Raw genomic sequence first — 42,704 nt, forward strand, 5'->3', positions numbered from 1 at the left:
GGTTCGGGGTCCCGTTCGGGTCCGGTGGGGTGGCTGGTTCGGGGTCTCGTCCGGGGCTGGGGAGCTGGCCGGTTCGGAGCCCTGTCAGGGGCCGGCGGGGCGGCCGGTTCGGGTTCCCGTCAGGGTCCGGTGGGGTGGCCGGTTCGGGAACCCGTCAGGCTCCGGTGGGTGGCCGGTTCGGGGACCGTCAGGCGCCTGGTGCTCGGTAGTCCACCTGCTGCCGGACGGCCTCGTCGACCTCCTCGGCCGACAGCAGGACGACCGTGCTCGTGCGGACCCCGCCCGCCGCCGAGACGACCATGCCCATGGCCGCGGCGGAGGTGTTGCCCGGCAGCTCGGCCGTGACGTAGACGTCGTCGTCGCCGAAGGCCCAGTACATGGCCTCGACCCGGCCCCCGAGGCCCTCGACCGTGCGCCCGACGACCTCGCGCCGCCTGCTCCCGCCTTCCTTGAGCAGGCCCTTCAGCCCGTCCGGAGTCAGCTTCACCTTGAAGAGGTACTTCGGCATGGGGTCACCCTTCACTTCCGCCCGAAAAGTCGCTTTGACTCCCTCATGTTCCTTGCGGTTCGGTGTTTCGTCGCGGCGACCGGGGTCTCAAGGTGGGCCATGTGGGCTAATCGGGACATTTAGGTAAAAAATCCCGCACAGGGGCTTCACTCCACGGCCAGAAGTCCTAGCCTGGGAAGTGGCCTACGGGACGAGTGAGGGAGTCCGACCGGAGTCTGCCGACTCTGGCAGGAAGCTTCGGCTTCTGCCGGTGCCGACTGCGACGGTAGGGCTGAGAGGCCGGAAGGCCGGAGGACCGAGAGGTCCGACGGCTGGAAGGCGACCCCCAGAACCTGATCCGGACCATGCCGGCGAAGGGAACCCGTCTCGTAGGTCCTTCGCGTGTCAGGGGGCCGGGGGCGCGGCCGGGGCGGTCAGATCGATCAGGCGGCACACCGTCTCGATGTCGATCTTGACCTGGGCGATGGAGGCGCGGCCCGACAGCCAGGTGATGAGGGCCGAGTGCCAGGTGTGCTCGATGACCCGGACCGCCGACAGCTGCTCCGGAGTGGGGTGCTCCAGCCCCATCGCGTCCAGAATGATCGCCGTCGTCTGGCGCGAGACCTGATCGACCTCCGGGCTCACGCTGCGGTCGGCGAAGGTGAGGGCGCGGACCATCGCGTCGGCCAGATGCGGTTCGCGCTGGAGGGCGCGGAAGGCCCGCATCAGCGTCTCCGCGACCCGCTCGGCGGCCGTCTCGCCCTGCGGAGGCTTCTTGCGCAGCGTGCCGTGCATGTGCTCCAGCTGGTCCTGCATGGTCGCGACCAGCAGGTGGATCTTGGAGGGGAAGTAGCGGTACAGCGTGCCCAGCGCCACCTGCGAGGACTCCGCGACCTCGCGCATCTGCACGGCGTCGAAGCCGCCCCGGCTGGCCAGTTGCGCGCTCGCGTGCAGGATGCGGCGGCGGCGGGCCTCCTGCCGCTCCGTCAGGGGCGGGGAGCCGGGGGCTGTGGCTCTGGCATCCACCTTGGCCACCTTGTTCACCTTGGCGCTCACCTTGGCTTCCGCGGGCATGGGTCGGGCCCGTTCCGTGACCGTCCGTGAGGACGAGTGATCAGACAGCATGGCACGGCGCCGGCCGTGGCGTGAATCACCTGATCCACTGCTCACAGCACCCTTACCTGCCGGTAGATTCAGAGCCTCCGAACGATCAAGTCTGGAACTTGTTCTAGATTAGCGTCCCGGCGTAATCTCGCGGGACAGAGCAGGGAGAAGGGGGCCCAGAGTGACCGCTGAGGCCAGGGAGGCCGGGGCCCCGGAGGACCCCGCCGCCGACGGCTTGCGACCGCTCCACATCGCGCTCCTCACCTATAAAGGGAACCCGTTCTGCGGCGGCCAGGGCGTCTACGTCCGGCACCTCTCGCGCGAACTGGCCCGCCTCGGCCACCGGGTCGAGGTCATCGGCGCACAGCCGTATCCCGTGCTCGACGAGGGCTACGACGGGCTGAGCCTGACCGAGCTGCCCAGCCTCGACCTCTACCGCCAGCCGGATCCTTTCCGCACGCCGAAGCGCGACGAGTACCGGGACTGGATCGACGCGCTCGAAGTCGCGACCATGTGGACCGGCGGCTTCCCCGAACCACTGACGTTCTCGCTGCGCGCCCGCCGCCACCTGCGCGCCCGCCGGGGCGAGTTCGACGTCGTCCACGACAACCAGACCCTCGGGTACGGGCTGCTGGGCGACGTGGGCGCGCCCCTGGTGACCACGATCCACCACCCCATCACCGTGGACCGGCAGTTGGAGCTGGACGCGGCGGAGGGCTGGAAGCGGCGCCTCTCGGTGCGCCGCTGGTACGGCTTCACGCGCATGCAGAAGCGCGTCGCACGGCGGCTGCCGTCCGTCCTCACCGTCTCCGGCACGTCCCAGCAGGAGATCGTCGACCACCTCGGCGTCCGCCAGGACCGCATCCACGTCGTCCACATCGGCGCCGACACCGACCTGTTCTCCCCGGACCCCTCGGTGCCGGTCGTGCCGGGCCGGATCGTGACGACGTCCAGCGCCGACGTGCCGCTGAAGGGCCTGGTCCACCTCGTCGAGGCACTCGCCAAGGTGCGCACCGAGCACCCCGGCGCCCACCTCGTCGTCGTCGGCAAGCGCCCGGCCGAGGGGCCCGTCGCCCAGGCGATGGAACGCTACGGCCTCGACGGCGCCGTCGAGTTCGTCAAGGGCATCTCCGACGCGGAACTCGTCGACCTGGTGCGCTCGGCGCAGATCGCCTGTGTGCCGTCGCTCTACGAGGGCTTCTCGCTGCCGGCCGCCGAGGCCATGGCGACGGGGACGCCCCTGCTCGCCACGACCGGCGGGGCGATCCCCGAGGTCGCCGGCCGGGACGGGGAGACCTGCCTTGCGGTGCCGCCGGGCGACTCGGAGGCGCTGGCGGCGGGGCTGGTCCGGCTGCTGGGCGACGCGGAGTTGCGCGCACGGCTCGGTGCGGCCGGGCGGGAGCGGGTGCTGCGGCACTTCACCTGGGCCAGGGCGGCGCAGGGCACGGTGGCGCGGTACCGCGAGGCGATCGCCCGCGCCGGGGGTGACGCCGAGGGCCGCTCGGCAGCGGCCGGCGGCGGCCCTGCGCGCCGGGCATCCGGCGGTTCCGCGGTGGGCGGTGACCGCTCGGCGTCCCCGGCTTCAGCAGAGGCCGTGTCTCCGGCTGCCGGTGGCTCCGCGGCGGGCGTCGACGACTCCGCGCCCCTGGTCTCCGCGGCCACCACAGATGTAGAAGGCGTCAACTCCGAAAGCAGGGCCACGTGCTGACCGTCGACTTCTCCCGGTTCCCGCTCGCCCCGGGCGACCGTGTCCTGGATCTCGGCTGCGGTGCCGGCCGGCACGCGTTCGAGTGCTACCGGCGCGGCGCACAGGTCGTCGCGCTGGACCAGAACGCCGAGGAGATCCGCGAGGTCGCGAAGTGGTTCGCGGCGATGAAGGAAGCCGGAGAGGCCCCCGAGGGCGCCACCGCCACGGCCATGGAGGGCGACGCCCTCGCCCTGCCCTTCCCCGACGAGTCCTTCGACGTCGTGATCATCTCCGAGGTGATGGAGCACATCCCGGACGACAAGGGCGTCCTCGCCGAGATGGTGCGCGTGCTGAAGCCCGGCGGGCGCATCGCCGTCACCGTCCCGCGCTACGGCCCCGAAAAGGTCTGCTGGACCCTGTCCGACGCCTACCACGAGGTCGAGGGCGGCCACATCCGCATCTACAAGGCGGACGAACTGCTCGAGAAGATCCGCGAGGCCGGTCTGGAGCCGTACGGCACCCACCACGCCCACGCCCTGCACTCCCCGTACTGGTGGCTGAAGTGCGCGTTCGGCGTCGACAACGACAAGGCGCTGCCGGTGCGGGCGTACCACAAGCTGCTGGTCTGGGACATCATGAAGAAACCGCTGGCCACCCGTGCCGCGGAGCAGGCGCTGAACCCACTGATCGGCAAGAGTTTCGTGGCGTACGCGACCAAGCCGCACCTGCCGCGTCTTTCCGGCACCGGGGCGGACGCCCAGTGACGACTCCCCGGACGGAACACCTGGTCCTGCCCGGGGTCCTCACCGCCGGGCAGGCCGCCGCGACCGTCGCTGGCCTCCTCGCCGTGCAGCGCGAGGACGGCGCGATCCCCTGGTTCCGGGGACACCACCTCGACCCGTGGGACCACGTCGAGGCCGCGATGGCACTCGACGCGGCCGGTGAACACGAGGCCGCCGAACGGGCCTACCTGTGGCTGGCCCGGCACCAGAACGAGGACGGCTCCTGGTACGCGGCGTACGCGGACGGGGACTTCGCCGACGTCACCGACCGGGGACGCGAGACCAACTTCGTCGCCTACGCAGCCGTGGGCGTCTGGCACCACTACCTCTCCACCGGCGACGACACGTTCCTGGAGCGGATGTGGCCGACGGTGTACGCGGCGGTGGAGTTCGTGCTGCGCCTGCAGCAGCCGGGCGGGCAGATCGGCTGGCGGCGCGACGACGACGGCACGGACACGGCGGACGCCCTGCTGACGGGCAGCTCCTCCGTCCACCACGCGCTGCGGTGCGCGCTGGCGATCGCCGAGCAGCGGGAAGAGGCGCAGCCGGACTGGGAGTTGGCGGCGGGTGCGCTGCGGCACGCGATACGCCGGCATCCGGAGCGGTTCCTCGACAAGAACCGGTACTCGATGGACTGGTACTACCCCGTGCTCGGCGGCGCCCTGACCGGTGCGGAGGCCAAGGCCCGCATCGAGGAGGACTGGGACCGGTTCGTCGTCCCGGGGCTGGGGGTGCGGTGCGTGGTTCCCAACCCGTGGGTGACGGGGGGTGAGTCGGCCGAACTCGCGCTCGCCCTCTGGGCGATGGGGGAGTCGGACCGTGCGCTGGAGATCCTGCAGTCGATCCAGCACCTGCGCGATCCGGAAAGCGGCCTGTACTGGACGGGGTACGTCTTCGAGGACGACGCGATCTGGCCGCGGGAGCTGACCACGTGGACTGCGGGGTCGGTGTTGCTGGCCGTCGCCGCGCTGGGGGGACATGAGGCCACGTGCCGGGTCTTCGGCGGCGAGGACCTGCCACTGGGGCTGGAGTCGGAGTGCTGCGCCTGAGAGCTCGGGGGTTTGTCGCCTGACTGCGGGCGCGGGTTGTGCGTGGTTTCTCGCGCCGTTCCCCGCGCCCCTGAGGGACGAGCCCCTTACGGCGTCTTTCAGTGCCGGTGTACGCGATTGGCGATCGCGTGGCCCACGAACAGGTAGACCACCGCTGCCAGGCCGTAGCCGGCGACCACTCGGGCCCAGGCCTCGTCGAACGTGAAGAGGTCGTGGGACCAGCCCGCGAGCCAGCGGGCCGCGTCGTGGATGAACTGTACGAAGTCGTTGGCGCGGTTGGCGTCCAGCAGGTACATCAGAATCCACAGGCCCAGGATGAGAGCCATGATGTCGGCGACGACGGCGATGACCGTGCCGGCCTGATTCGCACCATTGCGATATCGAGGGGACATGCCTATCGGGTAGCCCCTGCCGCCCATGTGAAACCCGGTTGCTCCTCACTGCGTTCAACCGACGTTCCCGGAAGGGGCGTTCGGGGTACACCGGCATCACCGACAATCCTGGCCCGGCCACACGGGGGAGGACACAGGTGTCACGGGGGGAGAACGCAGGTGCCCGAGCACAGACCCGCCAGCGAGGAACCGCGGTTAACCGTCACCAGACCCCCGCGCCGACGCCTGCGCAGAGCACTGGCGTTGGCGCTGCCCGTCCCGGTCGTCGGGCTGGTCCTGCTCGTGACCTCCGGGAATCTGCTGCTGCCGGTGCGCCAGGTGGTCACCATAGAGGCCAAGATGGCCTCGAAGAGGGACTTCTTCCAGGACCCCGAGGTCGAGCGGCTGCTCATGAAGCACGGCTTCCGCGTGCGCATCACCAACATGGGCTCGCGTGAGATCGCCAAGCAGGACTACGAGGGGTACGACGTCGTCTTCCCCTCCGGCCAGCCGGCCGCCGACCTGATCAGCCGGGAGCGCGCCCGGGCGAACCGTCCGGTGCTGCTGTACCGCCCGTTCGTCAGCCCCATCGTGCTGGCCACCTACCGGGACTACGCCGAGGTGCTCAGGGCCGAAGGCGTCGCGAAGCGCCTGCCGGGCTCGGGCGGTCGGCCGATGTACTACACCCTCGACATGCGGAAGTTCCTCGATCTGGCCCACGGCAAGAGGAAGGGCGTCCAGCGCGACCCCGAGGACGGCTACCGCTGGGACGAGATCGACCAGGACGACCGCGTCCGCAACGGCAACAAGATCCTCGCCCAGACCTCGGACATCTGCGAGGCCAACTCCGCCGGCACCTACCTGGGACTCGTGGCCTTCGTCGAGCACGGGAACGACGCGCCGGACAACGAGGCCGAGGCCGAGCAGCTCGCCCGGAGGATCAAGCCGCTCCTCGTGGAACAGGGACTGCCGTCCTCCGAACGCGCCGAAACGTATCTGTCCCCCGACGGGCAGAGCATCGCCCCGATCTCGGTGATCTACGAGCACCAGTTCCTCGCCCACCAGATCGGGCAGGTGGCCGCGAAGGGCGCGACCGACGACGAGCGCGTCCTGCTCTACCCCTCCACCCGCTTCGTCACCGAACCCCAGCTCGTCGCGCTGACCGGCGACGGCGCCCGGCTCGGCGAGCTGGTCAGCAAGGACCCCGAACTCCAGCACCGGGCCATGGAGTTGGGCTTCAGGGCCCGCAACGCCGGCAGCGGCGCGACCGGCGACGAGCTCACCCGGTTCCTCACCGAGCGGCACATCCCGGTGCCCACCACCTCCTCCGACGACACCCGGGCCGTGCTGCCCAGCCTGCCCCTGCTGGAGAAGATGATCGAGATCGTCGGCGACTGCCCGGACCGGACGGGCAGCCGGTGAGGCGCCGCGCGGGCCTGGCGGCCCTCTGCCTCGCGCTCGTGGCCGCCTTCCTCACCGCCTGCTCGGGCGACGGCGACGACACGGTCCGGTTGCGCGTGCTCGCCAGTCCCGACCTCGCCGTACTGGCGCCGCTGCTCGGCGAACTGAAGGACGAGACCGGTGTCGACCTGCGCCTGGACCACCGGGCCGACGCCGAGACGAAGACCCCGGACCGCGACCGGTACGACCTCGCGTGGCTGTCCTCCGACCGCTATCTGCGTCTCACCGACAAGAACGCCACCCGGGGGCTGCAGCGCACAGCCACCATGACGTCACCGGTCGTCATCGGCCTGAAGCCGGACGTGGCACGCAAGCTCCGCGCCAAGACCTCAGGCTCCCGGCTCACCTGGGCGGACATCGCCGACGCCGCGGCCGACGGCACCGTCCGCTTCGGCATGGCCGACCCCCGGCACGCCGGCAGCGGGCTCGCCGCCCTCGTCGGCGTCGCCACCGCCGCGGCCGGCACCGGAGCCGCGCTGCGCCCCGAGGACGTCTCCTGCGACCGGCTGCGCGGCTTCCGCTCCGGCCAGACCCTCACCGCCGACACCGGCCCCGCCCTCGTCGACTCCTACGTCGACCACCAGGACGAGGCCAACGCCCTCATCACCTACGAGTCCGATCTGCTCGCCCTCAACGCCACCGGCCGCCTCGACGACCGCCTGGAGGTCATCCGCCCCGAGGACGGCATGGTCCTGGCCGACTTCCCGCTGCTCCTGCTGAACCCGGCCCACCGGGCCGCGTACGACAAGGTCACGCGGTGGCTGCGGCGCGACCCGGTGCAGCGGGAGATCATGCGGCACACGCTGCGCCGCCCCGTGAACACGACGGTCCCCCGGGACGCGCCCCTGCGCGAACCGGTCGGCAACGCCCTCTACTACCCCGACCGAGCCGCCGTCATCACGACGCTGCTGGCGGACTACGGGGATCCCGACCGCCGCACCACGAGCCAGGTGGTCTTCCTGCTCGACTTCTCCGGCTCGATGCGCGGCGCCCGGATGGCCGCCCTGCGTGAGGCCTTCGCCGGACTCAGCGGCGCGGACCCCTCCGCCTCCGGCAAGTTCACCCGCTTCCACCGGGGCGAGCGGCTGACCGTGGTCCGCTTCGGCGGCCGGGTGCTGGGGGAGAAGACCGTCACCGTCACCGGGCCGAAGGACCTGACGGCCCTCGCCGACACCGTCGCCCGGGGCGGCTACGGCGACGCCACCGCCGTGTGGTCCGCCCTCGACCACGGCTACCGCACCGCCGCCCGCGAACTGGCCGCCGACCCCGACCGCTCCGTCTCCCTCGTCCTGATGACGGACGGCGAGAACAACGCGGGCCTGCCCTACGCGGAATTCGTCCGCCGCCACCAGGCGCTGCCCGCCGCCGTGCGCGCCGCCGTCCCCGCCTACCCCGTCCACTTCGGCGAGGCCGACGCCGGTGAGCTGCGGCGCGCGGCGGCGAGGACCGGCGGACGGATGGTGGACGCCGCCGGCTCGTCCCTTTCCGAGGCTTTCAAGGAGATCCGTGGCTGTCACTGACGCACTGTGGTGGAGCCTTTGGTGGCCGTGGATGACGGTCTGGCTGGTGACGGCCGCCGGCGCGGTGGTGCTCGCGGTGGTCCTGGTGCGCCATGCCCGGGAGCGGCGCAGGCACCTGCGGCGCTGGCAGTCGGCGTACAGCATCTGCCTGTACCTGGACGAGCAGGCGGTCATGGACCTGTACGAGCTCGGCAACTACCGGTCCGCGCTGGAGGAGGCCGTCGAGCTGCGGACGAAGGTCGACACGAGTGTCGGCTTCTGGAGCCGGGTGCTGACGTGGCTGTTCCGGTTCCGGCTGAAGCGGGACGTCAGCCAGGAGACGTTCCGCAAGTTCGTGCGCAAGGACAAGCCGATCAACGTGATCGGCGTGGTCATGGAGGCCTTCGACCGGGCCGACGCCATCGTCCACGCCGACCTGACCGCCCTGACCGTCGTCCCGAACCGGAACCTCGCCGACAACCTGGCCGACGGCCGTGCGGTGACCCTGAGCCGCATCGGCGAATTCGTCTCCGTCAAAGGGGTGTTCACCCGCGTGCCCGACGTGACGGAGGGGTTCGTCCTGCGGGCCGAGTACGGCGACGAGCAGCCCCCGGTGTACATGCGCGTCGTGGCCCCCGGGAACGCGCGCCGCTCGATCCCGGCCGGCACCTTCACGGCCCGCTGCCTGGGCAAGATGACCGGCTGGCGCGAGGACACCCGCGAGGTGACCCTGGAGGCGATCGCGATCTTCTGGTGACCGCCGCCGCTCACCGGGAGCTGAGCTCCGCGAGCACGCGCAGGGTGTGCGGGTCGGGCGCCAGCGCCAGCAGGTCCGTCACCGGGCCCTTGCGCCACAACTCCAGCCGCTCGGCGATCCGTTCGCGCGGACCGACCAGGGAGATCTCGTCGGCGAAGGCGTCCGGCACGGCGCGGACGGCCTCCTCCCGGCGGCCGGACAGGAACAACTCCTGGATGCGGCGGGCCTCCTCCTCGTACCCCATGCGGGCCATGAGGTCGGCGTGGAAGTTGCGGGCCGCGTGTCCCATGCCGCCGATGTAGAAGCCGAGCATGGCCTTGACGGGCAACAGGCCCTCGGCGACGTCGTCGCAGACCCGGACCTGGGCCAGGGGCGCGACGAGGAAGCCCTCGGGGAGTTCGCGCACGGCCGGGCCGTAGACCTCCGGCCGGGTCGGTGACCAGTACAGCGGCAGCCAGCCGTCGGCGATGCGGATCGTCTGGGCGACGTTCTTCGGCCCCTCCGCGCCGAGCAGGACCGGCAGGTCCGGGCGCAGGGGATGGGTGATCGGCTTGAGGGGCTTGCCGAGGCCGGTGGCGTCCGGTCCCCGGTAGGGGTGGGCGTGGAACCGCCCGGCCAGCTCGACCGGCGCCTCCCGCCGCAACACCTGCCGTACGACGTCGACGTACTCGCGGGTGGCGGTGAGCGGCGAGGAGGGGAACGGGCGGCCGTACCAGCCCTCGACGACCTGCGGGCCGGACAGGCCCAGGCCGAGCATCATGCGCCCGCCGGAGAGGTGGTCGAGGGTGAGCGCCTGCATGGCGGTCGTGGTGGGCGGGCGGGCCGCCATCTGCGCGACCGCCGTGCCCAGCTTGATGGTGGAGGTGTGGGCGGCGATCCAGGCGAGCGGCGTGAACGCGTCCGAGCCCCACGACTCGGCCGTCCACACGGAGTCGTAGCCCAGCCGTTCCGCCTCCCGCGCCAGCGGCACGTGGTCGGGGGAGGGGCCGCGGCCCCAGTAGCCGAGGGCGAGACCGAGCCGCACGCCTGCCTCCTGACGGTTCGTCAGCCGGTGGGGCGACGACTGTACGGCAACGGCCCCTCACCCGGAAGGGCGAGGGGCCGTACGTCGTTTCAGGGGCTCAGCCGCGCTGGATGCCCGACGTGTCCTGGAGGACACCGCGGCGGCCGTCCTGCGTCTGGGCGACCAGGGCCGCGCCGCGCTGCTCGACCGCCAGGTACCACGTACCCGGGGCGAGTTCGGCGATCGGGGTCGGCGAACCGTCCTCGGCGAACAGCGGCCGGGGCACCGGCACCGCGAACCAGAACGGCGAGAAGTCCCCGGCCGGTGGCTGCGGCGCCTGGGCCTGCTGGGGCTGGGGCTGGCCGCCGTACGGCTGACCCGGCTGCCCGGGTCCGGGCTGTCCGGGCTGCGGGTGGCCGTAACCACCCGGCTGCTGTGCGCCCGGGTAGCCGTAACCGCCGGGGGGCTGGGCGCCGTAGGGCTGGGGAGCGGCCGGGCGCGGGGCGGGGATGAGAGCGGCCTTGAGGGCCGGGATGAGGGGCGTGGCGAGGGCGGCGGCGGCGAGGAGCAGCGTGGCGACGAGGGCGAGGGTCAGGCCGATGCCGGGGCTCGGAGCACCGTCGTCCGCGTTGTTGCCGATGTTGTCGAAGCCGCCGGGCACGTCGAAGATGTTGCCGAGGGCGCTCCACGCGGCGAACACGGTGAAGGCGGCGCCGAACTGACCGAGGTCGAGACCCGCGATCTTCGGGACCTGCGGCAGACCCCGGGCGACGACGACGAGCGCCGCGCCGATGATCCCCGCCAGTACGACGCTGAACACGACCGGACCGCTTCCCCACAGGCTGGGGAGGTCGACGCTGTCGGGGACATTGTCGAACGAGTAGAGGTCGAGGAACGACGCGATGAACAGCAACACCGCTGCACCGATCACCACGCCGTCGCCTCGAGTGAGGGAGCGGATATTCACTTCAGGTCCTTCGTAGGTCGTCTCATCGTCGGTAGAGGCGTCGCTGTCACCATGCCCTCGGGCCCGGGTGGGAAGCGCGGGGGTGGCCCCTCATCGTACGGACGGACACTATCGTCCGCCCGACCAGGGTGTCCGCCCGGATCAGCCCGCCGAGAGCTACCCGCGCAGGAAACTCACGATTCCCTCAGAGATCCCTTGCGCCGCCTTCTGCCGCCACGCGCCACTGGTCAGCAGCGCCGCGTCCTTGCTATCGCGCATGTTGCCGCACTCGATGAACACCTTGGGAACCGTTGACAGATTGAGACCGCCCAGGTCCTTACGCGTGACGAGACCGGTGCCGTCGCCGGCGTAGTTGGACGGCGCGCTGCCGGTGACGGCGACGAAACGGCCCGCGACGCGCTCGCCCAGATCGCGCGAGGGGGCGACGATCGCGCGGGTGTCGGCGGCGCCCGCGTGGACCGCGCCGGGCAGGATGACGTGGAAGCCGCGGTTGCCGGCGCCCGAGCCGTCCGCGTGCACCGAGACCACGGCGTCGGCCTTCGCCTCGTTGCCGATCCGGGCCCGCTCGTCCACGCACGGGCCGTACGGCCGGTCGCTGTCCTGCGTCAGCTTCACCGTGGCGCCCTGCTCTTCGAGGAGCGTGCGCATCCGGTGCGCCACGTCCAGGGTGAACTTCGCCTCGGTGTAACCGTCGTTGGTGGACGTGCCCGTGGTGTCGCACTCCTTCCAGTTCGTCCCGATGTTCACCTTGCGGTTGATCTCGGACGGGTGCTGGAAGTTCTCCGGGTTGTGCCCGGGGTCGATGACGACGACCTTTCCCTTGAGCGGCCCGGAGGCCGGGGCGGGCGCGGAGGTCGACGACGCCGTGGGCGAAGACGACGCGCTCGGCTTCTTGCCGTCGTCCGTCGGCGCACCCGACGAGGCGGGCACGGAGGGCGGGGAGGACCGCACGGTGGCCTGGCCCGACCCGCCGTCGCCCCCCGAGCCGCCCACCGTCTCGTACACGAGCCAGCCGAGCAGCGCCCCGGGCACCAGCGCGGCGAGCGCGACGGTCAGGGGGCCGCGGCGGGGGCGGCGGGGCTGGGGAGGTTCGAAGTCCGGGCCTACGTACGACACGGTGCCACCCTAGCGGCCGTCGCCCGGCGGCAGCGGGCCGAGGACGGCCCGACGGGTGGCGGCTACTCCTCGTTCCCGTCGGGGTCCCCGTGCCGTACCGCCTCCTTCACCCGCGCCTCGATCTCCTGGCGCGGTGTGCCCTCCTGCTTCGCGTACGCGGTCACCGCCGCCTGGACGTCGCGGGCGAGGTCGCGCCAGGCGCGCCAGGCGGTCTCCCAGGTGGTGGTCTGCTGGCCGCTCCACTTGGTCTGGGTGGGCGGTCCGTACGCGTCCTGCAGCTGCCGCACGCGGGTGTACGCCTCGTCCGCCGCGCGCTGCTTCTCCACGAGCTCTGCGAAGGTGTGTGCCACGCGCCCGGATCCTTGGGCAGCGGCGGTCGCCCACCGACGCGCCACGCCGCCCGTGGGCCGACCGGGAGGGGGTGCACAGGGCGCAGTTCACCCGCCCAGCCGTTCTCCTAGAGTCCCGGGCCGGTGCGCCGCAGGACCCGCAGCGAGTCCGTCGCCGAGACTTCCGTGAACGCGCCGGAGGCCAGGGCTCGGAGGTAGACGCGGTACGGGGCCTGGCCGGTGAACTCGTCCTCCGGCTCGGGGAAGACGTCGTGGATGACGAGCAGGCCGCCCTCGGCCACGTGCGGGGCCCAGCCCTCGTAGTCGGCGGTGGCGTGCTCGTCGGTGTGGCCGCCGTCGATGAAGACGAGACCGAGGGGGGTCCGCCAGATCGCCGCGATCTGCGGGGAACGGCCGACCAGGGCGACCACGTGGTCCTCCAGGCCCGCCCGGTGCAACGTGCGGCGGAACGTGGGCAGCGTGTCCATCAGGCCGAGCTCGGGGTCGACCGTCTCCGGGTCGTGGTACTCCCAGCCCGGCTGCTGCTCCTCGCTGCCGCGGTGGTGGTCGACGGTCAGCGCGGTGACGCCGGCCTCGCGGGCCGCGTCGGCGAGCAGGACCGTGGAGCGGCCGCAGTACGTGCCGACCTCCAGCAGCGGCAGCCCGAGCCGCCCGGCCTCCACCGCCGCCGCGTACAGCGCCAGGCCCTCACCGACGGGCATGAACCCCTTCGCCGCCTCGAACGCGGCCAGGATCTCGGGCTTCGGGGCCGCGGGCATGGGCTTCCTCTCGGTCGTACGACGGTCCGGGCGCCCATGGTGCCGTACCCCCTGCCGGGGGGTGACAGGGGGTACGGGTGGGCGGCGGGGTCAGGCGGAGACCGTCTCGCCCGGCAGCGACAGGTCGAGGTCGACCGGACGGTCGTCGCCCGTGTGGGTCGCGGACGAGGCGAGCGGGCCGTGGCCCTGGGCGCGCGCGGCCACGACGTAGGAGCCACCAGCGGGGACGGTGAGGACGTAGGCGCCGTCCTCGGCGGAGAGCGTCGCGCCGGCCTGGCGGCCCCGGCGGTCGATCAGCGTGACCTTGGCGCGGGCGACCGGGGAGCCGTCCGCCGCCAGCACGCGGCCGCGGAACCCGCGCAGCACCGCTTCGGCTCGCTCCAGGTTCGCGTCCTCCTCGCTGCTGGCCCGCAGCTGCGGGTGGGCGGCCGGGCGGCGGCCGGGCAGGAACAGCGCCAGGAGCAGGCCCACGGCGACCGCGCCGGTCGCGATCAGGAAGGAGAGCCGGAAGCCGTGCATGGTCGGGATCTCGACGCCGCCGACGTTGTCCGCGGTGTTCGCCAGCACCATGCCGATCACGGCGCTCGACACCGACGTGCCGATGGAACGCATCAGAGTGTTCAGGCCGTTCGCCGCGCCCGTCTCAGAGGCCGGGACCGCGCCCACGATCAGCGCGGGCAGCGAGGAGTAGGCGAGGCCGATGCCCGCGCCCAGCAGGACCGAGATGACCAGGCTCTGCCAGGGGGCGCTCATCAGGCCGAGACCGGCGCCGTAGCCGATGGCGATGATCAGCAGGCCGAGGATCAGGGTGACCTTGGGGCCGTACTTCGCGGAGAGCCGGGCGTAGACGGGCGCTGTGAACATCATCGTCAGGCCGAGCGGCGCGACGAGCAGGCCCGCGACGACCATCGACTGGCCGAGGCCGTAGCCGGTGGACTTCGGCAGCTGGAGCAGCTGGGGCAGGACCAGGGAGACGACGTAGAAGGAGACGCCGACCATGATCGAGGCGAGGTTGGTGAAGAGGACGGCCGGACGGGCCGTGGTGCGCAGGTCGACCAGCGGGGCCTTGACGTGCAGCTCCATCACGCCCCACAGGACCAGGACGACCGCGGCGGCGGCGAACAGGCCGAGCGTGGTGCCGGAGGTCCAGCCCCAGTCGCTGCCCTTGGTGATCGGCAGCAGGAAGAGCACGAGCCCGGTGGACAGACCCAGGGCGCCCGGCAGGTCGAAGGAGCCCTCGGCGCGCGTCTGCGACTCGGGCACGACGAGCAGGGTGAGGGCGATGGCGAGGACACCGAGGCCGGCGGCGCCGTAGAACAGGGCGTGCCAGTCGGTGTGCTGGGCGACCAGGGCGGCGGCGGGCAGGGCGAGGCCGCCGCCGACGCCTATGGAGGAGCTCATCAGGGCCATGGCCGAGCCGAGCTTCTCGCGGGGCAGCATGTCGCGCATCAGGCCGATGCCGAGGGGGATGGCGCCCATCGCGAAGCCCTGGAGCGTACGGCCGGCGATCATGAGCAGCAGGTCGCTGGTGAAGGCGCTGACCAGGGCGCCGACGACCATGACGGCCAGGCTCGTGATCAGCATGCGCCGCTTGCCGTAGAGGTCGCCGAGGCGGCCCATGATCGGGGTGGCCACCGCGCCCGAGAGGAGGGTCGAGGTCAGGACCCAGGTGGCGTCGCTGGGGGCGGTGTCCAGCAGTTGCGGCAGGTCCTTGATGACCGGGACGAGCAGGGTCTGCATCACCGCGACAACGATGCCCGCGAAGGCGAGCACCGGGACCACGGCCCCGCTCGCTCTGCCGGCGGGACGTTCTGTCGTCGTCTGCGTCATTGAGTGGGGCCTCCAGGCCGGGGAAGGTCGGGGATTGCGTGGTTACGCGCTCACGGGGTTACGTGGACGGTGAACCTCGTATGCGCAGGCAACTATTCCGTTGCTTTGGCACTCTAACGAAATCTTGACCTTCTCTTGGGGAAGGGGCCCAGGGCTGTGGGGGCGGGGGAACGGCCTAGGTCTGCGGTGCGACGCCCTAGGTCGAAATCCCGATGCCGGGAGCATGGAGTGGTTGAGAGCATGACACCCATGCTCGAAGCCGCCGAAATGACCCGTACGCCCCGCCGTGCCGCGCCGCCCACCTGGCTCGTGATCGCGCTCACCTGTGCCGGGCAGTTCCTCGTCGTGCTCGACGTGTCCGTCGTCAACGTGGCGCTGCCGTCGATGCGGACCGGGCTCGGGCTGAGCGAGCAGGGCCTGCAGTGGGTGGTCAACGCCTACGCCATCGCCTTCGCCGGGTTCATGCTGCTCGGCGGGCGGGCCGGGGACCTCTACGGCCGCAAGCGGATGTTCCTCGTCGGGCTCGGCCTGTTCACCCTGGCCTCACTGGCGGGCGGACTGGCGCAGGACGACTGGCAGTTGCTGGTGGCGCGGGCCGCGCAGGGGCTGGGGGCGGCGGTGCTGGCGCCCTCGACGCTGACCATCCTCACGGCCTCGGTGCCGGAGGGTGCCGCCCGGGCCCGGGCCATCGGGACCTGGACGGCGGTCGGTGCCGGCGGTGGCGCGGCGGGCGGCCTGGTCGGCGGGCTGCTGGTGGAGACGCTGTCGTGGCGGTGGGTACTGCTGATCAACGTGCCCGTGGGGGCGGTCGTGCTGTGCGGGGCCGCCTGGTTCCTCACCGAGGGCCGGGCCGGGGACGGGCGGCGGCTCGACCTGCCGGGCGCGCTGCTCGTGACGGGCGGGCTCGGCACGCTGGCCTACGGCATCTCCCAGACGGAGGCGGCGGGTTGGACGGCGGCGGCCACGCTGCTGCCGCTGCTCGCCGGGCTCGCGCTGATCGGGCTGTTCCTCACGGTCGAGGCCCGGACGGGGAGTCCGCTGATGCCGCTCGGGCTGCTGCGGCTGCGGTCGGTGTCGTCGGCGAACGTGGCGATGTTCCTGTGCGGCTCCGCGATGTTCTGCATGTGGTTCTTCATGACCCTGTACGCGCAGAACGTCCTGGGCTACACCCCGCTGGAGGCCGGGCTCGCCCTGGTCCCGAGCTCCCTGGCCGTCATCCTCGGCTCCAAGCTCGCGCCCCGGCTCATGCGGGGGCTGGGGCCCCGGAACGTGGCGGTGCTGGGGACGCTGGTCGCGGTGGTGGGGTTCGGCTGGCAGTCGACGATGACCCCCGAGGGCGCGTACGCGACGACGATCCTGGTCCCCGGAGTCCTGATGATGCTCGGCGCGGGTCTGGCGGCGACCCCGCTGGCCTCCCTGGCCACGTCCGGCGCGGCACCCGAGGAGGCCGGACTGGTGTCCGGTCTCGTCAACACCTCCCGCACGATGGGCGGTTCACTGGGCCTGGCGGTCCTGTCGACACTGGCGGCGACACGCTCGGCGGGGAGCGGGACACCTGCGGCGCTGACGGAGGGATACGCGCTGGCGTTCCGGGTGGGGGCCGCGGTGCTGGCGGCCGGCCTGGTGCTGATGTGGGTCTGGCTGCCCCGCGAGGCGGGGGAGCGGTAGGGCCGCCGACACCGGAAAAGAGCGCCTGCCGCGTGGTCCGGAATGGGTGCGTGACGAGCCTTGGAAGGCGCGCCGCGGGTGTTTCGGCCCGGGGACCGAGTGGTCGGACGGCGGATGGCGTCACCGGAGGGCGGCAAGCCGCACAACGCCTCCCGCTTCTGCCGAGAAGCCATCCTGACCTGGCCTTTCACCCTCTCCCGGCCTACGGTTGGCGGACGTGAAAGGGGGCCGGATGGACCGGAACATACGCACTGTCGACGACGTACTCGCGCTGCTTGACGGGCTGTTCGTGGCCGAGGTCGATCGCTGGACGGGGCGGGGCGCCGGTTGGTGGGACGGGTTCTACGCCGACCGTTCCCGGCCGGTGCCGTTCTTCGTGGCGAAGCCGGACGAGAGCTTGGTGTCCTGGGTGGACGGTGGGCTCGTCGGCGCCGGGCGGGTGCTCGACCTGGGGTGTGGGCCGGGACGCAATGCGCTGTACCTGGCGGAGCGGGGGTTCGAGGTGGACGCCGTCGACCTGGCTCCGGCGGCCGTCGACTGGGCCCGGGAACGGGCCCGTGAGGCGGGGACGGACGGCGTACGGTTCCACTGCGGGGACGCGTTCGCGCTCGCACGCACAGAACTCACCGGGCCGTACGACCTCGTCTACGACTCCGGCTGCTTCCACCATCTGCCTCCGCACCGGCGGATCAGCTATGTGGCCCTGCTGGACGACGTCCTGGCTCCCGGGGGCCTGTTCGGCCTGACGTGTTTCGCCGCCGGTGCCGGCGGGATGGGGTCGGAGCTGTCCGACACCGACTTCTACCGTGAGGCGAACGGCCTCGGGGGTGGGCTCGCGTACACGCCCGAGTCGTTGCGGGAGATCTTCTCGGGCCTGACCGAAGTTGAACTGCGGCGGATGCGGGAGGAGCCGGAGGAGTCGGGGTGCTTCGGCGAGGGATTCCTGTGGACGGCGTTGTTCCGGCGGGGCTGATTTCTCACAGCAGCCCTGGCGGCGGGCCTCGCGCAGGGCCTCCGTGCGGTTGCGGGTGCCCGTCTTGCCGATGGCCGAGGAGAGGTAGTTGCGGACCGTGGACTCAGAGAGGTGGAGTGGGTGGCGATGTCCGCGACCGTCGCGCCGTCCGCGGAGGCCTTGAGGGCGTCGCTCTCGCGCGTGGTGAGGGGGCTGGGGCCGGCGCTGAGCGCGGCCGTGGCGAGGGCCGGGTCGACGACGGTCTCGCCGGCCAGGACACGGCGGATCGCGGCGGCGAGTTCCTCCACGGGGCCGTCCTTCACGAGGAAACCGGTGGCGCCCGCCTCCATGGCGCGACGCAGATAGCCGGGCCGGCCGAAGGTGGTGAGGATCAGCACGCGGCAGTCGGGCACCCGGGCGCGCAGGTCGGCGGCGGCCTCCAGGCCGCTCCTGCCCGGGAGTTCGATGTCGAGGAGCGCGACGTCGGGGCGGTGGGCGAACGCGGCGTCCAGGATCGCGTCACCGGCCCCCACCTGGGCGACGACCTCGATGCCGTCCTCCATCCCCAGCAGCAGCGCGAGCGCACCGCGCAGCATGCCCTGGTCCTCTGCGAGCAGCACGCGGATGGGGCTGTCGGTCACGGGCCAAGGGTAGGGCTCCCGGGGCGCCGGGGTGCGTCCAGCAACGAGGCCAGCGTTCCCGTGAACGCGGCCGCCGAATGATCGGCGTGAGCGCGGATGCGGGTGGCCACGGCCTCGGCCCCGCCGCCCTCCACGAGGCCTGCGAGCCGGTCGATACGGCGCTCGTGGCCTTCCCGGGTGTCGGGGAGGGTGGACACGTAGAAGTCCGTCGCGTCGTACGCCATGTGGAAGACGTGCTTCTTCACGTCGCTGAGCGTCAGGTAGTCGTCGTGGGTCTTGGGAGCCGGTTCGGGCGCGCCGACGCACACCGCGGGGGTCCCGGCGCCCCAGGCGTTGACGCACAGGTGGTAGGTGTCCGTGATGACCAGACGGTAGCGGGGGAGGACCCCCACCAGGTCGCCGACGGTGTGCCGGCCCGGGCGCTGCGCGATGTGACCGACCGGAGCTGGGACGTCCCGGTCGAACCAGGGCAGCCACTCGAGCGGGGCGCCCAGACGCTCGGACAGGTCCTGGCAGAAGGCGGGCAGCCACTCGGGGATCTGCGTCCGCGCGCCGAGGAACACGCCGATCGCGCCGCCGTCCGGGACCGCCCGGGACCATTCCGTCGTCGGCAGGTGGCCGAGGTCGCCCGGGCGGGACAGCAGCGCCGCGTCGGAACCGAAGTAGTCGGTCGTACGGTCCCCGCGCAGATGCGCGATCTTCGCCGCCGAGAGCGGGTCGCGTACCCAGACGCGACGGCTTCGCGTCACCAGGCGTGAGAACAGGGGGCCGTACTCCTTGTCCTCGTAGTCGGACTGGGAGTTGTGCAGGATCGTCCCGCCGTAGCTGAGGGTCCGCGCGAGGAGCTCGTCCGGCTGGTCCGCGAAGAGCAGGGTGCGGTTCAGGAGGGTGCGGGCCGCGGCACGGTCCTCGGCGAAACCGAAGTCGAGCAGGCGGTTCGTGGCGTCCTGCTCCAGGTAGTGCCGGGTGTGCAGGAAGTCGCCCCAGAAGACCACCGCGTCGTGGTCGCGGAGCGAGTCGAGGTGCTCGGCCAGGGGGTGGAACCGGAACGGGAAGTCCGTGCCTCGCGCGCTCTCGCGCAGGGGCACGGTCTCCGGCGTGTGCAGGGTGTACCAGGTGGCGTCGATCTCGGGGGTCATACGCCGCCGCAGGGACTCGAACGCCAAGTCGACGGTCAGCATGCCGGTGTTGCGGTATCCGATGTTCGGCGCGGTGATGACGGCGACGCGTGCCATGTGCTCCATTTTTCCTCAGCCGTTGCCGGCGCCGTCGATGCGTACGTGTACCTGTACGCATACGTGTGGCGCGCGCGGACCAGCGGCCAACGTACACGCCGACGCGGGTCGTACGGCGTCCCGCCCCCTGGTCGCCGGGGGTGCGGACAGCGGACGGTCACGCCCGTTCCGCCACCGCCGGGTGCGCGTCCGTCGCATCGACATCGAGTGTCACGGGCCGTGTCTCACCCGGCGGTTATCTGACACGACGTCAGGAGGCTTCACAACTGTGGAGGCCTGGGCTATACAGAGGGCGCAGGACTGGAACGCGTTCCAGTTCGGCCGCAGACGGCCTCGGTGCGGCCGACGGTGCGGACGGCCGTGCCGAGGTCCTTCCCACGGCGATCAGGAGCCCCATGCCCATCGACGCAGCCAAGGCGCTCGCCGCCGAACCCCGGACCGGCGAGCTCTCCTGGGACCACAAGGACGTGCAGCTCTACCACCTGGGCATCGGCGCGGGCGTCCCCGCCACCGACCCCGGCGAGCTGCGCTACACCCTGGAGTCGCGGCTGCACGTCCTGCCGAGCTTCGCCACCGTCGCCGGCGCCGGATCCCCCGGGGTGATCAGCGGCCTGTCCATGCCCGGCGTCGAGGTCGACCTCGCCCGCGTCCTCCACGGCGGGCAGAGCCTGACGATCCACCGCCCCATCCCGGCCCGGGGCCGCGCGAGGGCCACCGGCCGGATCGCCGCCGTGTACGACAAGGGCAAGGCGGCCGTCCTCGTCATGCGGACCGACGTGGCCGACGGCGACGGGCCGTTGTGGACCAACGACGCGCAGATCTACGTCCGGGGAGAGGGCGGCTGGGGTGGCGACCGGGGACCGTCCACCCGGCTCGAACCGCCCGCCGGCGAGCCGGACCGGGTCGTCGAACGGCACGTCCGCGAGGACCAGGCCCTGCTGTACCGGCTGTCCGGGGACTGGAACCCGCTGCACGCCGACCCCGAGTTCGCCAAGCGCGCCGGGTTCGACCGGCCCATCCTGCACGGGCTGTGCACCTACGGCATGACGCTCAAGGCGGTCGTCGGCACGCTGCTCGACGGGGACGTGACCCGGGTTCGCTCGTACGCCACCCGGTTCGCCGGCGTCGTCTACCCGGGCGAGACGCTGCGCATCCGCATGTGGCGCCTGGACGGCGAGATCCGGGTCGCCGTCAGCGCCGTCGAGAGGGACGACGCGCCGGTCCTCGCCGACACCGTCGTCGAACACACCTGAGTCCCACACGCCGTACGAGGGGAGCCGCACCATGCGCGCAGCCGTACTGCACGAGATCGGCCAGGACAAGCTGGAGGTCCTCGACGACGTCGAGGCGGTGGGGTTCGGACCCGGCAAGGTGCGGATCCGGGTGCGCGCCGCGGGGCTGTGTCACTCGGACCTGTCCGCCATGAGCGGGGTGCTGCCGCAGCCCGGGCCATTCGTGCCCGGGCACGAGGGGGCGGGCGAGATCCTCGAAGTCGGCGAAGGCGTGGGCCACTTGGCGGCCGGTGACCGGGTCGTCGTGTGCTGGCTGCCCGCCTGCGGTGCCTGTCCCGCCTGCAAGCGCGGACAGACCGAGCTGTGCCTCGCCGGTTTCATGAACGCGGGCACCCCCAACTTCAGGCGGCCCGGCGGGGACGTCTTCGGCATGGCCGGCACCGGCACCTTCACCGAGGAGGTCGTCGTCGACGCCGGGTGCGCGGTTCCGATACCCGACGACGTGCCCTTCGACATCGCCGCCCTCATCGGCTGCGGGGTGACGACCGGGCTGGGCGCCGCGCTCAACACGGCGGACGTGGCGGCCGGTTCGTCGGTGGCGGTCATCGGGTGCGGGGGCGTGGGCATCTCCGTGATCCAGGGGGCCCGGCTGTGCGGGGCGGCCGAGATCGTCGCCGTCGACCCGGTCGTGACGCGACGCGAGGCGGCCTTGCGGTTCGGGGCCACGAAGGCCGTCTCGCCCGACGAACTTCCCGATGCCAAGCAGCAGGTCACCGCCGGCGAGGGCTTCGACTACGTCTTCGAGGTCGTCGGCAAGTCGGCCACCGCACGCGCCGCCTACGAGAACACCCGGCGCGGCGGCACCCTCGTCGTGGTCGGAGCGGGCGCCATGGACGACTTCCTCCAGCTGAACATGTTCGAGCTGTTCTTCGACGAGAAGCGGATCCTGCCGTCCATGTACGGCGGCGGGGACATCCTGCGCTCCTACGAACGCACCGTCGCCCTGTGGCGCGCGGGCCGCGTCGACCTGGCGGGCCTGATCACCCACCGGGTGCCCTTCGCCGACATCAACGAGGCCCTGGACCAGATGCGGACCGGGACCGCCCTGCGTACGTGCATCGAGATGTGAGGACACCGCCATGCCGCTGCCGCTCCAGGGACTGTCCGCGATCGTCACGGGCGCGGGCCGCGGGCTCGGCCGGGCCGAGGCCCTCGAACTCGCCCGGCTCGGCGCCGCCGTGATCGTCAACGACTACGGGCAGCCCGGCCGCGACGGCACCGGCGAGGCCTCCACCGGGCCGGCCGAGCAGGTCGCCGCCGAGATCCGCGCGGCCGGCGGGACCGCACACGCGCACACCGGCGACGTCTCGGACTTCCGGCAGGCGCGCGAGCTCGTCGAGTCGGCCGTCACCGAGTTCGGGAAGCTCGACATCCTGGTCAACAACGCGGGCATCCTGCGCGACCGCATGGTGTTCTCGATGGCCGAGGAGGAGTGGGACGCCGTGCTCCGCGTGCACCTCAAGGGGCACTTCAACACGATCCGGTTCGCCGCCGCCCACTGGCGGGAGCGGTCCAAGCGGGCCGGCGAGCCGGTGTTCGGGCGGATCGTGAACACCTCCTCCGAGGCGTTCCTCGCCGGTTCCGCGGGGCAGCCCAACTACGCGGCCGCCAAGGGCGGGATCGTCGGCCTGACCACGTCCACGGCGCTCGCTCTGGGCAAGTACGGCGTCACGGCCAACGCGATCTGCCCGCGCGCCCGCACCCGGATGACCGAGGACGTCTTCGCGGGCGTCGAACCGCCCTCCGCGGGCGGCCTCGACCCGCTCGCCCCCGAGCACGTGGCCCCGCTCGTCGGCTATCTGGCCTCGCCCGCGGCCGCCCATGTGAACGGGCAACTCCTCGTGGTGCACGGCGGCATGGTGGCCGTCGTCGAACGGCCGCGCGTCGCCGCCCGGTTCGACAGCAAGCAGGACACCTTCACGTACGAGGAGCTGGAGGCCGTTCTCGGGCCGTACTACGCGGACCGGCCGGCCGGGGAGACGTTCGCGGCGGTGGAGGTGCTGGGCCTGAGGCGTGGCTGAGGAACGGGAAACGGCCCCACCCGTCAGATATGGGTGGGGCCGTTCGCCGTACGGTCACTGACGTTCCGTCAGGCCGCCGTCTCGGTCTGCTCGGTCTCCGCCACCGGCTTGCGGTGGCGGCCGCGCGGAGCCGTCTCGCTGTCCTGCGTGGAGATCTCGCCACGGTGCCGGCCGTGGCCGGCGGCGATCTCCTGGACGTCGGCAGTGCGCTGGTTCGTGCTGGCGTCGCTCATCGGATGGAATTCACCCCGTCAACATGATCTTTCTTACAGCCGGGCGAGTTTAACCGGCACCCCGCACCCCGGATCCAGGCGGCCACGCCAACCGGCACTAGTTCGTTACAAGGCGTCCCAATGGCGCCTGTTGCAGCGGGACCGGGCGGGGGGTGGAGGGGGTCGGCGGTGGAGCGGGATCGGCTGATGAATCGGGGTGCGAGGGCTGCGGGGTAGGCGAGGGGCGCGGCGGATGCGGCGGATGCGGTGTGTGTATGGGCTGTGCCGGTTCCGGGGCGTGTCCCGGGGAGTGGGGCGCCGGTTCCGGAGGGTGTCCGGTCGCGGCGGTCGCGGCGGCGGCTCGCGCGTCCGGCCCCTGCTCCGGCCCCGGCCCCGAATGTGGATGTGGATGCGGCGGCGCCGCGCCGGGCTCGGGCGCCACGGCCGCGGGCGGGCTCACCTGTGCCACGCCGCACGGCACGGCCTCCGTCGCGTACGGCAGCCGCAGCACCCCGTCCGGCGTCCACAGACCGGCGCCCGCCAGCCACCCCTCGGGCGCCGGGAGATGGTGCACGCGCCGCTCGGCGGGCCGCCACACGCCGACCCAGCTGCCGCGCGGCCCGTCGACGCGCAGCGCCACCGCGCAGCTCTCCGGTGTCAGCATCTGCCCCGGCTGGATCGCGAACGGCGTGACGGTGCAGTCCGGCAGCCGCAGGCACTCCGGGAAGCGCACCGGCAGTGTGCTGCCCAGGACACCCCAGCCCAGCCGGTCCCGCCCCGGCGAGGGCGCGTCCGAGCGGATGAGCAGGAGCCCGCTGTCGTGGTCCGCGAGCAGCAGCCGGTCGTCGCTGTCGGCGGCGATCTGGAGCAGCGGCGACACCTCCCCGCCGCGCTCCAGGTCCACCACGACGGCCTTGGTGCGCCCGCCGGTCTCCCGGTCCAGGGCCAGCAGCCGTCCCGTACGGTCCAGCCAGACCCCGCCCGAGCAGCGGCCGGGCAGCTCGGCCAGCCGCTCGGGCCCGAAGGCGCCGCCCGCCACCAGCCACACCGTCGTCGAACGCGGGCCGACGGACAGGGCGTACGCCCGCTCGCCGCCCGGGGCGGGCGGCAGCAGCCGCAGCCGGGCCGTGTCCTGCGGGCACTCGACCACGCCCAGGGGCAGCTCGCCGGTGCCGGGCCCGGTCGGGTACAGCAGCGAGAAGGCGTGCCGCCCGGCCACGAGGCGGTGGATGAGGACCCGCCCGTCGCCCATCGGCTGCACCTCGGTGCCGGGTTCCTCCGGCTGGTTGCGGGGCAGGGGTACCGCGTACGGCTCGGGGCCGTCCAGGGTCCAGCGCTCCGGGAACCAGGAGTCGCCGGCCGACGCGAGGCGTGCGGCGTAGGCGCCGTCCGCGGTGAGTGTGCATCCTGCCGGCGCGGCCTCGTCCTCGTGTCCCGCCGAAGGCTCGATCGCACACGCTGTCATCGTTCGGTCACCTCCAGTGACGAACGTAGTTTTCGTGCACGCGGCCGGGGAATCCGCAGGCTCCCGACTTCACACATAAGGGTGTTCCAGGAACGATTCGCCTGAGGATGTGGGGCTTTTGTGCTGGGCGGGTCGGCAGTCGGCCGACGAGGCGCGGAGTGGCGGCGCAGGTGGCGGTGCCGGTGCTGGTGGCGGTGGCGGCGCCGGTGGCGGTTCAAGGCCACAGATCAGACGGGTAGCCTTGCACCCGTGCCCCGTCTGTCAGAAGTCATCGCCGAGCTGGAGAGCCTGTGGCCCGCCGAGCGGGCCGAGTCCTGGGACGCGGTCGGCACCGTCGCGGGAGACCCGGACCAGGAGGTCACGCGCGTCCTGTTCGCCGTCGACCCGGTCCAGGAGATCGTCGACGAGGCGGTGAAGCTGGGCGCCGACCTGCTCGTCACCCACCATCCGCTCTACCTGCGCGGCACGACGACGGTCGCGGCGTCGCACTTCAAGGGCCGTGTCGTCCACACCCTCATCAAGAACGACATCGGACTGCACGTCGCCCACACCAACGCCGACACCGCAGACCCCGGTGTCTCCGACGCCCTCGCGGGCGCCCTGGACCTCAGGGTCACCGGCCCGCTCGTACCGGACCCCACCGACCCCGAGGGCCGTCGCGGCCTGGGCCGCGTCTGCGCCCTGGACCACCCGCTGACCGTCCGCGAGTTCGCCGCCCGCGCCGCCGAGCGGCTGCCCGCCACCGCGCAGGGCATCCGCGTCGCCGGCGACCCCGAGGCGCTCGTGCGCACCGTCGCCGTCAGCGGCGGCTCCGGCGACAGCCTCTTCGACCACGTCCGCGCGGCGGGCGTCGACGCCTTCCTCACCGCCGACCTGCGCCACCACCCCGTGTCGGAGGCCCGCGCCCACAGCCCCCTCGCGCTGCTCGACGCGGCGCACTGGGCCACCGAGTGGCCCTGGTGCGAGCTGGCCGCGAGCCAGCTCGACGAGATCTCCGACCGTCACGGATGGGACCTGCGCGTCCACGTCTCGAAGACGGTCACCGACCCCTGGACCGCCCACGCGGCCTCTGCCACTTCTGACCCCCTGGGAGCCCCGAACTGAACGCCGCGCCCGCCGACCAGATCCGACTCCTCGACGTCCAGGACCTCGACGTCCGCCTCCAGCAGCTGGCCCACCGGCGGAGGTCGCTGCCCGAGCACGCCGAGATCGAGTCGCTGACCAAGGACCACACCCAGCTGCGCGACCTGCTCGTGGCCGCGCAGACCGAGGAGAGCGACTGCGCCCGCGAGCAGACCAAGGCCGAGCAGGACGTGGACCAGGTGCGCCAGCGTGCCACCCGCGACCAGCAGCGCCTGGACTCCGGCGCGGTCACCTCCCCCAAGGACCTGGAGAACCTCCAGCGCGAGATCGCCTCCCTCGCCAAGCGGCAGGGCGACCTGGAGGACGTCGTGCTGGAGGTCATGGAGCGCCGGGAGTCCGCGCAGCAGCGGGTCGCCGAGCTGACCGAGCGGGTCGGCTCCGTCCAGTCGAAGATCGACGACGCGACCGCGCGGCGTGACGCGGCCTTCGAGGAGATCGACGGCGAGATCGCCACGGTCACCAAGGAGCGCGAGGTCATCGCCGGTTCGATCCCCGCCGACCTGCTCAAGCTCTACGACAAGCTGCGCGAGCAGCAGGGCGGCATCGGCGCGGCGAAGCTGTACGCGCGCAGCTGCCAGGGCTGCCGTCAGGAGCTGGCCATCACGGAGCTGAGCGAGATCCGCAGCGCGGCGCCGGACACGGTGATCCGCTGCGAGAACTGCCGCCGCATCCTGGTGCGCACGTCCGAGTCCGGCATCTAGGTCCCTGGGAGCCTTTCCGGTGCGGGAGTTCATCGTCGAGGCCGACGGCGGGTCGCGGGGCAACCCGGGGCCCGCGGGCTACGGGGCCGTGGTGAGCGACGCGGCGACGGGTGAGACGCTGCGGGAGGCCGCCGAGTACCTCGGCGTCGCCACCAACAACGTCGCCGAGTACCGCGGCCTCGTCGCCGGCCTGCGCGCCGCCCACGAACTGGACCCGGCCGCGACGGTCCACGTCCGGATGGACTCCAAGCTCGTGATCGAGCAGATGTCGGGCCGCTGGCAGATCAAGCACCCCGACATGAAGCCACTGGCCGCGGCGGCGGCCCGGATCTTCCCGCCCGGGCGCGTGACGTACGAGTGGATCCCACGCGAGCGGAACAAGCACGCCGACCGGCTGGCCAACGAGGCGATGGACGCCGGGGCCAGGGGGGAGCAGTGGTCGGCATCGACTTCCACGGCCGACCTGGACACCACCGGGGCCGCCGCCCCGCAGGCCCCACCGGGTGACGCGGCGGCGGGCGCCGCGAGAGCACGCGAGGCCCTGGCGGCGGGGCGCACCCGGACCGCACCGGCCGCCCCGGATCCGGAAGCCGGGCCTTCTCCCGTCTCTCCTTCCGTCCGAGGAGCGACGGAGCAGCCGAGCGGCGGCAACGCGCCGACCGGCGCTGACGAGGGGTCGGCCAAGGCGGCCGCTGACGCTCGCGCGACCGGGGCGGGCGTCGACGCCAGCGCGGCCGAAGGTGGAGCAACGGCCGACATCCGCGCGGCCGAGGCAGTGGCCGACGCCGCCAAGCCGGGCGCCGACGCTCGCTCGGCCGAGGCGGATGCCGATGCCCGTGCTGCCAAGGCCGTCGCCACGCCCGGCTGGGCGCCGGCCGACATGGGCGCTCCCGCCACCTTCGTGCTGCTGCGGCACGGCGAGACGCCGTTGACGCCGCAGAAGCGGTTCTCCGGAAGCGGGGGCACCGATCCCGCCCTCTCCGACGCCGGGCGGGAGCAGGCCGAGCGGGCCGCGGACCTGCTCGCCCGGCGGGGCACGATCCAGGCGATCGTGTCGTCGCCGCTCGCCCGCACCCGGGAGACCGCCGGTATCGTCGCCGCCCGGCTCGGCCTGGACGTCAGCGTCGACGACGGGCTGCGCGAGACGGACTTCGGCGCCTGGGAGGGCCTCACCTTCGCCGAGGTGCGCGAGCGCCACCCCGACGACCTGAACGCCTGGCTGGCCTCCCCGGACGCCGAACCCACCGGCGGCGGCGAGAGCTTCGCGGCGACCGCCACCCGGATCGCCGCCACCCGCGACAAGCTGATCGCGGCGTACGCCGGCCGCACGGTCCTGCTCGTCACGCACGTGACCCCGATCAAGACGCTCGTCCGGCTCGCCCTCGGCGCCCCGCCGGAGTCCCTGTTCCGGATGGAACTGTCGGCCGCGTCCCTGTCGGTCGTCGCGTACTACGCGGACGGCAACGCCAGCGTCCGGCTCCTCAACGACACGTCCCACCTGCGCTGAGCGCCGCCGCCTCGCGGGCCAGCGCCTCGACCCGGCCCCAGTCGCGCGCCGCGACCGCGTCCCGCGGCAGCATCCAGCTGCCACCCACGCAGGCGACGTTGGGCAGGGCCAGATAGTCCGGGGCGCAGGCCGGGCCGATCCCGCCCGTGGGGCAGAACCGGGCTTGGGGGAGCGGCCCCGCCAGCGACTTCAGATACGCCGTACCGCCCGCGGCCTCGGCCGGGAAGAACTTCATCTCCCGCACCCCGCGCTCCAGCAGCGCCACGACCTCCGAGGTGGTCGACACCCCCGGCAGGAACGGCACGCCGGAGCCCCGCATCGCCTCCAGCAGGACGTCGGTCCAGCCCGGACTGACCAGGAAGCGGGCGCCCGCGGCCACCACGTCCGTGACCTGCTCGGGGCTGATCACCGTCCCGGCACCCACCACCGCCTCCGGCACCTGCACGGCGATCTCCCGGATCGCGTCCGGAGCCGCAGGCGTCCGCAACGTCACCTCGATCGCCGGCAGCCCACCGGCGACCAACGCCCGGGCCAGCGGTACGGCGTCACCGGCATCCTCGATGACGACGACGGGGACGACGGGCGCGAGGTCCAGCACGGAGGCGGGCAGGGCGGAGGGAGAGGCCATGGCCCGTATCCTGCCGCCGACTCAGCAGCATGCGCAAAGCTCATTGCGCACGCTGCAACGCCCCTCAGTGGACCTCGTCCACCAGCACGTCCAGCGACCACGCCTGCCCGGTCTTCGCCGGAGCCTCCGCCTCAACCACGTACCCGAGGTCCCGCAGCACCCCCACCAGCTCGGCCGGACCCTTCGGAGCGGCCCCGGCGGTCAGCAGGCTGCGCACGATCCGCCCCTTCGTCGCCTTGTTGAAGTGGCTGACGACCTTCCGGGTCGGCGCGTGCAGCACCCGCACGGACGCCGTCCGCCCGGCGACCTCGCCCTTCGGCTTCCACGCGGCGGCGTACGCGGCGGACCGCAGATCCAGCACCAGCCCGTCCCCGGCCGCCTCGGGAAGCACCGACGCCATCGGCGTCCGCCAGTGCGCGCCCAGCGCACCGAGCCCCGGCAGCTTCACCCCCATCGAGCACCGGTAGGACGGAATCCGGTCCGTCACCCGGACCGCCCCCCACAGCCCGGAGAAGACCAGCAGCGACCGCGCCGCACGCCGCTTGGCGGAGGTGTCCAGGGACGCCAGGTCGAGGGCGTCGTACAGCACACCGGTGTAGATCTCCCCGGCCGGCCGGGCCCCCGCCGTGCGCAGCTCCGCGTTCTTCGCGACCTCGCCGCGCAGCCCCTCGCTCAGCCCGAGCACCTCACGAGCCTTGTCCTCGTCGCCGGTGCACAGCTCGACCAGCTCGGTGAGAACGGCCTCCCGGGCGCCGGTCAGCCCTGGCAGTGACAGCGACTCCAACTTCAGCGGGGCTCCGCGGCCGGAGGCGGCCTTCCCTTCGGACGGCGGCAGCAGGACAAGCACGCGTACTCCTTCGATCGAACTCCGCCGACAGCGTACGGGGAGCTCAGACCCGGGCCCGGCCGAGGGCGCGTACCAGGCCGTCGGCGTCGTCGGCGTGGAAGCGGACGACCCGCACCTCCCTCCGGCGCCCGAAGAACGTGACGTGCGTGACGGGTTCGGTCAGTTGGAGTGTGACGGTGGTCTGGGACCCGACCTCGACGTCCAGCTCGCCGTCGGCCCGCTCGTGCGTCATCCGCAGCTCGCGCCGCGCCGAGGCGATCCGCTCCAGCGGCACCCGCAGGTCGACGTGGACGTACCGGCGGATCCGCAGCGAGCCGTCGTCCGGATCCAGCACGTGCGGGCGTACGACGGACGAGGCGTGCAGCGCGACGACGATCACGATGCCGTACACGTCCAGGAAGAGGAACACGGCGTGCACGGTCGGCCAGTCACGCAGCAGCACCGACATCGCGACGGTCTCGACGAGACACACGAACCCGAACCCGAACATCATCGCGCCCTGCCCGCGCGCGTACCCGAAAGCCCGCCCGCTCCCCGTCCCGTGCGTGCGCCGCACCACCCACAGCACGAGACTCACGAGCAGCCGCACCTCGTGCCGGACCAGCAGGCGCGCGATCCTCACCGCCGCTCCTCGGTGAGGAGCCGCAGCGTCCGGCGGATCGCCTGCGCCTGGGCCGGGGCCAGGTCCGCGTAGAAGGCGCGCAGGACACTGCCGTCGTGGTCGAGGTCCCCGATCTCCGGGAACAGACCCGGCGGAATGCAGTCGGCGAGGGCCCGGGCGGCACCGGCGACGCGCGGATCGTCCGGCTCCGCGTCGGCGAGCGCGTCCAGCAGGGCGTACGCCTCGTTGGCCCGCGCCACGGCTTCCGGCGGGCCGAGCACCTCACCCAGCGACGACACGAGCTGCTGGCGGGCCTCCTCCGGCATGGCCGTCTCCAGGAAGGCGATGATCTCGCGGTCCTTGGCGGCCATCGGCGAGTCCGACAGATGCGCGGTCCCCGCGAACAGCGCGGCCAGCTCCGGCGACACCGGCCCCTCGGCCGGCACCCCGCCCTCCGCCTCCAGCAGGACCCGCAACCGCCCCCGCCGCTCCCGGATGGCCACCTCCTGCCGCGCCAGATCCTCGTCCAGCTCGGTCAGCACCTCGACGAGGTCCTTCCCCGCGTCGTCCGCCAGCACATCCCGCACCTCCGCGAGCCCCAGCCCCAACTCGGTCAGCCGCCGGATCCGCGCCAGCACGACGGCGTGCCGCAGCCCGTACTCCCGATACCCGTTCGCCCGCCGCTCCGGCTCCGGCAACAGCCCCAGATGGTGGTAGTGCCGCACGGCCCGCGTGGTGACACCGACGACGTCGGCGAGTTCTCCGATCCGCATGGGACCAGTAGAGACGTTGACGTTGCGGCAGGGTCAAGAGAGCCGCTGGGCCTTCTGACGAGGGCCGTGATCGTGTGCCACGATCGAGGGAACGGTTCCCGATCTCACGGACAGGTGATCTTCCGATGTCCCAGTCTGGCGAGCGACCGAAGGAGGGGCGTGACATGACTGCCATGGCCCATGAGCCGCTCACGCAGGAAGAGGTCCTGCTGGAGGGCTTTCTCGCCCTGGACACGCCGGAGGGTTTCCGGGCGGAGCTGATCGAGGGGGAGATCGTTGTGACGCCGCCGCCGGACGGGGATCACGAGAAGTACATCAGCCGGATCGTGAGGCAAGTGATCAGGCGTTCCCGGACCGACATGGACTTCTCGGGGAACAAGGGGCTGAAGCTGGTGAGCGGGGGCGCCTGCCCCAAGAACCACCTGGTTCCGGACGTCACCTTCGGCCCCATCGAGCGCGACTTGTTCGGCGGGGTCGGCTCCTGGATGTCATGCGACGGCGTCGCCATGGTGGTCGAGGTGACCTCCACCAAGCCCCAGGCCGACCGCGAGGCCAAGCGTCGTTGCTATGCCCGCGCGGGCATCCCGCTCTACCTGCTGGTCGACCGGGACGCAGCTCAGGTCACGGTGTTCAGCGAGCCGAAGGACGACGACTACCGCGAGCACTGCGCCCGCCCCTTCGGCAAGCCCATCGCTCTTCCGGAACCGTTCGCCTTTGAACTGGACACCGCGGATCTCCTCTGATCCCCTGTGGGCGGGGGTGGGACATGGGGATACGCGAACAGGCGAGATGGACAAGGGCACGCCTGGGCCGTGCCGGGCCGCCCCTCGACCTCCTCACCGCCCACTTCGACCAGCACGTCTACGCTCCGCACGCCCACCACGAATTCACCATCGGCGTCACGATCGGCGGCTCGGAGGTCATCGCCTACCGGGGCGGGCTGATCCACTCCTACCCCGGCTCGATCGTCGTGCTGGAAGCGGGCGAGATGCACACCGGCGGTCCGGCCGCCTGCGAGGGCTACGCCTACCAGGCCCTGTACGCCGAGCCGTCCCTCCTCACCGACGGCACGCTCGGCGGCCCCCCGCACTTCCCCGACCCCGTCCTCCACGACCCGGAGCTGGCGGCAGCCCTCCGCGCCGCCCACACCGACATCAGCGCCTGCCCCGACCCCCTGGAGGCCGAGTCCCGGCTGCCCTGGCTGCTCACGGCCCTGGCCCGCCGGCACTCCACGGCCCGGGCGAGCCAGGACACGGTGCCCGGCGCCGGCCACATCGCCAAGGCCGTACGCGACCGCCTCGCGGACGAACTGCTGGAACCCCCCTCCCTGGCCGACCTCGCCACCGACCTGGGCCTGTCCCGCTACCAGCTGCTGCGCGCCTTCCGTACGACGATGGGCGTACCGCCCTACGCCTGGCTCGCCCAGCACCGCGTCGCCAGGGCCCGCGTCCTGCTGGAAACCGGCCTGCGCCCCGCCGAGGTCGCGGGCCTCGTCGGCTTCGCCGACCAGGCGCACCTCACCCGCTGGTTCCGCCGCGTGCTGGGCGTGACCCCGGCGGCGTACCGCAACAGCGTTCAAGACGCGGCGGGGTGAGAGGACCGAGACTCGCCGTATGACTGCACGCGGCTGGTTCCTGTTCTCCCTGATGGGAGTGGTCTGGGGCGTCCCCTACCTGATGATCAAGGTGGCGGTGGACGCCGTGTCCCCGTCCATGGTGGTGTTCACGCGCTGCGCGCTGGGCGCCGCCCTCCTGCTCCCCTTCGCGCTGCGCCAGGGCGGCCTCGGCCGTACCGTCCGGACCCACTGGAAGCCGATGCTGGCCTTCGCCGTCATCGAGATCATCGGCCCCTGGTGGACCCTGACCGACGCCGAACGCCATCTGTCCAGCTCCACCGCCGGACTCCTCATCGCGGGCGTGCCGATCGTCGCCCTCATCCTGGCCCGCTTCTTCGGCGCCGAGGAACGCGTGGGCGCCCGCCGTGTCGCCGGACTCGCCCTCGGTCTCGCGGGCGTCACCGTCCTCACCCTGCCCCACCTCACCGGCGGCGATGCCCGCTCCCTGGCCGAGGTGCTGGTGACGGTCGTCGGCTATGCCACCGCCCCGCTGATAGCCGCCCGGCATCTCAAGGACGTTCCGACTCTCCACCTGATCACCCCCTGCCTCACGCTCGCCGCCGTCGTCTACGCCCCAGCCGCGTACCTGACCCGCCCCGCCACCATGCCCTCTGCCGAGGTCCTGGCCGCCCTCGCCGGCCTCGGCATCGTCTGCACCGCGATCGCGTTCGTGGCCTTCCTGGAGCTGATCAAGGAGGCCGGCCCGACCCGGGCCGGCGTGATCACCTACGTCAACCCGGCGGTTGCCGTCGCCGCGGGCGCCCTCTTCCTGGACGAGGAACTGACCCTCGGCATCGGCGTCGCCTTCACCCTGATCCTGGCGGGCTCGGTGCTGGCCACGGCCGCGGCGCCGACAAGGGAGATCCGCCGGGTACCATGGTCGACACGGCAGACGAGCCGGGCGGACGGCCGCGTGGAGTCCCCCTGACGGGGAGCTCCCCGAGGAACGTCCGGGCTCCACAGGGCAGGGTGGTGGCTAACGGCCACCCGGGGTGACCCGCGGGACAGTGCCACAGAAAGCAAACCGCCGAGGGCTCCGGCCCCCGGTAAGGGTGAAACGGTGGTGTAAGAGACCACCAGTGCCTGGGGTGACTCAGGCAGCTAGGTAAACCCCACCCGGAGCAAGGTCAAGAGGAGACACCTCTTCGAAAGAAGGGCGTCTCTGCGCGGACGATCGAGGGCTGCCCGCCCGAGTCCGCGGGTAGACCGCACGAGGCCGGTGGCAACGCCGGCCCTAGATGGATGGCCGTCGCCCGGGGCTCCGCGAGGAACCCCGGGAACAGAACCCGGCGTACAGCCCGACTCGTCTGCCCTTACAACCGGCCCCCGGTGACCATGCGGGCTTTGAGTCAAGAGTCCTAGTCCCGCATGGTCCCTGGGGTAATCTTCCGTGCTCAGGCAGCCTGGCGGACTTTTGGCCGCCTCGACCGGCGCGCCGTACGCTCGCATCCCTCGATCCCTAGAACAACAACTACCGGATATCTGGTCCGTGTTCCCGGATGTCTGGCGCGCCGACTAGCCTGTCGTGAATCGCTCTGAGCGCCGCGATCATAGTGTGCCGGTACCTGCTAGTCGCAGGATCGGCTTAGCAGTACTGTGTCGGCACAGCCACCTGTCTGTTACCCACTGGACCCTCGTCTTCGAAGCCGTGACCGGTTCATCGTTCGACTCAGCTAGTAAGCAGGATCCGCTCTGGGGAGACGCCACACGGCGTTCCGCGAGTGCTCACCGCTATCGTTGGGCACTCAGCCGGAGTGTCACCACTAGTGAACTCCTGTCACACATGGCACATGAAGGATGGGCGCCGAAGGATGGACAGGGCACACGCGCACCTCATCGGGGTATCCCGGTCAGACTCCGATCTCGTCACACTCAAGGGGGTGGCGTGGTAGTGGCTCTCAAGAAGTCGGACCTGTACAGCTCGCTGTGGCGGAGCTGCGACGAGCTGCGCGGCGGCATGGATGCCAGCCAGTACAAGGACTACATCCTGACGCTGCTGTTCGTGAAGTATGTGACGGACAAGGCCAAGTCCGATCCGAGCTCCTTGATCGACGTCCCCGCCGGCGGATCCTTCGATGACATGGTCGCCCTCAAGGGTGATAAGGAGATCGGCGACAAGATCAACAAGATCATCGGCAGGCTCGCCGAGGCCAACGGACTTGAGAAGGTCATCGACCTGGCCGACTTCAACGACGAGGAGAAGCTCGGCAAGGGCAAGGAGATGCAGGATCGCCTCTCCAAGCTGGTGACGATCTTCGCTGATCTCGACTTCCGAGGTAGCCGCGCTGAGGGCGACGACCTGCTTGGCGACGCCTACGAGTACCTGATGCGGCACTTCGCAACGGAGTCGGGCAAGTCGAAGGGGCAGTTCTACACCCCGGCCGAGGTCTCGCGGGTACTCGCCAAGGTCGTCGGTATCGGAGCAGGCACCCGGCAGGACCACACGGTCTACGACCCCACGTGCGGGTCCGGCTCGTTGCTCCTCAAGGTGGCTGACGAGGCTCCACGCGGCCTGACCATCTACGGCCAGGAGAAGGACAACGCCACATGGGCGCTGGCCCAGATGAACATGATCCTCCACGGCTACGAGGACCGCGACATCCGCAAGGGTGACACGATTACCAGCCCCCAGTTCACCCAGGGTGCACGGCTACAGACCTTCGACTTCGCCGTTGCCAACCCGCCGTTCTCGATCAAGTCGTGGAGCAACGGCCTCGAGAACGACTACGGTCGCTTCGAGTTCGGCCGGCCGCCGGAGAAGAACGGCGACTACGCCTTCCTTCTGCACATCCTCAAGTCCCTCAAGAGCAACGGCAAGGCCGCAGTCATCCTGCCGCACGGTGTGCTGTTCCGCGGTCACGCCGAGGCCAACATTCGTAAGGAACTGCTGCGCCGTGGCTACATCAAGGGCATCATCGGCCTGCCCGCGAACCTTTTCTACGGCACCGGCATTCCGGCCTGCATCATCGTTCTTGACAAGGAGAACGCACAGGCGCGAACCGGCGTCTTTATGATCGACGCTTCCAAGGGTTTCATGAAGGACGGCAACAAGAACCGCCTCCGGAGCCAGGACATCCACAAGATCGTCGACGTCTTCAATAAGCAGACCGAGATCGAGCGCTATTCGCGTATGGTGCCGCTCCACGAGATCGCTGACCCGAAGAACGACTACAACCTCAACATCCCGCGCTACATCGACTCCTCGGAGCCAGAGGACATCCAGGACCTTCACGCCCATATGCACGGCGGGATCCCAGACCGCGACCTGGATGCACTCAATGGGTACTGGGAGGCGTTCCCGAGCCTGCGCGCCACGATCTTCAAGCCAAACCGCTCTGGCTACAGCGACCTCGCGGTCGGCGTGGCGGAGGTACAGCAGACCATCCTGGACTCCGACGAGTTCCAGAAGTTCGCCACGGGCGTCCGAGGCCAGGTTGACGACTGGTTCGCCGCGCACCGGCCGGTCCTGCAAGCGCTCAACCGGGACACTGTCCCCAAAGACCTGATCGCTCGTATTGGCGACGATCTACTGGCTCGGTTCAAGAGCACCCCTCTGCTCGACGAGTACGACGTCTACGAGCAGCTCATGACCTACTGGCACGGAGTTATGCACGACGACGTCTTCCTCGTCATGAACGACGGGTGGTGTGAGGCGGCGAAGCCCCGCAAGACCATTGAGGACAAGGAGCGCAAGCTCTCCGAGACCCCGGATCTCGTCATTGGCTCGGGGCGCAGCGCTACCAAGTACAAGATGGACCTCATCCCGCCGGCGCTCGTCGTCGCTCGTTACTTCGCGGACGAGCAGTCCAAGGTCGACGCACTGCACGCGGCAACCGAGGAGGCAAGCCGCGCTGTCGAGGAGTACGTCGAGGAACATGTTGTGGAGGACGGCTTGCTTGCCGAGGCCATGGACGACGGCAAGATCTCCAAGCCCCTCGCTTCGACGCGGCTCAAGGTGGCTCGGCACGAGGGAGCTGACGCGGAGGAGATCAAGGCCCTCCAGTACCTGGTCAAGCTTTACAACGACGAAGCTGTCGCCAGGAAAGCCGCCAAGGAAGCCCAGGCGGCCCTCGACTTCGCGACCCTCAAGAAATACGGCGACCTCACCGAGCCTGAGATCAAGCAGCTTGTGCTCGATGACAAGTGGCACGTTGAGATCGTCACTCGCGTTGCCGGTAACGTCGACTCGCTCACATCCGCACTTGTAGGCCGAATCCGACACTTGGGGGAACGGTATGCCCAACGGGTTTCGGATCTGAGACACCTCACAGAGTCCTTTGAGCGAAAAGTTGCGGGACACTTGAGCCGGATGGGGTTGGAATCGTTGTGAAAAATATTCGCGAGGTTCCTACTGAATGCACGGTCACTGAAGTTGGCGAAATCCCGAGTGATTGGGATGTGAAATTGATTGGGGAACTTGGCAAGGTTGTTCGAGGTGGCTCTCCTCGACCTGCTGGTGACCCACGATTTTTCAACGGAAGTTTTATCCCTTGGCTTACGGTAGCAGCGCTGACGACGCTACCTGAAAGCTGTATGGAAGTAACCGAGACCCGAGGGTATCTAACCAAGGAAGGTTCCGAAAAGAGTCGCATTCTCCCTGCCGATACTGTAATTATCGCAAACAGTGGCGCAACCCTGGGAGTTGCAAAGATCCTCAAACTTAGGTGCTGCGCCAATGACGGAATTGCGGCACTCATTGAGCAGCGGGCAGGCAGTAAAGAATTTCTTTGTTACTACATCAACACTCAGACTGAGTATCTTCGAGAGGTTGTGGCGCCGGGGAACGGGCAACCAAATCTAAATACGAAGCTTATTCGAGAGTTGCCGATCCCTTTCCCAGCTGAAGATGAGCAACGCCTTATCGCTGAGGCGCTGTCCGATGTTGATGGATTGATCACAGCCCTGGATGCTCTTATCGCAAAGAAGCAGGCGATCAGGCAGGGTCTGATGCAGCAGCTGCTAACCGGCCGGACGCGCCTACCCGGCTTTACCAAGCCTTGGCGCGAAGTTCTGCTTGGCGAGCATGTGAGCTATGTCAAGACAGTCGCATTGTCGCGGGCGCAACTAGATAACGAATCGCCCGTCCGTTACCTGCATTATGGCGACATCCATACCCGGAGCAGTGTCACGTTGGACGCTGCACACGAGACCATGCCACGAGTGAGTTCGACGTTGCTGCGAAACGCCGGTCGCCTCCAGGTTGGGGATCTCGTTTTTGCCGATGCGTCAGAGGATCCGGACGGAGTGGGCAAGTCGGTCGAGGTAATTTCGGTGCCGAGTGCAGGCGTGGTCCCTGGTCTTCACACCATTGCAGCGCGGTTCGACAAGTCAGTGCTGGCGGACGGCTTCAAGGCTTACCTCCAGTTCATCCCAGCATTTCGGAACGCCCTGCTTCGCCTCGCCGCGGGTACCAAAGTCTTGGCGACGACGCGTTCATTCATCTCCAGCATCATGCTGACGCTGCCTGATATCGACGAGCAGCGAGCAATCGCCTTGGTCATTGCCGATGCTGATCGTGAGATCCACGGCCTTCTCGTTCGGCTAGCCAAGGCGCGAGATGTCAAGCAAGGCATGATGCAGCAACTCCTCACTGGGCGTACTCGCCTTCCCTTCAAGGAGAGCGTTGCATGAATACCGAGTGGGCGCTAAAAGAACTGGATAGGTTCATCGGCCAGACCGTGATGCGTAACGCAAGTGGGAATGGCCTCATCACGGCACGTAACATCACAGCTGCATCGAACGATGAGGTCGCCAAGCAGGCTCAGGTTGTCGAGCAGATTCTCGAACACGTGATCCCAGGGTGGTCGTCGAGATACAGTGAAAGTCGAAACAATAGGTGGACTGGTCATCGGGAAGCAGCGATTCGCGCGCGTGAAGCCTTGATTCGCAAGCAAGAGCTTGACGAGAACCTTGGTGAGAATACGCCTGAGCTATCGGCTGCCGAGCTGCACCCATGGGTACGGGGCGGCGCATCTTCGCAGTGGCAATCTAGTCACTTTCGTGAAGCTGTCGAAGGTGCGATCAAGAAACTGAATACCGAGGCTCAGAATAAGGTCGGCCGTCGCGACGTGAGCGAAGCAGACCTGTTCAAGCAGGCGTTCACGCTCGATGGCCCTAAGGCTGGCAAGGCACGGCTACGCCGCATGAAGGACGACGGCAGTGACACTTACAAGTCGGTGCAGCGCGGCGCGATGAACCTTGCCGAGGGCGTGTTCACTGGTATCAGGAACCCGCTTAGCCACGAAGCCGATCAAGAGCTCAGCGAGCAGGAGGCTCTCGAATACCTTGCCGCATTGCGTGTCCTTGCTCGTTGGGTCGACACCCCAACAGTCGAGCGTGCGGAGGGTGAGTCGTGAGTAACGTTGGCCAGCCAGAACGCAGGACTCAAGATCGCGTCATTGAGCTGTTCCGAGACTCGTTGGGCTACGAGTACCTCGGCAACTGGGGGTACCGTGCGGCAAACTCCAACGTCGATGTGCAGCTCCTCACTCAAAACCTCCGTGCCCGGAACTACAGCGACAATCTCATCAACAAGGCGATCGACAAGCTAAAGAGCGAGGCCTCGCTCGGTGGCGGCCGCGATTTGTACGAGGCGAACCGAGACGTCTACGACCTGCTCCGGTACGGGGTGAAGGTCAAGCCCGGTATCGGCGAGCAGACGGAGACGGTGTGGCTCGTCGACTGGGCGCACCCCGAAGTCAATCACTTCGCTCTGGCCGAGGAAGTGACGGTGCTGGGGCAGCACACGAAGCGCCCAGACATCGTGCTGTACGTCAACGGCATCGCCTTCGGGACGATCGAGCTCAAGCGCTCGAAGGTCGCCGTCTCTGAAGGTATCCGGCAGAGCATCGGGAACCAGCGCCCCGAGTTCATCCGGTCGTTCTTCACGACGGTGCAGCTCGTCATGGCCGGCAACGACGTGGAGGGTCTGCGCTATAGCGTTATCGACACGCCGGAGAAGTACTGGCTGGCATGGCGTGAACCGTCCGACATCGCCGATCCCCTCGATCGTTCCTTGACTCAGCTCTGCTCGAAAGGGCGCCTGCTGGAGCTGGTTCACGACTTCATGGTCTTCGACGCGGGGCAGAAGAAGACGTGTCGGCACAACCAGTACTTCGGCGTCAAGGCGGCTCAGGAGCGGATCGCTCAGCGTGAGGGCGGCATCATTTGGCACACCCAGGGCTCTGGCAAGTCGCTAACGATGGTGTGGCTGGCCAAGTGGATCCGAGAGAATCAGCAGGACGCCCGCGTACTCCTCGTCACCGACCGGACCGAACTGGATGATCAGATTCAGAAGGTCTTCCAGGGAGTCAACGAGGCCATCTACCGCACCAAGAGCGGCCCTGACCTCCTCGCCACATTGAATTCGAGCGAGGAGTGGCTGGTCTGCTCGCTGGTTCACAAGTTCCGCGGCTCGGAAGACGAGAAGGCCCGCGATGAAGCTCAGAGCGAGTTCATTCGTGAACTCAAAGCGACTGTTCCCAAGGACTTCCACGCCAAGGGCAACATCTTCGTCTTCGTCGACGAGGCACACCGCACGCAGTCGGGCAAGATGCACGACGCCATGAAGGCGCTCATGCCTGGTGCCATGTTCATCGGCTTCACGGGTACGCCCCTCCTCAAGGAGGACAAGGACACCACTGCCCAGCGGTTCGGCAGCTTCATCCACACCTACCAGTTCAACGAGGGCGTTGCGGACGGTGTCGTGCTGGACTTGAGGTACGAGGCTCGCAACATCGACCAGGACCTGACCTCGCCGGCGAAGGTCGACCAGTGGTTTGAGGCCAAGACCCGCGGCATGACGGACCTCTCCCGCGCCGAGCTCAAGAAGCGCTGGGGCACTGTTCAAAAGATCGTCAGCTCGGAGCCGCGGGCCCGGCAGATAGTCAACGACATCCTGTTCGACATGGAGATCAAGCCCCGTCTGTCAGACGGCCGCGGCAACGCCATCCTCGTCAGTCAAAGCATCTACCAGGCGTGTAAGTTCTATGAGCTCTTCACTCAGGCCGGTTTTAAGGGCAAGTGCGCCATCATCACGTCGTACACACCGCAGGCGAGTGACATCGCCAAGGAAGACTCAGGCCACGGTGCGACTGAGCGGCTGCGTCAGTATCAGATCTACCGGCAGATGCTCGCCGACCACTTCAACGAGCCTGCCGACAAGGCGATGGGCAAGGTCGAGCAGTTCGAGAGGGACGTTAAGGAACGTTTCATCAATGACCCGGGTCAGATGCGGCTGCTCATCGTCGTCGACAAGCTCCTGACTGGCTTCGACGCCCCGAGCGCGACGTACCTGTACATCGACAAGAAGATGCAGGACCACGGTCTGTTCCAGGCGATCTGCCGGGTTAACCGCCTCGACGGCGAGGACAAGGATTACGGCTACATCGTCGACTACCGCGACCTGTTCAACTCACTTGAGTCCGCGATCAAGGACTACACCAGCGCTGCTCTCGAAGGCTACGAGACGAAAGATATCGAAGGGCTCCTGTCCGACCGGATCGACAAGGCCCGTGACGACCTCGATGAGGCCCTGGAGAAGATCCGGGCGCTCTGTGAGGCGGTCGAACCACCAAAGAACACCCTCCAGTACCAGCAGTACTTCTGCGCCCGGGAACAGGGCAACGCCGAGCAGCTCAAGGCCAACGAACCCAAGCGAGTTAAGCTCTATAAGGCCGTTGCCGCTGTGACCCGCGCGTACAGCAACCTTGCCAACGAAATGCAGGCTGCTGAGTACAGCGAGGCCGAAGCCGCAGCGATTAAGGAAGAGATCGCCCACTACGCCAACGTGCGTGAAGAGGTGAAGCTCGGCGCTGGCGAGAACGTCGATTTCAAGCAGTACGAGGCCGGCATGCGGCACCTGCTGGACACGTACATCAGTGCCAGCCCCTCCGAGGTGGTCTCTGACTTCCAGGAATCCGGGCTGATCCAGTTGATCGTCGAGATGGGAGCCGGTGCGCTCGACAAGCTTCCCGCGGGTATCAAGAAGGACCCGGAAGCGGTGGCGGAAACGATCACCAACAACATGCGCACGGTGATCATCGACGAGCGCCCGACGAACCCGAAGTACTACGACAAGATGTCGGAGCTGCTCGACGCCATACTCGAGGAACGGCGGCAGAATGCTCTGGACTACAAGGAGTACCTCGCGAAGCTGCTGGAGCACGCGTCCAAGCTCGGTAAGGGCGAGTCAGACGCCAAGTACCCGCAGTGGGCTGACAATGGTGCTCGCCGCGCTCTGATCGATTTCTTCGGTCAGTCACCGGAGCTGGCCGCGGTTGTGGACACCACCATCCTCCATACCAAGCCTGACTCGTGGGTGGGGAACGCGATGAAGGAGAAGAAGGTCAGGCGCGCGCTTGCTAAGGCACTGACCGCTGACTTCGACCGGCTTGATGAGCTACTGGAACTGGTGAAGGCGCGCCGTGAGTACCGTTAGTGCCTCTCTCACCATCCGCGGCGTCGATGTTGATGTCATCTACAAGAACATCAAGAACTTGCACATTGGTGTCTATCCGCCACTGGGACGCGTCCGTGTAGCAGCGCCGCATCAGCTCGACAATGAGCAGGTGCGACTCGCTGTAATCCAACGCCTACCGTGGATCAAAGAGCAGCGCGATCGACTTCGATCAGCTGCACGGCAGTCCACGCGAGAGATGGTCACAGGCGAGTCCCACTATGTGTGGGGCGTTCGCCGCAGGATGAAGGTCGTGGAGCGTCCGGGTCGGGCTCACTTCGAGCTAGACGGTGAACGACTGCTGCTGTACGTCCCAGCCGGCACAACAGCTGAACGGCGGCGGCAGTTGCTCGACCGTTGGTATCGGGAGCAGCTTCGACATGTGATCCCGGATTTGATTGCCAAGTGGGAACCCATCCTCGAAGTGTCGGTGCCGCGCTGGAACATCAAGCGTATGAAGACCAAGTGGGGCTCGTGCAATCGCGAGACCGGGCACATCTGGTTCAATGTCGAGCTGGCCAAGAAGCATCCCGGCTGCCTTGAGTACATCGTTGTCCACGAGATGACGCACTATCTCGAACGTAACCATGGCGAACGCTTCACCAAGCTCATGGAGAGATTTATGCCGAACTGGCGGAGTCTTCGTGACCAGCTAAACGAAGCGCCACTTGCAGAGGAAGAGTGGGCATAACAGCGGCTAACACAATGAGCCGAGCTGTCGATGG

37 protein-coding genes, 1 other RNA gene and 2 pseudogenes are annotated in these 42,704 nt (G+C 69.7%); 22 read left to right on the forward strand and 18 right to left on the reverse strand.

All coding sequences use genetic code 11. The features are described from left to right. Positions 1–187 precede the first annotated feature (187 nt). Positions 188–508 carry a GYD domain-containing protein gene (locus GTY47_RS20425; protein ID WP_010048436.1) on the reverse strand — a complete coding sequence of 107 codons (321 nt, stop codon included), beginning with the start codon at positions 506–508 and terminating at the stop codon, positions 188–190. Between the two features lie 384 nt (positions 509–892). Next, complete coding sequence (locus tag GTY47_RS20430) at positions 893–1,561, reverse strand: TetR family transcriptional regulator (protein WP_010048438.1); 669 nt, start codon at positions 1,559–1,561, stop codon at positions 893–895. Positions 1,562–1,772: 211 nt separating this feature from the next. On the opposite strand from GTY47_RS20430, the gene GTY47_RS20435 reads away from it, so the two are divergent. From GTY47_RS20435 to GTY47_RS20445, 3 genes are read left to right on the forward strand one after another with little or no spacing between them, the layout of a single operon-like run. Continuing rightward, entirely contained in the window at positions 1,773–3,299 is a 1,527-nt protein-coding gene (locus GTY47_RS20435) for a glycosyltransferase family 4 protein (protein WP_010048440.1), read from the forward strand. Beyond that, positions 3,293–4,042 carry a class I SAM-dependent methyltransferase gene (locus GTY47_RS20440; protein ID WP_010048441.1) on the forward strand — a complete coding sequence of 250 codons (750 nt, stop codon included), beginning with the start codon at positions 3,293–3,295 and terminating at the stop codon, positions 4,040–4,042. The genes GTY47_RS20435 and GTY47_RS20440 overlap by 7 nt, the downstream gene beginning before the upstream one ends. After that, entirely contained in the window at positions 4,039–5,109 is a 1,071-nt protein-coding gene (locus GTY47_RS20445; RefSeq protein ID WP_010048442.1) for a prenyltransferase, read from the forward strand. The genes GTY47_RS20440 and GTY47_RS20445 overlap by 4 nt, the downstream gene beginning before the upstream one ends. A 98-nt stretch (positions 5,110–5,207) precedes the next feature. Here GTY47_RS20445 and GTY47_RS20450 read toward each other — a convergent pair whose 3' ends face one another. Beyond that, the gene (locus GTY47_RS20450) at positions 5,208–5,501 is read right to left on the reverse strand and encodes a hypothetical protein (protein ID WP_010048443.1); all 294 of its coding nucleotides are present in this window, start codon (positions 5,499–5,501) and stop codon (positions 5,208–5,210) included. A gap of 243 nt (positions 5,502–5,744) precedes the next feature. Between GTY47_RS20450 and GTY47_RS20455 the strand changes: the two genes are divergently transcribed. Genes GTY47_RS20455 through GTY47_RS20465 form a run of 3 tightly spaced genes read left to right on the forward strand, consistent with a single transcriptional unit; the run spans position 5,745 to position 9,197 of the window. Continuing rightward, the gene (locus GTY47_RS20455) at positions 5,745–6,902 is read left to right on the forward strand and encodes a hypothetical protein (RefSeq protein WP_010048444.1); all 1,158 of its coding nucleotides are present in this window, start codon (positions 5,745–5,747) and stop codon (positions 6,900–6,902) included. Next, positions 6,899–8,461 (forward strand): substrate-binding domain-containing protein, encoded by a 1,563-nt coding sequence (locus GTY47_RS20460; protein WP_010048446.1) that lies wholly within the window; start codon positions 6,899–6,901, stop codon positions 8,459–8,461. Before GTY47_RS20455 ends, GTY47_RS20460 begins: the two co-directional genes overlap by 4 nt. Further along, positions 8,448–9,197 (forward strand): hypothetical protein, encoded by a 750-nt coding sequence (locus tag GTY47_RS20465; RefSeq protein ID WP_158688482.1) that lies wholly within the window; start codon positions 8,448–8,450, stop codon positions 9,195–9,197. Before GTY47_RS20460 ends, GTY47_RS20465 begins: the two co-directional genes overlap by 14 nt. A 10-nt stretch (positions 9,198–9,207) precedes the next feature. Here GTY47_RS20465 and GTY47_RS20470 read toward each other — a convergent pair whose 3' ends face one another. From GTY47_RS20470 to GTY47_RS20495, 6 genes and pseudogenes are all read right to left on the reverse strand, one after another. Further along, a complete protein-coding gene (locus tag GTY47_RS20470) occupies positions 9,208–10,221 on the reverse strand; it encodes an LLM class F420-dependent oxidoreductase (RefSeq protein ID WP_010048449.1) in 1,014 nt (337 codons plus the stop codon). 97 nt (positions 10,222–10,318) lie between these two features. After that, positions 10,319–11,167 carry a DUF5336 domain-containing protein gene (locus GTY47_RS20475; protein WP_010048450.1) on the reverse strand — a complete coding sequence of 283 codons (849 nt, stop codon included), beginning with the start codon at positions 11,165–11,167 and terminating at the stop codon, positions 10,319–10,321. A gap of 156 nt (positions 11,168–11,323) precedes the next feature. Beyond that, a complete protein-coding gene (locus GTY47_RS20480; protein ID WP_010048451.1) occupies positions 11,324–12,283 on the reverse strand; it encodes an N-acetylmuramoyl-L-alanine amidase in 960 nt (319 codons plus the stop codon). Positions 12,284–12,345: 62 nt separating this feature from the next. Next, positions 12,346–12,633: a hypothetical protein gene (locus tag GTY47_RS20485; protein WP_010048452.1), complete on the reverse strand. Its 288-nt coding sequence runs from the start codon at positions 12,631–12,633 to the stop codon at positions 12,346–12,348. A 107-nt stretch (positions 12,634–12,740) separates the two neighbouring features. Further along, the gene (locus GTY47_RS20490) at positions 12,741–13,391 is read right to left on the reverse strand and encodes a class I SAM-dependent methyltransferase (RefSeq protein ID WP_010048453.1); all 651 of its coding nucleotides are present in this window, start codon (positions 13,389–13,391) and stop codon (positions 12,741–12,743) included. Between the two features lie 90 nt (positions 13,392–13,481). After that, positions 13,482–15,227 (reverse strand): annotated as a pseudogene (locus GTY47_RS20495) (MFS transporter); the annotation flags it as partial. Between the two features lie 234 nt (positions 15,228–15,461). Here GTY47_RS20495 and GTY47_RS20500 point away from each other — a divergent pair. After that, positions 15,462–16,889: an MFS transporter gene (locus GTY47_RS20500; protein WP_029181768.1), complete on the forward strand. Its 1,428-nt coding sequence runs from the start codon at positions 15,462–15,464 to the stop codon at positions 16,887–16,889. Between the two features lie 232 nt (positions 16,890–17,121). Next, positions 17,122–17,862 carry a class I SAM-dependent methyltransferase gene (locus tag GTY47_RS20505; RefSeq protein WP_010048457.1) on the forward strand — a complete coding sequence of 247 codons (741 nt, stop codon included), beginning with the start codon at positions 17,122–17,124 and terminating at the stop codon, positions 17,860–17,862. 12 nt (positions 17,863–17,874) lie between these two features. Here GTY47_RS20505 and GTY47_RS20510 read toward each other — a convergent pair. Together GTY47_RS20510 and GTY47_RS20515 are read right to left on the reverse strand one after the other, a co-directional pair. After that, positions 17,875–18,437 (reverse strand): annotated as a pseudogene (locus GTY47_RS20510) (response regulator transcription factor); the annotation flags it as partial. A 41-nt stretch (positions 18,438–18,478) separates the two neighbouring features. Next, a complete protein-coding gene (locus tag GTY47_RS20515) occupies positions 18,479–19,717 on the reverse strand; it encodes a polysaccharide pyruvyl transferase family protein (RefSeq protein ID WP_040904414.1) in 1,239 nt (412 codons plus the stop codon). A gap of 395 nt (positions 19,718–20,112) precedes the next feature. On the opposite strand from GTY47_RS20515, the gene GTY47_RS20520 reads away from it, so the two are divergent. The 3 genes from GTY47_RS20520 to GTY47_RS20530 are packed head-to-tail and all read left to right on the forward strand — an operon-like array spanning position 20,113 to position 23,030. Beyond that, the gene (locus tag GTY47_RS20520; protein WP_010048462.1) at positions 20,113–20,970 is read left to right on the forward strand and encodes a MaoC/PaaZ C-terminal domain-containing protein; all 858 of its coding nucleotides are present in this window, start codon (positions 20,113–20,115) and stop codon (positions 20,968–20,970) included. Between the two features lie 31 nt (positions 20,971–21,001). Beyond that, the gene (locus GTY47_RS20525) at positions 21,002–22,078 is read left to right on the forward strand and encodes a Zn-dependent alcohol dehydrogenase (protein ID WP_010048463.1); all 1,077 of its coding nucleotides are present in this window, start codon (positions 21,002–21,004) and stop codon (positions 22,076–22,078) included. A gap of 10 nt (positions 22,079–22,088) precedes the next feature. Further along, complete coding sequence (locus GTY47_RS20530) at positions 22,089–23,030, forward strand: 3-oxoacyl-ACP reductase (RefSeq protein ID WP_010048464.1); 942 nt, start codon at positions 22,089–22,091, stop codon at positions 23,028–23,030. A 68-nt stretch (positions 23,031–23,098) separates the two neighbouring features. On the opposite strand, the gene GTY47_RS40330 is transcribed toward GTY47_RS20530, so the two are convergent. Together GTY47_RS40330 and GTY47_RS20535 are read right to left on the reverse strand one after the other, a co-directional pair. Further along, the gene (locus GTY47_RS40330) at positions 23,099–23,263 is read right to left on the reverse strand and encodes a hypothetical protein (protein WP_010048465.1); all 165 of its coding nucleotides are present in this window, start codon (positions 23,261–23,263) and stop codon (positions 23,099–23,101) included. 97 nt (positions 23,264–23,360) lie between these two features. Beyond that, on the reverse strand, positions 23,361–24,707 hold the full coding sequence (locus GTY47_RS20535) for a hypothetical protein (protein WP_010048467.1): 1,347 nt from the start codon (positions 24,705–24,707) through the stop codon (positions 23,361–23,363). Positions 24,708–24,956: 249 nt separating this feature from the next. On the opposite strand from GTY47_RS20535, the gene GTY47_RS20540 reads away from it, so the two are divergent. From GTY47_RS20540 to GTY47_RS20550, 3 genes are read left to right on the forward strand one after another with little or no spacing between them, the layout of a single operon-like run. Continuing rightward, positions 24,957–25,811 carry a Nif3-like dinuclear metal center hexameric protein gene (locus tag GTY47_RS20540; protein WP_010048468.1) on the forward strand — a complete coding sequence of 285 codons (855 nt, stop codon included), beginning with the start codon at positions 24,957–24,959 and terminating at the stop codon, positions 25,809–25,811. Then, a complete protein-coding gene (locus tag GTY47_RS41890; protein ID WP_078602999.1) occupies positions 25,808–26,551 on the forward strand; it encodes a C4-type zinc ribbon domain-containing protein in 744 nt (247 codons plus the stop codon). Before GTY47_RS20540 ends, GTY47_RS41890 begins: the two co-directional genes overlap by 4 nt. A gap of 19 nt (positions 26,552–26,570) precedes the next feature. Further along, positions 26,571–28,058, forward strand: a complete 1,488-nt coding sequence (locus tag GTY47_RS20550; RefSeq protein WP_010048470.1) for a bifunctional RNase H/acid phosphatase — start codon at positions 26,571–26,573, stop codon at positions 28,056–28,058. On the opposite strand, the gene eda is transcribed toward GTY47_RS20550, so the two are convergent. The 4 genes from eda to GTY47_RS20570 form a co-directional block, all read right to left on the reverse strand. After that, positions 28,033–28,686, reverse strand: a complete 654-nt coding sequence (eda, locus tag GTY47_RS20555) for a bifunctional 4-hydroxy-2-oxoglutarate aldolase/2-dehydro-3-deoxy-phosphogluconate aldolase (RefSeq protein WP_010048471.1) — start codon at positions 28,684–28,686, stop codon at positions 28,033–28,035. The genes GTY47_RS20550 and eda overlap by 26 nt on opposite strands. 64 nt (positions 28,687–28,750) lie before the next feature. Then, positions 28,751–29,533, reverse strand: coding sequence for a peroxide stress protein YaaA (gene yaaA, locus GTY47_RS20560; protein WP_010048472.1), 783 nt, complete (start codon positions 29,531–29,533; stop codon positions 28,751–28,753). A gap of 43 nt (positions 29,534–29,576) precedes the next feature. After that, positions 29,577–30,155 carry a hypothetical protein gene (locus tag GTY47_RS20565; RefSeq protein ID WP_010048473.1) on the reverse strand — a complete coding sequence of 193 codons (579 nt, stop codon included), beginning with the start codon at positions 30,153–30,155 and terminating at the stop codon, positions 29,577–29,579. Continuing rightward, positions 30,152–30,907, reverse strand: coding sequence for a MerR family transcriptional regulator (locus GTY47_RS20570; RefSeq protein WP_010048475.1), 756 nt, complete (start codon positions 30,905–30,907; stop codon positions 30,152–30,154). Before GTY47_RS20570 ends, GTY47_RS20565 begins: the two co-directional genes overlap by 4 nt. A 164-nt stretch (positions 30,908–31,071) precedes the next feature. On the opposite strand from GTY47_RS20570, the gene GTY47_RS20575 reads away from it, so the two are divergent. Both GTY47_RS20575 and GTY47_RS20580 read left to right on the forward strand, forming a co-directional pair. Then, on the forward strand, positions 31,072–31,650 hold the full coding sequence (locus GTY47_RS20575) for a Uma2 family endonuclease (protein ID WP_173937301.1): 579 nt from the start codon (positions 31,072–31,074) through the stop codon (positions 31,648–31,650). 23 nt (positions 31,651–31,673) lie between these two features. Beyond that, on the forward strand, positions 31,674–32,501 hold the full coding sequence (locus GTY47_RS20580; protein ID WP_010048477.1) for an AraC family transcriptional regulator: 828 nt from the start codon (positions 31,674–31,676) through the stop codon (positions 32,499–32,501). 75 nt (positions 32,502–32,576) lie between these two features. Here GTY47_RS20580 and GTY47_RS20585 read toward each other — a convergent pair whose 3' ends face one another. Beyond that, on the reverse strand, positions 32,577–32,801 hold the full coding sequence (locus GTY47_RS20585; protein ID WP_158688483.1) for a hypothetical protein: 225 nt from the start codon (positions 32,799–32,801) through the stop codon (positions 32,577–32,579). Positions 32,802–33,415: 614 nt separating this feature from the next. On the opposite strand from GTY47_RS20585, the gene rnpB reads away from it, so the two are divergent. From rnpB to GTY47_RS20620, 6 genes are all read left to right on the forward strand, one after another. Next, an RNA gene (gene rnpB, locus GTY47_RS20595) (RNase P RNA component class A) lies at positions 33,416–33,832 on the forward strand. Between the two features lie 581 nt (positions 33,833–34,413). After that, positions 34,414–36,852 carry a type I restriction-modification system subunit M gene (locus GTY47_RS20600; RefSeq protein WP_010048479.1) on the forward strand — a complete coding sequence of 813 codons (2,439 nt, stop codon included), beginning with the start codon at positions 34,414–34,416 and terminating at the stop codon, positions 36,850–36,852. Next, entirely contained in the window at positions 36,849–38,153 is a 1,305-nt protein-coding gene (locus tag GTY47_RS20605) for a restriction endonuclease subunit S (protein ID WP_158688484.1), read from the forward strand. The genes GTY47_RS20600 and GTY47_RS20605 overlap by 4 nt, the downstream gene beginning before the upstream one ends. Next, a complete protein-coding gene (locus tag GTY47_RS20610; RefSeq protein WP_029181771.1) occupies positions 38,150–38,878 on the forward strand; it encodes a TIGR02391 family protein in 729 nt (242 codons plus the stop codon). The genes GTY47_RS20605 and GTY47_RS20610 overlap by 4 nt, the downstream gene beginning before the upstream one ends. Next, a complete protein-coding gene (locus GTY47_RS20615; RefSeq protein ID WP_010048484.1) occupies positions 38,875–41,961 on the forward strand; it encodes a type I restriction endonuclease subunit R in 3,087 nt (1,028 codons plus the stop codon). Before GTY47_RS20610 ends, GTY47_RS20615 begins: the two co-directional genes overlap by 4 nt. Continuing rightward, complete coding sequence (locus tag GTY47_RS20620; protein WP_029181772.1) at positions 41,948–42,670, forward strand: SprT family zinc-dependent metalloprotease; 723 nt, start codon at positions 41,948–41,950, stop codon at positions 42,668–42,670. The genes GTY47_RS20615 and GTY47_RS20620 overlap by 14 nt, the downstream gene beginning before the upstream one ends. Positions 42,671–42,704 lie beyond the last annotated feature (34 nt).

It is taken from the genome of Streptomyces sp. SID5464, assembly GCF_009862985.1.
Classification (GTDB): Bacteria; Actinomycetota; Actinomycetes; order Streptomycetales; family Streptomycetaceae; genus Streptomyces; species Streptomyces chartreusis_D.

Coding starts and splice junctions, on each gene's coding strand:
- GTY47_RS20425 (WP_010048436.1), bottom strand. CDS start 508: ATGCCGAAGTACCTCTTCAAGGTGAAGCTGACTCCGGACGGGCTGAAG.
- GTY47_RS20430 (WP_010048438.1), bottom strand. CDS start 1,561: ATGCCCGCGGAAGCCAAGGTGAGCGCCAAGGTGAACAAGGTGGCCAAG.
- GTY47_RS20450 (WP_010048443.1), bottom strand. CDS start 5,501: ATGTCCCCTCGATATCGCAATGGTGCGAATCAGGCCGGCACGGTCATC.
- GTY47_RS20490 (WP_010048453.1), bottom strand. CDS start 13,391: ATGCCCGCGGCCCCGAAGCCCGAGATCCTGGCCGCGTTCGAGGCGGCG.
- GTY47_RS20500 (WP_029181768.1), top strand. CDS start 15,462: ATGACACCCATGCTCGAAGCCGCCGAAATGACCCGTACGCCCCGCCGT.
- GTY47_RS20505 (WP_010048457.1), top strand. CDS start 17,122: ATGGACCGGAACATACGCACTGTCGACGACGTACTCGCGCTGCTTGAC.
- GTY47_RS20515 (WP_040904414.1), bottom strand. CDS start 19,717: ATGGCACGCGTCGCCGTCATCACCGCGCCGAACATCGGATACCGCAAC.
- GTY47_RS20520 (WP_010048462.1), top strand. CDS start 20,113: ATGCCCATCGACGCAGCCAAGGCGCTCGCCGCCGAACCCCGGACCGGC.
- GTY47_RS20525 (WP_010048463.1), top strand. CDS start 21,002: ATGCGCGCAGCCGTACTGCACGAGATCGGCCAGGACAAGCTGGAGGTC.
- GTY47_RS20530 (WP_010048464.1), top strand. CDS start 22,089: ATGCCGCTGCCGCTCCAGGGACTGTCCGCGATCGTCACGGGCGCGGGC.
- GTY47_RS40330 (WP_010048465.1), bottom strand. CDS start 23,263: ATGAGCGACGCCAGCACGAACCAGCGCACTGCCGACGTCCAGGAGATC.
- GTY47_RS20535 (WP_010048467.1), bottom strand. CDS start 24,707: ATGACAGCGTGTGCGATCGAGCCTTCGGCGGGACACGAGGACGAGGCC.
- eda (WP_010048471.1), bottom strand. CDS start 28,686: ATGGCCTCTCCCTCCGCCCTGCCCGCCTCCGTGCTGGACCTCGCGCCC.
- GTY47_RS20570 (WP_010048475.1), bottom strand. CDS start 30,907: ATGCGGATCGGAGAACTCGCCGACGTCGTCGGTGTCACCACGCGGGCC.
- GTY47_RS20575 (WP_173937301.1), top strand. CDS start 31,072: ATGACTGCCATGGCCCATGAGCCGCTCACGCAGGAAGAGGTCCTGCTG.
- GTY47_RS20580 (WP_010048477.1), top strand. CDS start 31,674: ATGGGGATACGCGAACAGGCGAGATGGACAAGGGCACGCCTGGGCCGT.
- GTY47_RS20610 (WP_029181771.1), top strand. CDS start 38,150: ATGAATACCGAGTGGGCGCTAAAAGAACTGGATAGGTTCATCGGCCAG.